Here is a 57,671-nt window from a genome sequence, read left to right as displayed (position 1 = left end):
CCCATAAGACCTCACGATATTGCAGTTGCCATTCGCTAATAGTTAGCATTTAATGGCGCCCATCATATGGTGATTTTCCTAGAGGGGAATTTCACCCATTAGTCCGCGTCCATGCTGGGCGTACCAAGTACAAGCAGGTTGCTGCGGGATTTTGGCCCTTCGCAAGACGGCCTACGCTACGCTCCAGCCATCCCTTTTGTGGTCGTTATAACCAAGGATAGATATGGAAAATAATAAGATATTTCTAACAATCAACAGAGTTAACTCAATACTCTTTCTACTCTTATTGATTGCTTCATTAATTGGGGCTTTTTTTATCTTTCAAGAGATAACGAAAAACACAAGGAGAAATGCGATAGAAATCGCAACTCCTGACAAAGAAACTAAAGAAATAATCGAGCTTTCAGATGTAGAAACAATTCGAGACAAAGGAATCCAGTATATACGTGTCTATTCAAAGCGTGACGGTGTTTTAAAGTCTGGGGGATATAGCCGAACCCTTCGAAACCTGCTTTTCTTAAGTCAAATCGGAGAGGAACCTACATGGTTACTTCCGGATAATAGCTCTCAAATTATTAATCATCGCATTCTTAGAACATATGATGATCAAACAAATGAATCGATATCCGACTACATATATGTGGAGATTAGCCCTAAATCTGAAGGGGTAAGCGCTTGTGTCAGCGCCACCGATGGAACAACCCTTGAGTGCCTTGATACTGGATTAAACAAAATCATCCAGTACGAGTATTTCTCAGATAAACAGACGTTGGGCTTGCTTGTTCAAGTGTCAGATGAACTTCGCTACAAAGTTTTTGACCTTGTCTCGAAGAAGCTAGAGTCTGACAAATTTGTGATAAAGCTATAAATCGGGTAGCCGGTAGTTTCTAGCTATCGGCCCCCACACCACCCATCGTGCGGGTTCGCAATGGGCGGTTCCCTATCCGTAATGAATCTCTACCCAACGATAGTGTCGAGCAGCGCTTCATTTGAGCTGAGTGTCATGGCAGAGCGCTACTTCTGAGTCACCGATCACTCTGACAGCTCCACAGCAGCAGGCTAAACAGATTTCCCCAGATAAGAACGTGAACTTTTACTACATAACGGTATTATTGACTCTACCCGCTTCGGTGTCCTTGGCCACCTCGCCTCCAGGCCAAGCCATATAAGATGCTTCTGTTCGCCAGCTCGTAGTTTTGTTAGCGACTTCCTCCCCACAAGACCCCACGGTATTGCAGTTGCCATTCGCTGGTAGTTAGCATTTAATGGCGCCCATTAAACGGTGATCTTCCTACAGGGGACTTTCACCCCATTAGTTCATGTCCATGCTGGGTGTGCCAAATTTAGGCAAGCAGACAAATTACTACGCCTTCGATTCCGTAATTTGCCGTTGCTAAAAGCGTTATGTGGGGCTAAACCGAGGTCTTATTGAGAGATGTGGCGTAATTGACATTAGCTTAAAGAATCATCCTGACACTCACTGTAGTGCTACGACAAATTTACCAGACACAATAAGTTGTTTTTATGCAGCCTTTTAATACTCAATTTACCTTATCTAGAGAATACCTTGCCGAATGCTATGATCAGTCTCTACCCTATGGGAAAAATGTCAAGCCCAATTATCTTCTTCCTACATTATTATTATCTTCTGGTGCCGGATTACTGTTATTTACTGAGCAACCTAAGATCGCAAGTTGCACGTTAATTGCATTAGGCGTGCTGGAACTGATTCACATTCGATATCGACGAGCTTGGTGGTTAGCACGGCAGATGCTTGGGAAAAGTGCCGGTAGTAAGGTGAAATTAACCATAGATAAGGATGGAATCCAGACACAGAATCCTTATACGATAACAGCTCTATTGTGGGCAGATATCGAGCGTATCATTGAAACCGATTTAGGGCTTATTTTGGTGGCTAAATCTGGGGGGCAGCAGTACTTGTCTAAATCGTTATTACCTACTGAATTAATTAATGAGATAGTTACCAAGATTAAGGGTAAACATTGATTTCAATAAAAATTAAAGTCGTGCCTACAATGCAGCTAATACAATGCATAACAAGCTGCCCAAACGCGACGACCCTACGGGGTCGCCGCTTGGCAAGGCGTTAAATGCACACAAGGAACACGTAATGCAATTCATCCGAAGAATACAGCGAAATAGAGCGATAAAATCGTACTTACGGAAATTGCCTAAGTTGCTAGCGAAAGATTATGGGAAATCTAAAAGGTATCGCCCAAAACAAGTAAGGGCTACGATTGAGAGGTCAGGGCTCTCAATTATTTATACCTGTTACGCGATTTCAATTTTTTGCTCAAAGAAGGAATTTGATGCATATCATCATGAAATTGGTGAAGTGTGTGATTACGGAGCAATGCGTGGAGAAGTAGGAAATCTTCATTTTTACGGAAATGCAAATTTTAGTAGTAACGATGTTGCATCTGTTGGCTCTGACTTTGGTGGCGGTTCACATGGTATGGATGGCGGCGGCACAGATTGAGGCATTTAAATCGGGTAGCCGGTAGTTTTTAGCTACCAACGGCCACACCGCCCATCAGCGAATCCACAATGGGCGACACCCTTTCCGTAATGCATCTCTACCCAACGATAGTATCGAGTAGCTCTTCATTTGAACTGAGTGTCATGGCAGTGCGCTACTTCTGAGTCAGCAGCCACGTTGACAGCTTCCCAGCAGTAAGCTAAACAGACCTCCCCAGACAAGAACCTGAAGTTTCACTACACAACCACGTCATTGACTCTACCCGCTAGACCAAATGGCTTTGGTATCCTTGGCCACCTCCCTTCCAAGCTAAGCCTTATAGGATATTTCTGTTCCTCAGCTCGTAGTTTTGCTAGCAGCTTCCTCCCCCACAAGGCCTCCCGGTGTTACAGTTGCCATTCACTAGTAGTTGGCATTTAATGGCGACCATTAAATGGTGATTTTCCTAAAGGGGACTTTCACCCCATTAGTTCACGCCCATGCTCGCGGCATTAAACATAGGGTATTGATTGAAGAATGAGTAAAGAACAACCAAATAATCCGCTACATGGTATTACTCTTGAGAAAGTTGTTACACGATTGCAGGAGCATTATGGCTGGGATGGTTTGGCAGATAGGATTAATATCAATTGCTTTAAGAGCGACCCATCAATTAAGTCTTCGCTCAAGTTTTTACGCAAAACCCAGTGGGCGCGAGATGAAGTCGAGAATCTGTATATCTCAACATTTGAAAATAAATCTCCGTGGGGTAATCGTAAATAAGCACTATTTGGCAACCACATAGATGTCGCTGTGATTAGGCAGGGACAGGCGCATAAATCGGATAGCCGGTAGTTTCTAGCTACCGGTCCCCACACCACCCATCGTGCGGGTCTGCAATGGGCGGCTCCCTACCCGTAATGGCTCTCTACCTAACGATAGTGCCGAACAGCTTTTCATTTGAGTAGAGTATCATGGCAGTGCGCTACTTCTGAGTCAGCGGCCAGGCTGGCAGCTTCACAGCAGCCAGTTAAACTGATCTCCCCAAATAAGAACGTGACCTTTCACTGCACAGCTGCACCATTGACTCTACCCTTAGACCACCCCGTTTCGGTGCCCCACCGGGCTAAGCCTTATAGGATATTTCTGTTCGCCAGCACATAGCTTTACTAGCCGCTTCCTCCCCACAAGGCCTCACGGCGTTGCAGTTGCCATTCGCTGGTAGTTAGCATTTAATGGCGCCCATTAAATGGTGACTTTCCTACACGGGACTTTCACCCCAATAGTTCACGCCCATACTAGGCGTACCAAGTTACTCAAGTACACTCCGTTCCGCTTCCACGGGACAGCATACACTGAGTTTCAGCTGCCTATTGGCAAGGGTTTAGAGTACACAAGCATAAGTATGATTACTCGGAATACAATAAAATTTAAAGTAACTGAATTACCCATTTCTGATGTTGTTACAAAATTTGGCGGTCAGCCCAATTGGCTTGAGGAAGCTCAATGGCCAATAAGCTCTGAAATGGATTCTCCCATGCGCTTTATTTGTCAGATCAAACTTACAAATGATCTATTTCCAGGCTGTGAGGGAAAAGTGGCCTATATCTTCATGACAGATGATGATGAGTACGTTGATGGAACATGGGAGCCAGATGGTGGCGAGAATGCAGTAATTATTCAACCGGGTGGTAAGTCTCAAATTAAGGTACGAAATATCACCACTGGACCAACTTTACAGGACTATGTTGAAGTAAAGGGGAAAACTGGTCTTTACCCAATAGACATCGAATTAGCTGTTGATCTTTCAGCCTCAAAAGACCCAGAGTTCATTCCAGAAGCAGAACGCTTTGACCTAGCTGACGAGGACTATGAAAAATACTGTAATAAGCTGGGAGGAAATAAAATTGGTGGGACACCTAGCTTTCTACAAGGTGACGAATTTCCCGGAAATACGGATGACTGGTCACTTCTTATGCAGCTAGATTCCTGTGAAGTTCCATTTAGTATCAATTTTGGAGACTCCGGTGTTTCATACGCATTCATAAATAAAGAGGGAACGATAGGTAAGTTCCTCTGGCAATGTTGTTGAGCTGCTCAAAATCGTGTAGCCGGCAGTTTCTAGTTACCGGCTACTACACCATTCATCGCGGGGGGTGCGTAATAGGCCGCTCCCTATCCATATGTTTAACGATAGTCTCGAACTGTTACGCCCTGACAGTTTCACTGTAGTAAATTAAACAGATTTCCCCAGATAAGAACGTGAACTTTCACTACTCAACTGCATCTTTGACTCTACCTATTAGATCACCCGGCTTCGGTGTCCTTGGCTGTTGCAGTTGTCATTCGCCAGTAGTTAGCATTTAATGGAACCCATTAAATGGTGATCTTCCTACAGGGGACTTTCACCCCATTAGTTCACGCTCATAGTTGGCGTACCAAATTAATCAACGGTCGCCTACGGCTGAAGAGCCAAGTTATTTGTCCGCTATTGAGGCGTTAAACCAAAAAGGAGCTACAAAGTGTATCGATGCATAGTATTTATCCTAATTCTATTTGCAAGTCAGGTTAGAGCAGATTACGGATATACATATAGTGGCGATTTAAATGGTGATGGTATAGCCGATAGAATCATGTCTGGACCATCAGCAATGTTCGGCAATAGTGGCGGCCCTTTTATAATCTATCTAAGTAAGGCGGATGGAACATACATAAATAAAGTTGTGGCATTTCACCCAAAGGCAATTGCTTTCGAAAAATATGAATCCGGCCGTAATAGTCTATGGGGTTATTGGAGACATGGCACGCGGCAAGGAACATTATTCAAATTATCTTTGGATGGTGAGTTCAAGGTAGAGAGCATCACTATAAACCCAATCGAGTCTAATCTTTCGTCGGGTATATATTCGACGGTTTTTGATAAAAAGTCTTTATTGAAAATAAAAAGAGTTGAGGGCTACATGCCACCAGATTATCCATGGGGGAAAGGGTAGAAACACACACCAGGACAGTCAAAGACTGGGGATTATGTCAACAGTAGCGAAAGCTCTATTTCTGACGATTCTTGCTCTTTGATTTATAAGTAAAGGAGTTCAAGCTCTGGGAATTTGCATACAGGTCTTGGAAAGCGCTATTTTTAGATCAAAGAGCGGTAATCTTGATATAGAGCATTTGGGTTAGGACTAGATTAGCAGGGTGAGGCTGAGAGGAAGCTTCGACAATCGCCTATTCCGTGTACCCAGTGTTTATCGAGTTGAGCATAAACTTCTTGCACAGCCTCTCATTAGCTGGCTTCTTTGTTTTGGGGCAGCGTGAAAATTAAAGACCCTGATCTATTCGCCTTCTACTGTAAATATTCCAGCGTAGGGTTCTCGATCAAAGCTGGCTTCTAATTTAATTGATAGCTTTGCATCGATAAGCAACACCTTATTTTTTACAGATACACTTTTTCCAACTCTCTTCTAGAATCTCTGTCAGCAGATCGAGTTATTTGTATCTTAACGCGGTCATTCCAACCTTTGATTGATCACCAAAGCTCTGAATTTCTTTGTGTATTTGTTTTATATTTCTTGGTTGCTAGCGGATAGAAAAATCTATGTTAATACTTAAATCGAGGGGGCATATAAAGCTACAACATGAATAGACAGGCAAAATAATTGGGTTGCTCGAAGGAATTTGAGCCTATTTCTGCTTAGGAAATATTGTTAAATCAATAACTTTTTTGGAGGGGGCTGGCGGGTAAAAGGTCTTTAGTGAATGACCTACCCATATAAAATTATTGCTTGCAATCTTGGCTTTGAAAATAATATTATTTAACATGGATAGATACTGGAGATACCGATAAAGAAGATATTGCCAGCATTTATTATTGTTGTGGCCATTAGTGTGCAGGCTAGTTTTTCGGAAGGATTTTAAAAGATTCTCGCGTCAAAATATAAGCATAGGTTGTTTAAGTTATAGCTTTCCATCTTCATGATGAGCGAAGAATTTTACCTATCCATCAATGACCGAACAAGGTCAGAGAAGTTATTGCCAAGCATGTCAAGTAAGGTGTGGCCGGGGCTCTCATATGCGAAATACGATGAGCTTTCTCATGAACTATTTATTTCCATTGAATTGGTATTTAGGGAAAGCTCGAACTTTAATCAGTTGTCCTATGCCAAATATTTTTTTATATCCTTTCATTTCGTTTTGTTAATCGAGCATAGTTTTATGGCATTAATGTCTGCAATAAGAGCATATTTAAAAACAGGAGAAAAAAATGGGTTATCACATTACCGTTAATATCGCAAATCATTGTAAGACCGATATTAAATATACCAAAAACATGAATCAATCCGAGGGTAATATTGAGCATGGCCCAGTAGATACTATTCCCGCGTTAACAACCACGAGAGCTTTCACAGGCTGGGCTAAAGGAAGTGACATGGCCGCTGGATATGTCCTTTATTATCTTCCGGGGCAAAGCGGCAGCAAGATGAAGATCAACTACGCAAGCGAAACCGCGATAACTTCGCAAACCGATGGCGAAAAAGCTTATACGGCTTGCGTCTACGTATTCGCGCAGACCCCTAATAAGCCTGGATATAGCGCTGAAACGACGGGTTATTTCTGGGTCATGGACGACGCGATATTAATTTCGAAAAAAAAAGGCGGTAAAGACGAGTACACGGCCACCCTTCACGTATATCCGATAGGGGATCCGTACAAGATGAAGGAAGAAATTGAACCGGTAAGTCCTACCTATTATCTCGACAATCAGACCAAAAAGTGGGTTCATTTATGCGACTACGCTAATCCACATCCATATGAGCTTTTGAATGGGACTACATCGATTGGACCAGGGCAAAAAGTGATGATACTTGATGGCTTTTCTGGAACCCAATGGGAGTCCCCATACGCTAATTTGCAGTACAGTATCGACGAAGACCACACCTTCTCAATCCAACCAGAATCCAATAGTGGATACGATGGCTGGCAACCTACGAGCGTGTCTTGGCCGCAGGGCAAGGGAAACTACAACACCTCGATCGCGGGGAATAATAGCCTGGGCCACACCACCATAACTTTAACGGAGTCCTAACGATTAAGGATTAACTACGCTTCACCGCAATCAATCCATCTTGTAAGACAAGCTCGATTTTATCGTGGATAGAGCTTCTTATTTAAGGGAGTAATTATTTGGGCAACTATTTTGTTTATCAAAAAACTAAAGTGGACACCCTGTTGTTTTTAGTTTTTCTAATTGGTAAGTTCCTCTGGCAATGTTGTTGAGTAGCTCAAAATCTAGTAGCCGGCAGTTTCTAGTTACCGGTTACTACACCAGTCATCGCAGGGGTGCGTAATCAGCCTATCCATGTACTTAACGATAGTCTCGAACCGGTTAGGGCTATACATGAGTCTGTTACCGTCCTGACAGCTTCACTGTAGTAAATTAAACAGAACTTCCCTGTTCAGAGTATGAACTTTCACTACACAACTGCATCTTTGACTCTACCCGTTAGATCACCCATCTTCGGTGTCCTTGGCTGTTGCAGTTGTCATTCGCCAGTAGTTAGCATTTAATGGAACCCATTAAATGGTGAGCTTCCTACAGGGGATTTTCACCCCATTAGCTCATGCCCATGCTGGATGCACCAGTAGTCAGCATCGCCCCTTCGGGGCTGGACCTCGCTACGCTCGGCCACTGTTGGCGGAGTTAGATTTTCTACTCATCGGAGATAGGGAATGTCAACGAGAGAAATCTCCAACTATTATGACTCAACAGAACATAGTGATACTCGAGAAGATTTAATTTTTGCTCTTAGTAAAGTAAAAGGAAGAAAGATTGCTGTTGATTGTGGCTGTGGAGCAGGATCAGATATAACTTATTTGCGCAGTAATAATTTCACGGTTCATGCCTTTGATATCGAGAACGAATCTATATCTAGATGTCATAGACGATTCAAAGATGATGAGCAGGTTATTCTATCAAGGGATAGCTTTAATACTTTCCATTATCCTGAGTCCTCGCTGGTAGTTGCTGATGCCAGTCTTTTCTTTTGTCCTGAAAAAGATTTTGAGTCAGTTTGGTTGAAAATAACTAACTCTTTGACAGAGGGTGGAATCTTTTGCGGTTCATTCCTGGGGCCGAAAGATACAATGGCTGGGCCTGAGTATGATAAGGAAGCATTTTGGAGTGATACTCTCGTTATGAATGAATCGAAGATTAAAAAACACCTCAGTAACTTTGAGCTATTAAAGTGGACTGAACATGACCTTTCAGGAGAAACTGCAGATGGTACACCGCACCATTGGCATATATTCTCCATCGTAGCGAGAAAAAAATCTAAACTGGGTAACCGGTAGTTTCTAGCTACCGGCCCACACACCATCCATGTCCGCAATGGGCGGTTCCCTATCCGTAATAAATCTCTACCCAACGATACTGTCGAGCAGCTCTTCCATCGAGTTGAATGTCATGGCAGAAGAAAGGAGGCGATAGCAGATGTAAGAGCCTATATTGCTTTTTACAACTCACTCAGAATACATACAACACTGGGGGACCTAGCCCCTATCAAATTTGAGAAATGTACTTAGAGGAGTGTTCGGTTGGAGTTGACCGCAACAGTGTGGGGTGAAAGAACTTAAATAGGCGTTTAAATTTACTAACGGTGGTTAGAGTCTGGCAATCTGACTTAAGTGCGCCACGCCCCTGAGCTTTTTTTAAAGAGGCTAGGCTACCGTAGATTATTTAATTGCAAATATATTTACCAGATTGCCACTTTATAGGAAATCTATAATCTAAAGTAGCTAATAGATTCGCTTTGGAACTTAAAGGGTCTTTAATAGAAAGATAGATAGTGAACCACTGGCTCCCTGGTCAACTACTACATGAAATCAGGGCTCTTAACTCATGAGTAAAGATACAAGATTTTTTCATAGTGTTTTTTCAAAATCCGCTGATCTTTCCAAGGAGCAGTTGAAGCTGGCGTTATGTAATGTAACGACAATGTATACAGCGGATAAGATTAAAATGTTCCCTGTCTCTGAAAGAAAGGGAAGAAGCGAAATTGTAGCTTCAACGAGAGAATTTGCTGTAAAGCAGCATGCAAAGTACGAGGATTACAGCAAGATAATTAAAGCTAATAGGCGCGGGGGGCTGGGTATGTTGATCGTGGCCGGCACCATGATTGCCTTCTCGGTCTTCGTCCTCCCTTTGACGGGGGAAACGGCCACCACATCAGACACGATGCCTGCGACGCTTCCGCCGCTGCAGAATACCCCACTCCCCGATCGGATTAAGCTGGGATTCCTTCTTTACAACGACCTGAACATCTCGGCCAGGCGTAACACCGGCTGCGTCACCTGTCACGCGCACTCGGCCGGTTTCGCCGATCCACGCAGCGCCGCCGATCCCGTAAAAATGCCGGTCTCCCCCGGGTCCGAGCCCGGGAAATTTGGCACGCGCAACGCCCAGACCGCTGCTTACGCGACGTTTAGCCCCCCATTCCACTGGGATGAGCAGAACCAGACCTATGTCGGCGGGCAGTTCTGGGATGGCCGGGCCAACTCGCTGAAAGACCAAGCAATCGGACCGCCACTCAACCCACTGGAGATGGCCATGCCGAACAAAGAGGCGGTCCTCGCGCGCCTCGCGGAGAATCCGGTCTATCTCGAGGCCTTCCGGCGGCTCTACGGCGTAGACCTCAAGTGGCCACAGGTCGAGATGGTCTACCCCAAGTTCGGCGCCGCAATCGGGTCCTTCGAGCCCACTGACGAGTTCGCCGAATTTAACTCCAAGTACGACTACTACGTTGCAGGCAAGATCGACCTGACCCCGCAGGAAAAGCTGGGACTCCAACTGTTTAATGGCAAAGCCAAATGCAGCAACTGCCATAGTAGCAAGCCGCCGGCGAACTACCCGCATGCCCTGTTCACCGACTTCACCTACGACAACCTGGGGCTTCCTGTGAACCCACGAATCGCCGTCCTGCACGGCGTCGACAGCCTGCCACTCGACCTGGGCCTGGGCGGTAGGCCGGAGATTGCCGCCAAGCATCCCGACGGATCGCAGAATGGTAAATTCAAGGTGCCCACTCTCCGCAACATTGAGATCACCCCACCCTACGGGCACAACGGCGTCTTCGCCACGCTCGAGCAAATCGTCCATTTCTACAACACCCGTGATACGCTCGGTGAAGTGCCCGACGCAACCGACCCGAACTTCGGAATCACCGGCTGGCCTAAACCCGAAGTCCCTAAGAACGTCAACCGGGCCGAGCTGGGCAACCTCGGGCTGACAGACGAAGAGGAAGCTGCGGTCGTGGTGTTCCTGAAGACGTTGACCGACGACGCGTTCGACGAAAAGGACCTCGAACACCCCGAAGGCCAGGCGCCGCTGCGCCGTTGACGATAATCAAATTGTCGAGCAGCTTTGGATGCCTGCAGTCTATTCAAATAACGGTGGATCCTATCCAGGTAGTAGACTTTCGGACATCTCGCTCAGCTCGATGGTAGCTAGTGCCACTAAGCATACCGACCTCTTTCTCGATGAAAAATGCCTCCCATACCCAGATAGCTTTGAATCCAACATCAGGGACTGGTTACGAGAGTCAATCAACCTTGAATCTGACTTCTAGACTTTATCCCTATCAACGTCTGATGAATTAGAAACTACCGGATAGTAGGGATATCGGTGAGAGGTTTCGACGCAAATTCGAGAGCACTGATCGACGCAACTTACTGCCTGCGGGTTTCAAAACAATCGGGGATTACTTGGCTTTTAGTATCGTTAACCTTGAGCTTAAGCTTGCGCTCAACAAAGCGTTTAATACTCGCCATAACCCGTCCACCCGCGCGTTTAGAGGAAACGACGATCACAAAATTCTCCGCATAGCAGATAAAATTGTGTCAACGTTTTTCCAGTTCTTTGTCTAGCAGGTTGAGTACAATATTGGAAAGCAGCGGCGATAAAGGGCCACCTTGTGGCACCCCCTCATGACAGGCTTTCCAATATCCATCTTCTACACATCCTGCGCTCAAGTAGCTTGCGATCAATTTGAGTAAACGCTTATCGCTGATTCTTTGGCCAAGTAAACTCATAAGGAAATCATGATTTACTCGATCAAAAAATTTAGATAAATCGACATCCTCCGCTATTCGTTTCCCTTCCTCGATATATTTTCTAAGCTTGCTCACTGCATGATACTGTGATCGCTTTGGACGGAAGCCATAGCTAATTTCCGAAAATTTTTATCGAAGATGCGGTGGATAACTTGGGCAACAGCTTGCTGAATAACACGATCAAAGATTGTAGGTATCCCAAGACCTCGCTGACCACCATCTGGCTAGCGAATGTAGACACGCCTAACGGGAAGCCGTTGATAATGACCTTGCCGAATAATTTCAACAATCTCATCGCCAATTAGCTTGAAGTGCTGAACAAACTCATCGATGGTAATCCCATCAATGGCTGCGGCACTTTTATTGCCGGATGGCAACATATCGGTAGGCTACCCTGTCTTTTAACCCTGGAGTTTGGTTGAGGCCTTCACCGTGTCCAAGGTATTAATCTTGGCATTTGGCTACTAGGCCGTCGGCTGAGTTCTGTTTAATCACCCTGGTCATTTCTGACCGAGGCTCTGGCTATGTTCCACCATTTTTTCTACTCCACGATAGTAGTGGACCTACTTATGAGTCAGCGCCAACGCTGACAGCTAAACAAATCTCCCTAGATAAGAACGTGAACTTTCACTGCACAGTTGCATCATTGACTCTAGCTGTTAGATCACCTAGCTAAACCTTATAGAATGTTTCTGTTCGAAGCTCGAAGTTTTGCTGGCGGCTGTCTCCCCAAAAGACCTCGTGGTATTGCAGTTGCCATTCGCTAGTAGTTAGCATTTAATGGAATCCATTAGCGGTGATCTTCCTACTGGGGACTTTCGCCCTATTAGTCCAGGCCCATGCTGAGTGCACCAAGCGCCTGTAAATTGACCCCCGGCCATTGTCATCTTTTTTGCCAAAACCTTAATAAATAAGGTGACAGTAGCCACCAGCAGTTGAGGCGGGCGTTAGGTGCGTAATATCGACGACCTCTTTGAGAGATGATAATGAAGAAACTCAAAAACGAAAAAGAGATGGTGAAAAAGGCTATAGCACTCGGTACTGCATATGGCACCAAGCGAGGCGTTGTCGAATTCGAAGCTACCGACTCAGCTCACGAGAAACTCGAATATATTTACCGTCTTTTAGTTCACGATAAATTAATTCAACCCCTTCCAGAAGACAAAATATCACAGAAGGCTATCATGCATAGGTTAGCAATATGGGCCTCAAAGCAGTGAAGAGAGGAGTTTTATCGTAAGACCAAGAAGTATTTGGTAGACATACTAAAAGGGCTTAAAAAGTCATAGTCATGGGTTAGCAGCCATTAGCGCCGATATTCCTACGTTTCACCACAAATAAAAACGAAACCATGTCCGGCTTTGTTTATAGCTTAGGTAAACACCGTTAACACAAGAAAACCGATAAATCGTCAGACTTAGAAGAGGAGTATGAAGTGGCTTAAGATAAGCCACTTCAATCACAAACGACTAATATCCGCTAAAGGGGCAGCGGCATAGGTTTTTCATTCACCTTAAACTCGCTGTCTTTCAGACTGATATTGGAGCTGTAGCCGTCATTGGTTGATACTAACAAACCTTGTTGCTCAAGAGACGCTAATATGGTCGGCACTTGTTGAGCAGCTACTTGCTCCAGCTGCTCTTCACTCATGCCTTGGGTTTGCGGGTTATTTTTCAATTGAGCTTTCATCACTTGTACGGCCATAAATTCAATCAGGGCTTTATCGCCGCTTAGCTTGCCGTCAACTAAGGCATGTGACAGCCAGAAAGCCGGATCTAGTGGTTGCTCCGGTAACACGCTAATGCCAACTAAGCTAGTATGAAGGTTACTGTTAAAGCTGCCTTGCGGAAAAGTACCACGTAAGCTGGTAACATTCACTTGAGGTTCGCCAGCCACTAAAGATAACAGATTAGCGTTCATAAACTCCATAGCCTTAGCTCCTGCCTCTTCAGCAGGCAGCGTATTGAGTGAGTTCGCAAAATCCTGATAAGACTTCAAAAATTCTTGGCTGATATTGGCGACCTCAATCTCAAGAGCCAGATCTTCACCATGGAATTCAGCTATGTCGACCTTTTTAGAGCCGTAGGCAACCTGCATATTTCCCAGTTGTTTTTCTTGGTTGAATTCAGTACTGCCCTTCACATATAGATCAGCAATGTCAATATTTTCGTTTTGTTCTCTATCATTTAAACTGATGGCACCAAGGTTAATTGTTATTTCAGAATCATAAAAAGCACTTTCAAAGATTGCCTTAAAAGAGGAAGCCATGGTCATATCCATAGTCAAACTTTCAGCCTTGATGTCCCTTAACTCAGAAGTGACAGTAAGGCTATCGGCACCCCCCTGGTAAGTTAGTTGCCCATCCTGATATTGCCCGTTACCCTGAAAACCGCTGAAAGTTAACTGAGCTTTATGATCTTCAATATCAGTAGTAAATGGCGTAATGCTGTCGTTATAGTAATAACCACCTAAAACATTCATATTACCATGAAGCTGGTAAAAAGGAGTTTTCTCAGTCCACACCAAATGTTCACGTAATTGATCACCGGCAACTTCTAGTGTCCAGCCAAGCCATCCGAAACCAGCATGTTCACCGAAGCGAAAGGGGCCGTGGGAAGCACTGAAATCTACTTCTACAGAAAAAGGTTCAAGTTCAGGAGTATCTGATACATCCGAGAAAGCATTGAGATCCATGCTGACCAAAAAGGTGGTCTGAGTTGAAAACCAGGATGAATCCATGCTTTTTATTTCAACCGTGTATGCCGAATTTTCATTTGCGGCAGTGACTATTTCATCAATGGATGACTCAAGTTGAATGCCGGCAATTTTCGGTGCAACAACACCAGTAAACACTGCTGCTGGAAGCAATACACTCAATAATTTCTTCATTAAAACAAATCCAAACTACAAATTGGCTGAGAAGTAAGTCTATTATTATCTCATATTTACAGGCAGCTGTAAGCCAAAATATAAATACTTATTCTTTCTTGGTGTAAACAACAAACGGACGCCCCTATAACAACAATATGTAAAGCGGACTCAATAAAAATCACCACATCTAGTCCTTAATATTGGAGGCGGGAAGCCTTGCTCGCCGAAAATGCGAACGCTGTAATTAGTTGTAATTGGTACAAACTTTTATATTCTATAAGGGATCGCGTAAATGTAACCATTGGTAAGTTGAGATTCAGTTTGCTGGGCCACCGGAAAGTATAAATTCATGTATTTGTGATTGTAATTATTGCCTGCATTCAGCTTTAAAGTGCATCACTTACTCTACCCGTTAGATCTACCGGTTTCTGTATCCTTGGCCAGCTCGTAGTTTTTCTATCGACCTCCTCCCCACAAGACCTTGCGGTATTACAGTTGCCATTCATTATTAGTTAGCATTTAATGGAATCCATTAAATGGTGATCTTCCTACAGGGGGCTTTCACCCCATTAGTCCACGCCCATGTTGGGTGTACCAAAGCCATCAACCATTGCCAGTAAAGCTGCCTGGACCTCTGCACTATGTGCTCCAGCCGGTTATGACGGCGTTAAGGCTACAATGAATATTCGAGAATCTATCCAGTCTCAATTTTCCGGAAAAGCTTTCGAAAGACCTTTGTTCTATACCCACAAAGGAGGCCTTCGTTTTGAGCTTTCCTTAGGTGGAGATTGGCTCGATCAATTTGATTTAGCATTACGTAAATCTCACGAAATATGTGAAGAAATATTCGATAAGGAGATTGTTGCCTGTTACCGTATCTTTAGTAACGAACCCCTAGTTTCTTCTATCTCCACTTTTCGTGAGCTTAGAAACATTGGATTATTTCCCAAGAAAGTGAAAGAGAAAGAGCACTGGCTTGAGCGTGTAGCGGTAGATGAAGGCTGGATTGAGGGGGAAACTGAAGATTACTGGCATACAATTGCGATAAAACTACCCAAATCAAGTCTGAAGAAGCTACTTTGGTGCAGCATGGCACAAGACTTAGGCGTCAAGCCATGTCCGCTAGTAAACATCTACCTCTTTGATCTAACTAAAGGAGTTGAAGCTTGGCCTTATGATGTTCGAGGCATGGACGTTATTGGCAACAAGGCCATACTGTCTCAGCTATACAAGAAATTCGACTCATACCTTCTCGACTACGATAGAGAGATGATGGACACGAATTTTGGCTAACGCCTTAAATCGGGGGGCACAGTCCCCTGATTTATCCTCCGCACCACTCCCCATACGAATCCCAATCCCAGCTCTATCTATCTTGCATCGCCTTCTCACCTATCTTATTGCGCCATTCATTTCTTAAATATCTCCATTTATTGACACAAAATTAAGTTTTTCAATCACTGACGTTAATTATCACAGAATCCCATCTAATAAAAAGTAAAGGTATAAGAATTAAACGTTCCTTAGTGATACTGGCGTAATCTTGGACTAAGCCTTATAAACAGTGAACAAGCAGACAAGGATTTTGGGAGCTACCAGGCACCTCGTTGAAGTAGAGGGTAACTCAAAAGTATTCCATCGTTTTCTGTACTAGAAATCGTTCCTATCAAAAAAATACCAAGTATTTTCGCGGCGGTACTAAGAATCAATTCGGGCATGACCCATAAGAAAAACGGGGAGAAAGAAGTTGAACTACCCAGAGCAGCTCAACCCGGAAGTGTGGCCTCTTGTCGTTTATTGCCTTGCTGTACTCGCACTAATTGTCTTGATGCTGAGCCTTTCCTATTTTCTCGGGCAGAAGAGAAGAGATCCCGCAACAGATGAACCTTTTGAATCCGGGATTATCTCCCAAGGCAGTGCTCGCCTACGAATTTCAGTTGCCTACTATTTGGTTGCCATTTTATTCATTGTATTCGACCTGGAAGCGGTTTATCTGTTTAGCTGGTCAATTGCCTTCTTTGAGACCGGACTTCTCGGCTTTATCGAAGCCACAATCTTTATTGTCATCCTACTGGTAGGGCTGATCTACCTATGGCGCCTGGGTGCATTGGAGTGGGGCGGACAACAAAAAAGTTTGATTGGCCGCAAAAATAATCAATAAAGAAACCAGGAAAACACCATGCGCTGGCAGCTGAGTAAGGCAGATGATGTCATCGCCTCTGACTCCCGTAAGTCAAGTGGCGAGGAATTCGAAGAAGACCTGCAAAAAAATGTTCTACTCGCCAAGTTGGAAGAGTTAGTCGCCTGGGGACGCTCTAATTCACTTTGGCCATTTAACTTCGGGCTCTCCTGCTGCTATGTGGAAATGGCCACTGCATTTACCAGCCGCCATGATATCTCCCGTTTCGGCGCAGAAGTCATTCGTGCAACGCCACGGCAAGCTGATCTTATTGTAATTTCTGGTACCGTATTCCTAAAAATGGCGCCTGTGGTACAGCGGCTCTACGAACAAATGATCGAGCCTCGCTGGGTGATATCCATGGGCTCTTGTGCCAACTCTGGCGGCATGTACGACATTTACAGCGTGGTGCAAGGTGTCGATAAATTTTTGCCTGTTGATGTCTATGTCCCCGGGTGCCCCCCACGCCCAGAAGCATTACTGCAGGGTCTCACTCTGCTACAAAAATCCGTTGCTGCCGAGCGCAGAAATTTCAGTTGGGTAGTGGACGAACAGGGAACCAGAAAAGTAGCCAAACCAAGCCAGCGGGATTTGCATCGAGAAGAACGGATGCGTACGGAACTATTGCGCTCTCCAGATACGGTTTAAAGCTTAAAGCGCTCTAATAAAACAATAACAATGGGACCCTCATGACAGGCGTTATAGCAAAAAGTATTCACAGTGAGACTGCCTATAGCAAGGAGGCTGAGCTATTCCTGCGTGATCTCGACCAGGAATATCATTTGCACAATTACTGGTTACAACCAAATTGTGGAGATATGCCCACTCTATGGGTAGATGCCCAGTCCCTGATTCCCATATTGCAATTTCTCAAGGTAGATATTTCTCGTCCATTCGCCATGCTTTACGACCTCAGCGCAATAGATGAGCGCTTGCGAGTAAACCGCGGAGAAGGACCAGAAAAGCAGCCAGCGAGTGATTTTACCCTGGTCTACCAACTCCTATCTTTCACTCGCAATTTATTTATCCGCATTAAGGTCGCTCTGGCCGAATCCAAGCTTTCAGTGCCATCAATTGATGACATTTGGCAAAACGCCAACTGGTATGAGCGGGAGGTTTGGGACCTCTTTGGGATTAATTTCGAAGGGCATCCACATTTGCGCCGGATTATGATGCCCACTACCTGGAAAGGACATCCCCTGCGTAAAGATCATCATGCGCGCGCCACAGAAGTAGACCCTTTCAGTCTTTCTGAAGAAAAAGAGCGTAAGGAGCAAGAGGCACTATTATTTCGTCCTGAAGATTGGGGCATGGCTCGTGCCAATGAAGACTCAGAATTTATGTTTCTAAATCTGGGGCCAAACCACCCCAGTGTGCATGGCGTTTTTCGCATCGCCCTGCAACTCGATGGTGAACAAATAGTGGATGCGGTACCGGATATCGGTTATCACCATCGCGGCGCAGAAAAGATGGCAGAACGCCAAGCCTGGCATACCTATGTGCCCTATACAGATCGCATTGATTACCTGGGTGGCGTTATGAATAACCTGCCCTACGTTTTGGCTCTGGAGCAACTCGCCGGAATTCAGGTGCCCGAACGTGCCCAGGTTATTCGTGTAATGATGTGCGAGTTTTTCCGCATTTCCAGCCATCTCGTCTTTTTCGGCACCTTTGCTCAGGACGTCGGACAGATGTCCCCAGTCTTTTACATGTTTATCGACCGGGAGAAACTATTTGGCATAGTCGAGGCCATCACTGGTGGGCGTATGCATCCGGCCTGGTTTCGGATCGGCGGTGTAGCCCAGGATCTACCAGAGGGTTGGGAAAAGATGGTCCGGGAATTTCTCGACTATATGCCACAACGCTTGCGCGATTACGACGGGATGGTAATCAAAAATAAACTGCTTCAAAAACGTACACGGGGCATCGGCGTCTACAATACCGCTGAAGCACTGGAGTGGGGGGTGACGGGTCCCGGTCTGCGCGCAACCGGGCTTGAATGGGATTTACGTAAAAAACGCCCTTACAGTGGCTATGACCAATTTGAATTCGATATTCCCAGCTATGATGGTGGTGATTGTTTTGATCGGTGTCGCGTGCGAGTAGATGAAATGTGGCAGAGCCTGCGCATTATTCGTCAGTGCCTGGAAAATATGCCAGCTGGGCCCTATAAATCCGATCACCCATTGACGACGCCTCCACGAAAGGGGCGCACTATGCAGGATATAGAAACCCTCATCCAACACTTTGTAAATAACAGTTGGGGACCTGTAATGCCCGCCGGTGAGGTGTGTTTCCCAATCGAAGCCACTAAAGGTCTCAACAGTTATCAAATTGTCAGCGATGGAGGGACGACATCATACCGCACCAGAATACGCACCCCCTCATTCCCACATTTACAAATGATTCCACTTATGTCACGGGGACTGTTAATTGCGGATCTTATTGCAATCATTGCCAGTATTGATTTTGTGATGGCAGATGTTGACCGATAACAACAATAAATTCAGCTTAGATTATGGGGAGATTTATGAAATACAAGATTCGATGCTCTTATGTCGCAGTAACCACCGGCGGCAGTAGCATCTTCTAGATGCCTCCGTGATTCGACCATAGGAGGCGAAAATGTCCAGCGTACTAGAACCGGAACTGATCGAAGTAATGGAGCAAAGTAACAAGGATCCAGAAGAACTCTCCGAAACCCTCACCGATGAGGAAAAGCGAGAAATTGATGAAGAGGCCTCTCACTATGAGGGAAAATCTTCTGTGGGTTTAGAAGCACTTAGAATCGTACAAAAGTATCGAGGCTGGATTTCAGACGGTAGTCTACGGGCCATTGCAAACTACTTGGACATGCCTGTAGCTCAACTGGAGAGCGTAGCCACCTATTTTCAACTGATTTTTCGTCAGCCCGTTGGGAAAGAAGTGATCTTGCTTTGTAAAAGTGCCAGCTGCTGGGTTATGGGCTGTGATCAATTACAAAAACACATAAGCCAGAGTCTACAAATTGAACCAGGACAGACAACAAATGATGGAATATTTACTCTATTGGAGGCTCCCTGCTTAGGCGATTGTGATAAAGCGCCTGTACTCATGCTGGGAGAGGAAATGTATAGAAACCTCGATGAATCAGCTATCGACGCACTAATCGATAAAAAGAAACAAATCCATGCTGACAAATCCTCTCACTAAAAATATCACAAAAGAAAATACCGCAGCAGATATCACCCGGTACCTGGATAATGATGGTTACCAAGGATGGCGTAAAGCGCACTCTATGGTACCGGATGACATTATCAATCTTGTCAAAGATGGCGGGTTACGTGGACGCGGTGGGGCTGGATTTAACACTGGATTGAAGTGGAGCTTTGTTCCCCGAGGCGAAGGCTCCCCTGAGCAAAAATTTGTTGTCTGCAACGCAGATGAAATGGAGCCGGGCACATTCAAAGACCGCCTCCTTATGGAGCGTGATCCACATTTATTATTAGAAGGGATGGCAATTGCTGCCTACGCCATAGGTGCATCCATTGGTTACATATTCATTCGCGGGGAATATCACCTGGCAGCAGAACGCCTTGAGCGAGCAATAGAGGAAGCAAAATCTCAAGGTCTCATCGGAAAAAATATTTTTGATAGTGATTTTTCGTTGGAAATTTTTGTGCATCGCAGTGCAGGTAATTATATCTGCGGTGAAGAGACAGCGCTTCTCAATGCTCTTGAGGGGCAACGTGCAATCCCCAGAGCTAAACCACCATTCCCTCAAGTAAGTGGCTTGTGGGGTAAACCTACAGTTGTAAATAATGTAGAAACCTTCTGCAATATACCTCATTTGGTAGCATATGGAGTCGACTGGTACCGTGGCTTGGGCGTCGGACAGGATGCTGGCAGTAAAATATTTGGCGTCAGCGGCAAAGTCAAAAATCCCGGTACTTGGGAATTGCCAATGGGTACCCCTATTCGTGAAATCATTGAACAGTATGCTGGTGGCATGCGAGATGGACTTCGGCTAAAAGGCTTCCTACCAGGCGGAGGATCTACCGATTTCCTGGGGCCCGATCACCTCGATCTCCCTATGGATTATGACGTGATCGGCAAGGCTGGTAGCCGTATGGGGACCGGTACAATTATTGTGTTAGATGATAAAACCTGTCCTATTGGGCTGGTACTAAATCTTACACAGTTTTTTGCGCGCGAATCCTGTGGATGGTGTACTCCTTGCCGAGATGGCTTGCCCTGGATTGTGAAAGTTCTGCAAAGAATCGAGAGTGGGGAAGGTCTGCCCGAAGACCTTGAATTGCTACATGAGCAATGTAAGCGCATTGCCCCAGGTAAAACTTTCTGTGCATTGGCTCCTGGGGCAGCAGAACCCATTCAGAGCTCCCTCAAACTATTTGAACAGGACTATATAGATCATATCAAGAAAGGCTGTTGCCCCTATAAATAACTAGCGAAAGAGATTGGCCGGACTCCCAATAATATCAAATAAATAATGGATTAACGATGCCAACCATAACGATCGATGGCGAGAAGTATCAGGTTGATGGCGATCAAAATCTTCTCAGTAGCTGTCTGACTGTAGGTCTAAATGTCCCCTATTTTTGCTGGCACCCTGAAATGGGCTCGGTAGGTGCCTGCCGGCAATGTGCCATGATCGAATATAAAGACGGTGAAGACCAATCGGGTCGATTAATTATGAGCTGTATGACACCAGTTCGAGATGGTGGTATCTACAGTGTCAATGCCGAGGCAGCAAAAGAATTTCGCGGTAGTATCATTGAAGACCTGATGACCAATCATCCCCACGACTGTCCAGTTTGTGAGGAAGGTGGTGAGTGTCACTTGCAGGATATGACTGAAATGTCAGGTCACACCATGCGCCGCTATAGGGGCACCAAGCGCACACATCGCAATCAATATCTTGGTCCATTTATCAATCATGAAATGAACCGGTGTATTACGTGCTACCGTTGTGTACGGTTTTACAACGATTATGCTGGAGGGAGTGATTTACAGGCACTCGGTCGTAATCATCAGGTTTATTTTGGTCGTCAAGAAGAAGGTCGCCTACAAAATGGCTTCAGCGGAAACTTGGTTGAAGTCTGCCCTACCGGTGTATTCACTGATAAAACATTCAGTGCACATTTTGTTAGAAAATGGGATCTACAAACAGCGCCTTCGGTTTGTGAACATTGTGCAGTAGGGTGTAACACTGCACCTGGTGCAAGAGAATCCAGCAATGGTAACGACCCTGTACTAAGGCGTATTACCAATCTCTTCCATCACGATATAAACGGTTACTTTCTCTGCGATCGAGGTCGTTTCGGGTACGAATATGTCAATGGCTCAACACGCATTGATCAGGTATTGAGTGTACATAATGAGGAGCTTATTAGCTCCACTGCAGATTCAAAAGATAAACTTCACTGTAAAGTAAACCCCCGCGATGGTGTTCTACACCTATCGGTACAAGTCACCGCAGCTCAACGCCAACTCCGCCGGATCATTGGCGTTGGCTCTCCCCGAGCATCAATAGAAAATAATTTTGCTCTACAGCAACTAGTTGGAGCCGACAATTTCTTTTCTGGGCTAAACCGTCTCGATCAGCAATTATTGCAACAGATCAACGCTATACAGAGTGACGACCGAATAAAAAATCCCAATACTCCAGAAATAGAATCCGCAGATGCAGTTCTGATAATCGGTGAAGATATCTATAACACGGCGCCCCGTATTGCCTTGGCTGTGCGTCAAGCAGCACGTAATCGTCAAAAAAAGCAGGCTCAAAATTTAAAAATTCCTTTGTGGCAAGATGCCTCAGTAAGACAACTAGAGGGTGATCCCAGCCCGATTATTTTTATAGGAACAGAGCTTACCGACCTCACAGATATAACCAAAACTACCCTGTTTGAGTCACCAGAAAAAGTTGTACAGTTTACTAATGCACTCACTGAGGAAATCAAAAATTCTAACAACCAGGGAACTGAAAATACCTCAGAACTACAGAAACAGATTAGACACGTGGCTCAAATACTGGAAAACGCAAATAATCCACTGATTATATCCGGAGTATCCAGCAGGCATCCCAACACTTTAAGCGCCGTTGCCAATCTGGCTTGCGTAATAAGCGATCGCAAAAAATCACCCACTAATCTGTATTTAAACTGTGGCGAAGTTAACAGCTTGGGATTAATTCAGCTTGTTAATGAAAGTGATAACAATCTGGATCAGCTCTTGGAGTCACTGACAACAACAAAGAATACTATTCCAACCAGTCTTGTTGTGCTGGAAAATGATCTATATCGGCGACTGGATACACCATCTGCAGAAAAGATTTTTTCTCTAGTGGATGAAGTTATTCTGATGGATTCTCTACTTACGCCTACCGCCAAGAGAGCCAACTGGATCTTCCCAGCATCTACAACAGCCGAATCACAGGGTACTTATATAAATAATAATGGTTTAGCCCAGCGATTTTATGCAGTCTATGAAGGCAAAGGATACATTCAGGAGAGCTGGCGCTGGCTTGTGGATGCTGTAGATTTTTGTACTGAGAAGTCCGCTAACCTCTCAGTGATCAACAGCTGGAAGCACAGTACAGATCTCAGTAATGCCATAGCGAAGGAGTTCACGACGCTGGGGGTTCTCGCTGATCTCGGCCCCAATGAAGACTATCGCATAGATGGTCTTAAGATCGCTCGACAAAGTGCCCGTTATAGTGGGCGTACCGCTATCCACGCCCAACAACATGTTTCAGAAACACCCCCCATTAAAGATCCTGATGCTCCTATGAGCTTCAGTATGGAAGGCATACACAATCCAAATAAAACTCCACTCCAGGCAAATATTTGGTCACCAGGGTGGAACTCCAACCAATCTATCTTTAAGTTTCAACAACAAGTTGGTGGTGAGCGTAAAGGGGGGCCGTCAGGCAAAAGAATTGAACGAGCTCCACGACCTATCTCTGAATACCTCCCCTCTAGTGGTGAATTAGAGCATCCATCCGAAACCTCCAATAAAGTACAGATGCTTCCCATTTATCGCCTCTTTGGTAGTGAGGAACTCAGTAACCAATCAATGTCTCTCTCTGAGATTATTGACGCTCCATTTATATTAATACATCCAGATACCCTAGCTCACTACACTCTGACTATGGGAGAACTGGTAGATATAGAAACTAGCAATGACACCCATAGAGCAGAAATAAGACCCTGCAACACCATACCCCATGGGTGTATTGGTGTGCCTTTTGGATTACCGGGAATGGAGACCCTGGCTCCTCAGATTCCTGGCTATGCCTCTCTACGTCCGGCAGTGGCACCTATGATTAGCGAGGATCAATAAGCCATGAGTACACCAATCTGGATTACTCTGCTCAATATTTTCGGTGTACTTATCGTTACCGTGTTACTCGCAGCTATTCTCACTTGGGGAGAGAGACGACTTCTTGGATTTTGGCAGGATCGGCCAGGTCCAAATCGGGTGGGTCCCTTCGGCACATTACAAGTTCTTGCCGATATGATTAAGCTGTTCTTTAAAGAAGACTTCATTCCTCGGTTTGCCGATATTCCTGTCTTTGTTCTAGCGCCTACAGTCGTTATGGCAACCATGCTCATTGCCTTTGCCGTAGTGCCCATGTCGCCAAGTATTGGGGTTGCCGATCTTAATATTGGTCTACTGTTTGTGCTTGCAATGAGCTCCATTGCCGTTTACAGCATCATCCTTGGTGGCTATGCCTCTAATAATAAGTATGCGCTACTAGGTGGTCTCCGAGCCGCCGCACAGACAGTCTCCTATGAAGTCTTTATGGGGTTGAGCCTGATGGGTGTAGTGATGATGTCCGGTAGTTTCAATTTGAGGGATATTGTCAATGCCCAGGCGGACACCTGGTTTATTGTGCCCCAGTTTCTAGGTTTTATTGTTTTCTTTATTGCCGGTATCGCCGAGAGTCGCAGGACACCCTTTGACCTCCCCGAGGCAGAACATGAATTAACAGCAGGATTTCATACTGAGTATTCAGGTATGAAGTTTGGAATGTTTTTTGTTGGTGAATACCTTGCTGTAATTCTGATATCCGCACTAATCACCACTTTATTTTTAGGAGGATGGCATGGCCCTCTACTCCCTCCTATTATCTGGTTCTGCCTAAAAACAGCTTTTCTGGTTGCCATTTTCATTCTATTGCGTGCAGCCCTTCCTCGTCCTCGATACGACCAGTTGATGAAATTTGGCTGGAAGGTCATGTTGCCCTTGTCTCTGTTTAATCTGCTCGCAACCGCTGGAGTACTGTTATGGATCGCCTAGGCATTCAATCACATCCCCACAGTATTGCAGGAGGACGGAAATGATCGCCAGTCAAATTCGCAGTATGTGGTTAATATTTAAACACCTATTCCGGCGTAATGTCACCGTTCAGTATCCAGAGGAGAAACCTTACCTGGCACCACGCTACCGTGGGAGAATTATTTTAAGCCGGGATCCCAATGGCGACGAGCGCTGCGTAGCCTGTAATCTCTGTGCAGTTGCCTGCCCGCCAGATTGTATTTCTTTACAGAAAACCGAAGATCCTGATGGTCGTTGGCGTCCAGAATATTTCCGTATTAATTTTTCACGCTGCATCATGTGTGGACTCTGTGAAGATGCATGCCCAACTTATGCGATCCAATTAACACCTGATTTTGAAATGTGTGAATACGATCGTCAAAACATGGTGTATGAAAAGGAAGATCTATTGATCGATGGACCAGGAAAATATCACGACTATAGTTTTTATCAGGTCGCAGGCAAAGCCATAAAAGGAAAAGATAAGGGCCAGGCAGATAATGAAGCAGAGCCAATTAATGTTAAGGGCCTGAATCTATAGCTTTAAAAATACACATCATTATTGGCCCCAACAATCATCAACAAGCCAACAGTCGCCGGCAAAGAAAACAATAATTAAAAACAACAAAAATAATTCACTAAACAAGAAAAAGTCGCCGAGAAAAAATCACTCAACCGACTAACACATTACCAGGGAGCCGAAAGGCATGAATCTTATCTTCTATTTGACAGCTGCCATAGCCGTAGCGTCCACAACCATGGTTATTTTTCATAAAAATGCTGTACATGCCCTTCTTTATCTAGTGACATCGCTACTCGCAGTGGCTGTAATCTTTTATCAATTTGGAGCCCCTCTCGCTGCTGCTCTAGAAGTGATTATTTATGCCGGGGCAATTATGGTATTGATTATTTTTGTCATTATGATGCTCAACCAGGGAGATTCCACTGTAGCTCAGGAACAGGCGTGGCTTCAGCCCAGAACCTGGATCGGCCCGGCTTTATTGTCTGCCTTATTATTAGCTCAACTTATTATATTGGTGAGTAATGGACAAATCTCTTCAAGTCAAACCTATCACTACATAGGCCCCAAACAAGTAGGTATCGCGCTATTTAGCCACTATGTTCTCGCTGTAGAGTTGGCTTCAATGTTATTACTGGCTGGATTAGTTGGTGCATTTCACTTAGCTCGTCGTAGAAATATTGATTCAGAGGGATCTAATAATGCCAATTGAAACCGCACCAGGTCTTGAGGCAGGTGTTCTACTTGCAGCCATCCTTTTTTGCTTGGGACTGGCAGGATTAATGATGCGAAGAAATGTCATTTTCATGCTGATGTGTGTGGAGATTTGCACAAATGCTGCAGCACTGATGTTCGTAGTCGCTGGTGCACATTGGGGGAATGCTGATGGCCAGGTAATGTTCTTATTTGTCGTCACTCTTGCGGCAGCTGAAGTAGCAATTGCGCTTGCTTTAGTTCTGCAATTTTATCATCGCAAACATACTGTTGATATTGATCAATTAAATGAATTGAGAGGCTAACATGCAGGGCCTATTGGCTTGGGTGCCACTTTTACCACTGATTAGCTTCCTCATATTGGTAGCTATCCCACTATTTCATCGGGATGAGCCTTCGCAAAAAGTGATTGCCTATATCGGCGTTGGCAGTGTTGGCTTGGCTGCTCTATTTACAATAATTGTCGCCATTGTTTTATTTTGGGGGAATCCCTCTGAATCAGTCAATATTCCTCTATGGTCGTGGATGTTGGTGGACAACCTGAAACTAGGCTTCAATTTCCACGTGGACTGGTTAACCATGGTGATGTTACTGATTATCACTGGTGTTGGGTTTCTTATCCACCTCTATTCAGTAGGCTATATGCGGGAGGACCTGGATTTTCGCCGTTACTTCGCTTACCTAAACCTGTTTGTCTGTGCCATGTTGATTCTGGTTTTGGCTGATAATCTGGTCTTACTTTATCTTGGCTGGGAGGGTGTTGGACTCTGCAGCTATCTTCTGATTGGTTTTTGGTATAAGGATCCAGCCAATGGAGCAGCTGCCCAAAAAGCTTTTATCGTCACCCGTATTGGTGATACGGCAATGGCTATCGGCTTGTTTCTGCTTTTCTATGAATTCTCAACACTAAACATTCCTGAGCTTGTCTCGACCATAAACGGTCCAGATGTAAACAATGACATAGTCACTTTAGCGTGCCTTCTCTTACTGGGTGGTGCCGTGGGTAAGTCGGCACAATTACCACTGCAAACCTGGCTACCTGATGCCATGGCTGGTCCAACACCAGTGAGTGCCCTGATACATGCTGCCACTATGGTTACCGCAGGGGTATATTTAATTGCCCGTATGCATCCTCTTTATATGTTATCGGAAGTGGCAATGACCGCTGTGGCAGCCGTTGGCGCTCTCACACTACTTCTGGCTGGCTTCAGTGCAATAGCTCAAAGTGACATAAAAAGAGTACTCGCCTACTCCACAATTAGTCAGATCGGTTATATGTTTCTTGCTTTAGGCGTTGGTGCTTGGTCTGGCGCTATTTTTCACTTAATGACTCATGCATTTTTTAAGGCCCTGCTATTCCTATCTGCAGGATCAGTAATTTTAAGCCTGCATCATGAACAAAACGTTTTTTCAATGGGTGGACTGTATCGAAAAATACCACTCACTTTTATTTGTTTTACCATTGGATGTGCATGCCTTGCTGCACTTCCCTTCACCTCAGGATTCTATAGTAAAGACCATATATTATTGAGCGCCTGGGAATATCACCAAGGCATTAACATCTTGTGGCTCGCCGGCATACTCGGAGCACTCGTAACTGGAATTTACAGTTTCCGTGTATTATTTCTCGTGTTTTTGGGAAGAGAGGGTCAAGCTTCCACTCATTGTAAAGATGCCAATATTCCTGTAATGAGCATACCTCTCTGTATTCTCGCAGTGTTGGCATTATTTGGTGGCTTATTGGCCCCGCCGCTGCAATCCGTATTTGGTGTTCGCCCAGACGAAGCCCACTCCCCCTGGATCGAAGGCACTGCTATTGCAATGCCATTAATAGGCCTTGCAATTGCCTGGAAGTTATTCCGTCATGAGCAAAGAACAGGAGAACAACGTTCAAGTCTATTGCAGTTCTGGTTCTCCGGCTGGGGATTCGATTGGATATACGATCATCTACTGGTGCGACCTTTCAAGTTTATTACTCAAATAAACCACAACGATATTATTGATAGCATTTACAAAGGCACCGCAACAATTAGCCGACAAATGCATGCTCTTCTAAGTACCTCGCAAAATGGACAAGTGCGTTGGTACCTAACTACCTTTGCCGTTGGTTCCATTCTATTCCTCGCACTTCTGGTGGCGTTATGACCCTTTTAACGATCATTATTATATTGTTCGCCGGCGGCGTGCTAGCCTGGCTAGCTGAGCGCTATTTTAAATCTGGTGGGCGCTGGATCAGTATGATCAGCTTATTACTTGCCGCCTTATTACTCACAAACTACTCAACATTTATTCATTCAACAGAAGTTGGCACATCGGAGCCTTGGTGGGAGAGTTTACTAATACCCTGGATTCCCAGATTTGGAATTGACTTCCATTTAGCCATTGATGGCTTAAGTTTTCTCATGCTGGTACTGACACTGGCAATGGGAATTTTTGGGGTAGTAATGACCTGGAATGATATTAATTTTCGCAGAGGTTTTTTCTATTTCAATTACTTATGGACTTTAGCCGGTGTTGTTGGTGTCTTTACCGCTATTGATCTTTTCCTTTTCTTCTTTTTCTGGGAAGTCATGCTGATACCCATGCTGTTCTTAATCGCAGTATGGGGTTATGAGCAACGTATTTACGCCGCAATCAAGTTCTTTATTTTTACTCAAGCAAGCAGCCTTCTAATGCTAATTGCGATAGTTGCTCTTGTTTACATTCACTACACCAACACCGGGCAGCTCACTTTTAATTACAATGCCCTGCTAGATGCCCGTGTATCACCCGGAATTGCCTACTGGATAATGCTAGGGTTCTTTGTTGCTTTCATAGTCAAATTACCAGCTTTACCTTTCCATACTTGGTTACCAGACGCGCATACTCAGGCACCTACAGCAGGGAGTATCCTGCTGGCCGCCATTCTCCTTAAAACGGGCGCTTATGGCTTGTTGCGCTTCAACCTACCGCTATTTCCTGAAAGCTCAATATTATTTGCACCGGTAGCAATGACTATTGGAGCACTCAGTATTATTTACGGAGCAATGCTCGCCTTTGCTCAAAGAGACATGAAGAGGTTGGTAGCTTATTCCAGTGTTAGCCATATGGGGTTTGTGTTACTTGGCTTGTATGCCCTTGATACTATTGCTATTCAAGGAGCTGTTATGCAAATGATCGCTCACGGCTTGAGCACTGCAGCTTTATTTGCCCTGGTGGGTGCTATTCAGCACCGCTTTCACACCAGAGATATGCACCAGTTGGGCGGTCTTTGGGCCAGATTGCCAAAGTTATCCGCCGTTGCGCTTTTCTTCGCAGTAGCATCTCTGGGCCTACCTGGTTTAGGCAATTTTGTTGCTGAGTTCACCGTACTCGTAGGTAGTTTCCGAAGTAATCACTGGCTTACAGCCCTGGCAGCAGTTGGGCTTATTGGTGCAGCGCTCTATGCCTTACTTATGATGCAAAAGGTATTCTTTGGGAAACTGAACAAGCGACTGGAAAAGCCGATTCAGGAGCACGAGGCTACAGATCTCAGCATACGGGAATCTAGCGCCCTTCTCACTCTCGCCGTCCTATTAGTCTTTATCGGTTTACGCCCACAACCAGTTTTTGATATTGCCGATCCAACTGTTCAACGGTCCGCAACAAGAATTGATACTGTTTTAAATGATCAGAAAATCTTAAATGAACAATTATCATCTCAGACTCTCTCACCCAAGCTTAAACCGACCTCAGTTGAGGATAACACCCCATGAGTGCACAGGAACTTTTTGGAATACTGCCACTACTGATACTTAGTGCAGGTATAGTTATTCTATTGTTACAGGTATCTTTTTGGCGTGGGCACCTGGGGGCATTGGTAACCACCCTAATCACTCTACTGCTTGCCATGGCTTCTTGCTTTTGGGTTGCCGATGAACTGACTGGTGCAACAAGCTCGCTTCAAGTAACTGAGCTTATCCTGATCGACTACACTGCATTATTTTTCACACTTATATTGCTGGTAACCGCCTTTGCCGTCAGTATTATGGGGTTCAACTACCTACGTCTACGCTGTGATCCAAAAGGAGTAGCTGGTAGTTATCCAGAGGAATATTATATTTTATTGCTTCTGGCAATGCTTGGTGCCTGCACTCTGATTTTCTCCAGCCATTTTGCAACATTTTTCCTGGGACTTGAGTTAATTAGCCTCTCTCTTTATCCCATGCTAGGTTTTTCCTTAACTGGCGATCTATCCCCAAAAAGAGAGCAGCTTCAGTCCCTTGAATCAGCCATTAAATATTTAATTCTATCAGCACTATCCACTGCATTAGGCCTGTTCGGTATTGCGCTTATTTATAGCGCTTCTGGCGCGCTAGACTTTACCGGCATAGCTTCTCGAATTACCGAGTTATCCCAGACCTCCACGCTATTTGCTACCGGAGTTACTTTATTTCTTATCTCTGTGGCTTTTAAATTATCACTTGTGCCCTTTCATATTTGGACACCAGATGTTTACCAAGGGGCCCCCACGCCAACAACAGCCTTGATTGCAACCGTAGCCAAAGGGGCGGTTATTGGCTTCCTATTACGTTTCTTTAATACTCTGGACCTATACAGCAGCAAAACCTTAATCGATATGCTTTCTATTGCAGCCATAGCCAGTATGATTGTAGGGAATCTTCTCGCATTAATGCAGTCGAATATCAAACGCCTTTTAGCCTACTCTTCAATTGCACATATCGGTTATTTGATTGTGGCTTTTATCATAGGAAAAAGCACCTTTGGCACAGAGGCCGTTATTTATTACTTGATAGCTTACATAATTACTACCCTAGGTGCTTTTGCGATAGTGGGCTTGGTCGCCGATTCGGTTGAAGAAAAAGTGCTTAGTGGAGAGTACCCTGAAAATCCCACTTCAGATAGCCAGAACCCCTATCAGCGTGCATTTTATCAGGGGTTGCTCTGGCGCTCCCCCTGGTTGGCCAGCTGTTTCGCTGCCATGCTCCTCTCTCTTGCCGGCATACCGCTAACTATTGGCTTCATTGGCAAGTTCTATGTGTTTACAGCAGGGGTTGAGGGTGAAATGTGGGGGCTTCTAGCGGGTGTGGTTATCGGTAGTGCTCTGGGACTTTTCTATTATCTAAGACTACTTCTTACCCTAGTACAACGTGATAGCTCCCTGGATACAACCTCTAACGGCACAGTACAAATTGCTGCATCTGGCCAGTTGTTACTACTGGCACTGACCGGGGCTCTGTTAGTATTCGGTATTTTTCCTCAGATCTTGATCAACTGGATAAATGCACTATAAAGATTAATTAGGGTATGGCCGCAAGAAGATACGACCTGTTTTCCGCCCAATAACAATTTCCTGAGTATCAAAGGGCAGACCTATGAAGACTTTCAAGCAGGCATTTGAAATCATTCAGGATGCAGAAAAGTTTCACCTGGATATGGCAGACCTTTACGAGAATTTACTTGAAAAATCTGAGGATTATCGAACTCAGCTGTTATTAAGGCATATGTTAGAGCATGAACAACGTATGGCGAGAAACCTCTCAAACTATGGAGAAATCGCCCAGCAAAAGGTCATGCAGACCTGGTTGCAGTACACCCATGAAGAATCCGCCCATGATTTTATTCGTCAACTACCACTTAGTGACCCGCCCACTATCAAAGAGGTCAATAATATTGGAAGGGAAGTAGACCGATATTTTTCCAGTCTTTATGAAGCGGTGTACGGCGCTATTGAGTCCATGGAAGTGAAAGAAGTCTTTGAGGACTTGAAGCAGATACAAGACAAAGAACGTATCACCTTATCTATGGCAACTAACTCTCTCTGGGACATGTAAAAAAGCCCGCATAAAGCGGGCTTTTTTACAGTAACGATAGCTTTTAAGTAAAGCTATTAACTGAGGACTTAAAACTCATACTGTGCACGTACATAGTAGAGCGCACCATTAAAGCCCATTGGTGCTGTCTCGGGGTATTCAGCGCCTGCAACACCTGACCAGGGGTTCTTATCTGGGTAGTTATTAAACAGATTTTCAGCCCCTGCGATCAGCGACAGCGAATCGCTAAAGTCATAGGCACCCTCTATATCCACAGTCCACTCATCACCGGCATCAATGGGTAAGCTGTAATCATCCAGGTGCGCTTCCCAGTAGCTGCCATAGTAGTTCAAACGAACTAGACCACGCCATCCTTCACCCGCATGAGAAATGGTTGCATTACCACGAATGTTGGGTAGACCATCTTCCAACTGCCCAAGGCGCATATCACTGATGGTTTCTTCCCGATACTTGGTGACTTCTGTATCAGTCCAGTTTGCTGCGAAACTTAAGTCAGTGGCATCTCCGAGCGGATAGGTTGCCACCACATCAATTCCACGGGTCTTGGTGTCGAAGTCGTTGGTATAAAAGCGAATCGATGTTAGTGAATCAGCTCCGCTAATACCATCGGCCACCAGTTGCGCTTTTTCCGCTTCACTTAGTTCCTGATCAGCAGACTGAGTGATACGATCACTTACGGAAATTTGGAAATAATCGAGGGTAATATCCCAGTCACCGGCAGCAATAATGGCGCCAATAGTAAAGTTTTTCGACTCTTCAGGTTGTAGTTGCTTTCCACCCTTTAATACCGCAACAGGGTTTGTCGGTGGGATAGTACCTTTATTCTCTAGCTGACCATCTGCAAAAGCCGTAGTCACATTACTTATATTTGACTGAGCTGGTGTAGGTGCACGAAAGCCGGTACTGTATGTAGAGCGCAAGGCGATTACATCATTAATTGCCCAATGTCCGGAAACCTTATAGTTGAAAGTACTACCGAAGTCTGAGAAATCTTCCCAGCGTAGGGCTGTGCCCAAACGAAGATTATCAGTCGCTTCCAGTTCAAAGTCGGTATAGAGCGCAATATTATCGCGGTCGAAAGTACCAATAACTTCAGGTCCGAACCCGGAAAAACCATTAGAACCAATAAGGAATTCTTGTTCTGTCAATGGACCTTGAGTCCATGAGGCTTCATCCCCCATATTGACTTCGAACTCTTCCTCACGCCACTCAAAGCCCCCGGCCATATACAATGCCTTACCGGAAATTTCAGTAGCCTTGGTCAGGTCAATATTAAAATTGGTCTCAGTTTGCCCATATCCACCAGGGCTAAAGCTGGTTGGGGTATTGGGACCCATAGTGGCATTAATGGTATTGTAGATATGGAAATCTACTTCGTTCTGGCCCCTACTGGCACTGACATCATAACCAATACCATTGGCCAACTCACCGCGCAACCCGAAGACCATGGAGTAATCTTCTAGGTCACCACCGAAACGAGGGGTAAACCCGCCAGGGAACATCTCGGTAAAGGAGAAACACTCATCGAGATCGTGGGCTTCAGAGACGCTGACATTCTGACAATTATCAATACCATTACTGGGGTCTAGGTCTCCAATTAATGGATTACCATTTTCATCAGCAAAAACGCCCTCTCTAGTTTCCGGATTACGGAAATAGAATCCTCCATCGGTGGAACGGCTAGCGTAGTTACCAAAGGCATATAGCTCAACAGTATCGTTCAGCTCAATGGCACTGTTAATAAAGAACTTAGTGTCATCATCAACTTCGGGCTGACCCCAAACTTGCGCTGGGTTAGCAACATGAGTATTGCCATCGGCGATCAGCTGCGCAGCATCGTCCCGCTGGGTACTGCGGCTTGTGGAGTCCTGCTCGCGATACTCCATACTGAAGTTTACAAAACCAGAATCGGTCAATGGCAGTCCAAAGTTGGCGGCAACCATACTCTGGTCGCCATCACCCTCGGCAGTGGTAGCATGCTTTACCTCAACGGTGCCACCCTCAGCAGCATCTTTAAGCTGGAAGTTAATCACCCCGGCAATGGCATCAGAGCCGTACTGAGCGGCCGCACCGTCACGGAGTACTTCTACTTGCTTCAGTGCAATCGCTGGAATAGCAGAGATATCAGGTCCTTGGGCACCATCCGATACACCACTACCAAGGAATGCAATCACGGATGCACGGTGACGGCGCTTACCGTTTACTAGAACCAGGGTGCTATCGGGCGGCAGTCCACGCAAGTTGGCCGGGCGTACAATCGATGCGGCATCAGAGATCGGCTTGGCATTAACATTGTAGGAAGGCACAACATTGCGCAGCAGGTTGTTGAGGTCACCATCACCTTGGTTAACAAATTCGTCACCAGTAACGATGTCGATAGGTGCGGAGGAATCCGTAGCCGAACGCCCCTCAACACGGGTACCGATAGTGATGACTTCCTCCAGAAGTGCATCCTCGGCAACTGCGGGGCTGGACACAGCGGCAACCGCCATTGCCAATAGCGATGGCGCGCCACAGGCCGCTAGCCAACGCTTCTTATTTTCTTTCATGTAATTACCCTGTCAATTATTGGTTTTATCTTCCAATGCTAATCGATCATTTTTCGGCAGTGTGGTACCGGGTACGAAGCTATCTATCCTGATTGGAACAGTACGTGCCGAATAGCGTACTGATATAGCCCGCCCCTCCAATGATGGACATCATCATTCTTCATCACTGCAAGAAGCGTGACACAGGTAAAAAATGCCAGCAAAAATGGAAAATTAAAATACCTAAATAACAGGTATTTACAATTTAAATCATGTCTATTGAGGTGATAATGACATTCATGTCACTGTAAGAATTAACAGCAAAACGAACTAAAGGAGATTAATAGGAAGTAATTTTCAGAGTACTAGGTAGGCAACTGTCATACAAACAAAGGATATGCGAAATAGTAACTGATTTTTACCCCAGAGTGAAATAACTCATCCTAAAAAGGTAAAATAAGTAGGGACCAACATCCACATAAAGCTATTGGGGCCCCAATATATTCCTATAGGCCCCAAAAACTGACTAGGAAGCGTTCAAGGAAAATTCCACAGCTTTATTCGCATGAATTTGAGTAGTATCCAACAGTAGGATAGTTACATCCTCTTGTGAAACCAGCATACCAATCTCGGTACAGCCAAGAATCACACCATCCGCCCCTTGAGCCGACAACGAGTGGATAATACGCAGATATTGCTGCTTTGATGCAACTTCAACTTTGCCCTTACAAAGCTCCTCATAAATTACCCGATGGACAATTTCCCTATCCGCGGCTGTGGGAACTATCAGATTTATTCCGTACTTTTCCTGAATGTATTTACGATAAAAATCCTGCTCCATGGTGAAAGCAGTACCCAGTAACCCAACCTTATTGACTTTATCTCTAAGCAAAACTTCAGCCACAGCATCGGCAATATGTAAGAGAGGAATACCCACGGAAGCCGTCACCTGATCCGCTACTTTGTGCATGGTATTGGTACAAATTAGAATGCAATCTGCCCCAGCAGCTTCCAATGCTTTGGCTGCTTGTGCTAAAAGGTAGCCTGCCTCATCCCAGTTACCGGATCGCTGTAGCTTCTCCACTTTATAAAAATCAACACTGTATAAAATAATCTCTGCTGAGTGCAATCCACCAAGACATCGATTGACCCCCTGGTTAATTAACCTGTAATAAAGCTGTGTACTCTCCCAGCTCATACCGCCAATTAGGCCAACTTTTCTAACTTCACGCTTCACTACTTGCTCACCTAACTTTTATAAAATTAAGCAACAAATTTAAAGTAACCCAGCAGTAGAAACAACCAATAGAAATGTAAAATATAGCTAGTAGCTACTCGGTGTACTTTGATGGATCCATGGACATACAAGAAGCAATCAAGTTTCTTTTACTGAAGTTATAACCTGAAAGAAGAGCCATCATATTCTCCCTCCCCAAAAGACGACGAGTAATTTCTTTAAGTGATACTCCCTGGCGCCCCAGCTCCTGAGCAGAACTCGACAGGTTAAGCAAGTAATCATACTTTTCTTGAAGCCTTTTCTTACCATTCTCTACCAAACCCCGATGGGGACATAAGATAAGATCAAATTCATATTGAAGTACTTTGCGCATGCTTTTCATCAAAACCGGAATACTCTCATCCTTACGCAACATTTTTAGATGACTGGCCACATAGAGGTCAGCAGTAAAAATCCAGCCCCGGTCTTCCATCAGGTAACAGGTCATATCCTTAGCATGGCCTGGTGCGGCGATAGGTATTGTTTTCTCACCGGCTATACGCAGATCTTTTGGCAATTCGGCTGCTTCAGCCAGCCCGGCAGCTCCCCAAATTAGCCTTTGAATTGGCGGTATACGAAAACCCCGTTTAAGAATTTCTATAGTGGCTTTGGGCGCACGAGGTTGAACTCCTGTCAACTTATAGATTGCGCCGGCATTGCCGCTATGATCCTCATGATGGTGAGTAAGAAGCAGCTGACGAAACGGTTTGTTTTTCACAAACCACTTGACATACTTCCATTGATTGCTAGGCCCTGTATCAATAATGGTATCTTTTAAGCGATAAACAATAAATGTGGTATTGATCCCAAAATCAAATCTGCCAACTCTCTGCGCATCAAGATCTTTGTAGTCAAATGAATCAATGACCGACACACAAGCCTCCCATGCCTGAGACCGAAAAATTGAGAAGACTAGAGATTTAAGATAGTTATACCTCAGTGAGAAGGTCTAGATATCTGATAAAGTAGGGATAAAATTGGTGACAGCATCGACCTATTGAGTCATTAATCTGCTAAAAAGGCTATTCCGTGAGTTCCATACGCAACTTCAAGCCAAGCTTGGTGGTAGCACCACTGGTAGTCCAGGCAATCTTTCCGTCACTCCCCACAATAATCATCGTTGGCGTTACTTTGATTCCCCAGCGGGAACTTATTCTGCCCACGGGGTCATTGATTGTAGGAAACTTCAGATTGTGCCGGAGCATATATTTCTCTACCTCATCCTCATCACCAGATTGCATGGCAATTCCCAAAACCTGATATTCCCGCGCCAGCTCAGATATTTTGGGAGATACTATACGGCAATAAGGGCACCAGGAGCCCCAAAAGTAAATAAGGACTGGTCCATGAGTTGTCATCTCTTTAAGATTTAACAAGTTTCCATTTATGGTTTTACCTTCTAGTGGTGGAGCTGTGTCTTTGGGAAGGTCTCGTTGCTGGTAATAGCCAACCGCAGCCATTACCAATATAGCTAGTATAGAAAAGGCTACTATTTTTACCGCCGCCCGGTACCATTGAATTTGCACCGTAAAATTTTCCTATATTTTAAATTTTTCTAGCCAATTTTTGATATCCATCTCACCCTGTACAACTAAGAGTGGCTCAACTCTATCACTCCTCATCCTCTTCGTTGTTATTACTATCTTCGAACAAATCGACAATCATAAATTCCTGCAATACCTGAGGTAGAAGCTTGGGTCTCTTTGCTCCAGCAGGATACCAAGCATAAACAGGGATTGAGTTGCGCCCTAATGCGGCCAAAGATTCAGTAATTTCTGGGTCTTCTCGAGTCCAATCGGCACGCAGTAACAAAACATTATTATCCTGAAAGAGTTTTAATGTTTCCTCTTTATCAAGCACTCGCTTTTTATTTACCTGACAGGTAACACACCAAGCAGCTGTGTAGTCGACAAACACTGAACGCTTTTCCCGTTGAGCCTGTTTAAGCAGTTCAGGATCATACTTTTGCCATGAAACTAAAGTTTGTATCATTTTCTGATCTGCTCGCTCCATAACCTTAAAAGCTAACGGTAAACTGATAAATAAGAGACCCCAGGAAATTCCCCTAACTAAACCTGTGGAGTTATGTATCATCCAGAGGATAATCGTTGCTATCAGTACCATAGAGGTACCCATTAGCCAACCCATCTCTCCTTCCATTCGACCCAGAATCCAAAGGAGCCAAATTACTGTAGCGTAGAGTGGAAAAGCCAGAAATTGGCGAAGTTTTTCCATCCATGGTCCCGGAGATGGAAGCCTTCTTAGGAGTGATGGGCTAACACAGAGAATTAAGAATGGAGCTGCTAAACCAATCCCCATAGAGATAAAGATAAGCATGGCCTCCAGTGGAGGTAATATTGTTGCAGAGCCCAACGCTACGCCCATAAATGGTCCAGTACAGGGTGCAGCAACAAACACTGCAAGGGCACCTGTACCAAAGGTTCCCCCTTTACTCAGGCCTGCAACCTTCACCAAGTGTTGGCCAAATTCAAAGACTCCATGAAAAGACATGGCCATCACCCAAAATAATACAATCAGGCTCAACACCACTTCAGGGGACTGAAGTTGAAAGCCCCATCCTATAGATGCCCCACCTGCTCGAAGTAGTAAAAGTAACAAGCCTAGGATCGTAAAGGTGCTAACCACGCCAGCAGCATAAATGAGCCCTTCCAACGGGCGAGAACCACCGCTATAGCCCTCCCCTATTAAGCCAAGCAGCTTGATTGAAAGAACAGGGAAAACACAGGGCATCAGATTCAATATGACCCCGCCAATAAATGCCGTGAGGATGATCAGCCAAATGGGACGCCACTTCTCAGTAGGTAGAGGGCTACCGAAGGAGACATCATCAAACTTCCAGGCCTGTTTTCCATCACTGATGACAAAACTAGTTACCGCGGGAGTAGTCGCCTCAGGCTGGCGCTGGAAGAGATAGATGAGTGACCAACCATCTCGTCGGACCCTTGGCTTGGCGGGAGAGATGACTTTTCCATCCAGTGGAAAAACCTGTGGTACCTGACCTTTCTCACGTGCTTCAATCAATAGGCGTATGCGGTCTTTTCCTTGAGGAACCAGCGATTTTATCATCCAAGGGCTGCTTTCATTCGAGGTAGGCACTCTCTCTGCAAAGTAATCCCTTATTATCAGGTCATCTCCTGTCCACTTGGGCTGCTTCCCAACAGGGCGGGTTAAGGTTATGGTGCCACGTCCTGGAATGCACTCGATCTTACACACAAGCCATTCAAGATCCGCTTTCAAAGCGACTTGCTCAGCTCCTGACTTGGGTTTCAGGTCAAAAAGATAGGCAACACTGCTCTCATAACCCAGGTTTGTAAGGTGTTCCACCTTCAAACGAGTTGGAAAAGGCCATTCAATATTTCCTATGCTTGCCCCTGAAGCCTGTATATTAAAACGGGGCGCGGCTCCGGAATCTCCCGGATTTCGCCAATACACGTGCCACTCAGGGTCCACTTCGAAGTAGATACCAATTTTTTCGGTGCGTACTTCTTCAAAGCTAGAAGGGGCTAACCAACGTATACGCACATGATCGCCGGAAGTCTCTTCCTCTGCATAAAGGAAAGAACCATAAAAAAAAGCCAATCCACTAATGATGATTATCAAGACAAACTTGATTTTAAACACACTCTTTTCCTTGGGCCTTATGCCTGGGAAATTTAAAAATGCAATACTGGTTATCTATGAACACTATACTGAGAGATAACCACTTAAGATCAATAAATTGGACGCAGATTACCCCGTCAATATCCCCTTACTAACTTTGGTAATTAGACGCAGGTTCTCGTTTGAGATCTTCGTCAGCCCTTTAAGTTTTTCAATAATCTATAACCATCGCTCCTTAGACTCCAGGCTGGTCAGAGACCTAAAACTTACTCACAGCTCATCTTGGCACAAAAAATAGCCGCCGATTAGCCTGGTATTTAGATACTCATCAGCACACAGTAGGAAAATAATTGATTGGAAATAGAGATCGAGACTCTGGCAGACCGCTTACAGATCAACCACTTGTCAGTCGTTGAATATTATGACGGCGTTCCTTATGCCCTTTCCAGCGCCCATTGCTTTCCATATTGGTCTCTCGCTTATTCAGTATCAATCTTATGGAAAAGGGAGTGACGCCTAAGAAAAAGGCAACCATCTGAAATTTATCGGAAAAATCCGCCAGAATATGTTTTCTGATTTAATGTATCTGCGCTTTTACGGCGAATAGTGCCTCAAAGAGATAGGTAACTCCATCTGACAGGATGTAAAGAAAAATAATCAGAAGCAATAATTCTAGTGAGCACTTATCTTTCAACGCAATGTTTAAGATTTCTTTTATTTCTGGGCTCATAAAGAGTGGAGAAAGTATTTATAAAATAACAATGGCACTCTGGAATTGAGACTCCGGGCTTGAAAACCTGTAAAATTCAACCTCAACTTTCTATGAAAGTTTTAATGATATCATTGAATATATAATACCCTTGCGCGAGTTCGCCCCCCAACACATACTTTCATCTTTAATCTGAAATGGGTCATTACATATACTTATAAAATACAAGCTGAACTTAACCCTTTTTATCCACACTATCAATATTTATATAATTTATCTTTTCAATATTCAGCCAATAAAGGATGCTCAACATTAACAGGAACCAAATTCTCCAAAAAGTCCTCAGTAGCCAAATCCCAGCAGAAAGTTCTCGCTCGTGCGATACAATCCTCTGATTTGAATGTAAGAGCTTTTTGAATAGCCACCCCAAGATCTTCATCCATAGCACCAACCGGTGCATCGCCAATGATATCTCTTGGTCCGGTGACCGGATAGGCCGCAATTGGCAGGCCACAAGCTAACGCCTCAAGATTCACCAAACCGAAAGTATCTGTCAAAGATGGAAATACAAAAACATCCGCTCCAGCATAACACTCGGTTAATGCCTCTCCCTCTTTTACCCCCAAATAAATTACCTCTGGAAACTCTTTCTTTAATGCATTTAATTGAGGACCATCTCCTACCACCACTTTGGTTCCAGGAGTATCAATAGACAAAAACCTATCTAGTGACTTCTCCACAGCAATACGACCAACATTTAACATAATTGGCCTGGGCAGCCCTGAAAAAATTTCAGTTTCAACCGGGTGAAATTTATCCAACTCCACTCCTCGACGCCAGCGAACAATCCTACTAATACCTAAATTTCTTGCTTCTGCCTCCATACTTGTAGTTGTCACCATCGTTTGAGCTGCAGACTGGTGAAAATCCACAAGTAGTCTATGCAACCAACTTACAGGTATTTTGTATCTTAGGGAAACATATTCAGACAACCTTGAAAGCCATGAAGTTGTATATCTTAAACCTCGCTTTTTACAATATCTCCGCATGGAAATACCAATTGGCCCCTCTGTCATGATATGAATAGTATCTGGGGAAAAGTCATCAACAATACGAGCAAGACGGGAACCAGGGAATACTGCAATTCTAATTTCATGATATCCAGGCCAGGGGAAATACCTAAAGTCATCAACAGATAAAAGCTTGACTTCATGCCCTCGAACAGACAATTCTTTTATGGTTTTCTCTAGAACCCGCGATACGCCATTAAGCTGCTTCGGATAGGTGTCCGTAGCAATCAATATTTTCATACCATAAAACCTTTATCTAAAGAGAAGAATCGTTTCAAAGCAGCGCCAACAAAAATACGAAACCACTAAATAAAGCTGAGACGATTCCGACACTTACCATTTTGACAAGCAGGGTATTTTGCTCTGATCACAGCGACTGGAATATTTCTTTGCCACCTGCTCCACTTCTGATAAAAGCTTATCACTCAGCGTGATCGGCTGTAGCCCCATCTCCAGCAACTGGTCATTAACAGCCAGTAAATCATTTTCTGGAGACTCTTTTCTTGGGTTATCCACATAGGCAATAGCCACGTCTGTTTTATCAGCAATCAACTTCGCCAGATCCCTGACTCGATGTATTTCAGTCATCTGGTTCAATATTTTGACCCGATCATCTTTTTCCGGAGGATTTTCTATCGCTAACTGTATACAACGGCAACTATCCTGAATATGGATAAAAGCACGTTTCTGCCCACCGGTACCATGAACTGTAAGGGGATAATTAATCGCAGCCTGCATTAAAAATCGATTCAATACAGTGCCATAATCTCCATCATAATCAAATCGATTGATAAGATACTCATCCTTACGGGTTTGATTTGTTTGTGTGCCCCAAACAATACCCTGATGTAAATCAGTAATACGCAGCCCATCATTTTTACTATAAAAAGCAAACAATAACTGATCCTGAGCCTTAGTCATATGATAGATAGAACCAGGATTCGGAGGATATAAAATTTCCGAACTGATAAATCTACCTTCCTCTTCCACTTGCACCTCCAGATATCCTTCTGGAATTCTCATGCCGGCAGTGCCGTAACCATAAACACCCATAGTTCCCAGGTGTACAAGATGAATATCCAGCTTACTCTCTACAATCGCGGCAAGAATATCGTTGGTCGCACTCAAATTATTATTAACCGTCAATCGTCTATGGCTTGATGACTTCATCGAATAAGGCGCTGATCGCTGTTCGGCAAAGTGTACAATTGTGTGCGGTTTCTCGGTAACCAATAGCTCTAGCAGCCTGTGATATTCTTTACCGATAGTGATTACAACATGCCGAATATTCTTGCCCGACACTTCTCGCCAAACCCTCAGTCTCTCTCCTAATGGCTGAATAGGCGTGAGCGACTCGACTTCCAGCTCTATATCGGTTTTTCTCCTTGAAAAATCATCGACAATTATAACTTCATAGCCTGCATCAGAAAGATGAAGGGCGGTTGGCCAGCCGCAGAATCCATCCCCACCAAGAACCAGTACTTTTCTCACCCTAACCTCATTTATTAGTGACAGAAAAATGACTTCTATTTGAATACACTGAATCAACTATTGATAACGAACTAGATTATCTTCACTAGCGGCATATCCAATCCAAGAGCAAAATCCTTTCGCTTATTGGTTATCTTTATCAGTAATTTCCACTCAAACTTAACTCACGGATAAAGCAAAGCATCTCTGCTAGAACTATCTCACTGTTTGCAGTGTGAAATATATGGCGTCAAAGACAAAATAAGCGCCAATCAAAGGGAAATAGCGCCAATCTTCACTTTCTTTGGCTTTTGTGGGAACAGAGTAGATCATTCAGGAATTCAGCGTTACTTTGAACAACCTTCAAATTACTAAGCAAGTCCCAACCAATCAGACAAGATTTACAATCATTTTTGATTATCTTCACCGGCGTAGATCACCACCATTTCATGTGCAATAGAAATTTGCACATTCCTTCCACATTCCAATCATGATCAGGAAAACCTGAGCCCATCCACGCAAGGCAGAGCCAACAGAGCGACTAAACCTATTCCTCACGTTGAAGAAAACCTGCACTCATAAAAACACGGGGCTTTATTATTTGCTGTACGAAAAACTTATGACTGCCAGATTAAAGTACCGACCACCATTACCAAGCGGCCAACTGTCATCGAAAAACAACTTTTTAATTTATCTAAATTAATGGGAACTTCACACGCCGAGATGACAACTAAGACACGTAAGACAAATACAAAAGGCCTGTGCAGCAGCGCAGAGGGTTATGGGCAAAAATAAATATCTGGGGTCGTACTTAGGGCATTAGCTCTAGCAGAAAGTTAGCTCTCTAAAAAAGCCAACTATCAGCAAATCTCCCTATTTTTTGAGCCTACTTCCGCAAACGGTTTTCCGTAAGCGGCTTGCAAGGATGCATTTAAGCTTTATTGAAATGCACTTTGTGGGAATAAAAATATCCTCACCAAGAATCTATTTAGCAATTTTTCCTGAGACTGACTGATCAGCCCCTGGATAAATTGCCGCACTTTCTACCCGTGCATTTTCATAAATATACTGCTCCATCCGCATTCTATTTCGTACCGGGAGATATAGCTGATGATTTCCAGAAGACACTTATTGCCTATTTCCCTGGCAATATCGGCCCTAACATTTATTGCACCTCCAGTCCTCGCGGACTTTGGTTCTAAACATGACAAGCATCGGGTACCTAAGAACGCAAGAAAAGGTCCGCGGCCACCCAAGCAACAACCCTTCGATTTCAGTTCAATCTTTAACACCGTCCAGATTCTGGAAGCTGGCGCTGTGGAAATACACCTCGGTGGCCATATTGATCAGGCCACACTGGAAGCAATGGAGCCAATTGAGGCCTATGTTCATGCTTTCGAAGAAGGTGATGAGCTATTTGAAATGAACTACAACGCGCTCGATGGGGTAGGTGTCAATGTCGGCAACGGTAAGCGCTTCACCAGTTTTCCGCGCCCTGATCTCAAAGGCCCAAGGGCCTGGGCCAATATTTTGCCCCATCGAGCTACAGGCCCCAACGGTGATTCCTGTATCAGTTGTCACAATGTTCCCGTTGCCGATGGCGGCGGTGGTGTGAACGATAACGTGATCCGTATGGACCCAGAGCGTAAACAAAAAGGCTTTATTGAGCGTAACTCGCCGCACCTGTTCGGCATGGGCGCGGTACAGTTGGTGGCCGAGGAAATGACCACCGAATTACACAACCTCAGGGATCAGGCTGTCGACGACAGTTGTGTCTCCGGTGACAGTGCCACTGTGGAAATGGTAGCCAAAGGGGTGAATTTTGGTGAAATATCCGTTTCCTGTGAAAACGTCAACTACGACAATCTCGCTGGCATTGATACAGATCTTGTTGTGCGCCCCTTTGAGTGGAAGGGACTCACCGGCTTCGTACGTGCTTTTGTGCGAGGTGCTGCGCACCAGGAACTCGGTATGCAGGCCACCGAACTGGTCGGTGATGCCGATAGCGACTTCGACTCTGTCAGCAACGAACTGAGCGTAGGGGATATCACCGCACTGGCAATCTACAATGCTGCACAACCACGGCCAGTCACCAAGCTCGAATTGAACAGCGTGATTGATACCCTGAATGAAGAGGAAAGGGAAACCTACGGGCTACCTCTCAGTGAGGCAGATATTGCCAGCATTCAAAATGGCGAGGAAATTTTCTCCTCTATCAGCTGCGCCTCCTGCCACTCTCCCGAGATGGAAGTCAGCTCACCAGTATTTTATGAACCGTCGAAACACGCCAGCTATCGCGATGAGACCTACCCAGCGGGCAACATTGCCGGGTTACCCACTACCTCCCTGCAATTTAACCTGCTAACAGATATTCTCGACAACCCTCAGGAGCTACCTTCCGGCCAGACATTGGGACAGTTCGAGGAGTCCGAGAATGGCGGAGCAATTGTACGCCTCTATGGTGACCTGAAGCGCCACGATATGGGCCGAGCCATGGCTGAGGAGTTCGATGAGGGCAACGTGGGTGCCTCGGTATTCCTTACCGAAAACTTGTGGGGAGTTGGCTCCACACCACCCTATCTACACGATGGCCGCGCCACCACCATGACGGAAGCTATTCTGTTTCACGGAGGGGATGCACAATCCAGTAAAGAGCAGTTTGTAGCCCTTAGCGATGGTGACAAAGCCGACCTGCTGAATTTCCTGGATAACCTGGTACTTTACCTGGCTCCAGAGTAAGCTTCTAAAAACCCACAATCTAACCGGGGCAGCCTATCGGCTCGCCCCAACTTCATGCAACCCAGTCGCCCCTTTCACATCTCAGTAAAAATTATGGCGTTGATGCCACTCTGCCAGTGACTCATCTGGGTACTCATCGAAATGCTTGTCCGCGGCTCGAATATCCGGCTCTACCCAGGTTTTGGCAAAGGCCAGCATCATATGGGTAAGTTCCGGTGGTACGGGAAGTTCACTATCTATCGCAGAGGCAAATGGGTGGACCAGATCGGGCCAGCGGGGGTCCCACAACCAAAGCGCACTGCCACAGCGGGAACAAAAATGGCGCTGCGCCGGGCTGGCACTATTGCTGCCAGACTTATCTCGCAATATTGCCTGATACACTGAGATAAACTCCCTCCCTTTTACCGTCAGCGACTGGTAATCCCCTCCCAGGTTAACGGCATAGCCCCCTCCCCCAGCCGTCTTGCGGCAAATCGAACAGTAACAGCGGTTAAATGGGTATGGTTGTGCACATTTAAGATTGAATTGCACCGACTGGCAGTGACAGGAACCTTTTAGTTTCAATATAAACTCTCCCCACTTGTCTTGCTTACACCTCCAATGTCTGTATCTAGGCTAGACTGGTTAGCGGTCCCACAATCAAGGGTTATGCCGCCATGGCAATCGATAAGCCCGTCAGACACGATAAGTGGCAGGCCCAGGAATATGTAAAGGCCTCCTCCATGCAGTGGCGGCACGCCATGGAAGCTATCCAGCGCTGCAACTATCAAGGCGCCAGTACTATCCTCGATGTGGGCTGTGGCGATGGCAGAATCACCCGCTATCTAGCCGAACACCTCAAGAGTGGCAAGATCGTCGGTGTGGACCTCACTGAGGATATGATTCGCCACGCCCGCAAAGCCCACTCCGGCGTACCCAATCTCTCCTTCGAGCAAATGAGCGCCGATGAAATTCAGTTTGATAAGCAGTTCGACATTATTTTTTCTTTCAGCTGCTTGCACTGGGTGGCAGACCAGAAGAAGGTCTGGAATGGCTTTTACAAACACCTACGAGAGGATGGCAAGATTGTGGCCGGCTTTCAGGTTGACCATGAGAATTTCTGGGATACGATGTACGAATTCCAAAACAACAATCAGTGGCAGCCATATTTTGAGAACTTTCTCGATCCTTACAACCATTATTCCTTGAATGCGATGCGCAATTATATCGAGGAAGCTGGGTTTTACCTGCCCAGGATCGATGAAATCCATCATGTGGAAAATTTCGGCACCCAAGACACGCTCACAGCGTTTTTCTTATCTTGGGTGCCTCAATTTCGACATCTGCAGAACTCGCAAAGACAAGAATTTGCCCAGCAAGTGATGGACGCCTACTACAAAAAAACACATCCAGTAATGCATAAACATGCTGGAGTGCGCATCAAGCGATTTATTATTGAAGCCGTCAAATGAATCGGCATCCATGTATTAATTTTAAAACTAGTGAACTCAAATCACCCTTAGCTGCTAACTTTTTAGGGCTTAACCATTCTCTGCAAACTTTTGAAAAAGTATCAACAAAATAAAATCACGAACGGGCCATTATATCTAGATCCACCTTCAAGCATGAGGCAATTAAGTTTCTCTTACAAAAGTTGTGGCCAGTTAAAATACTTACCAAGCCCTCTTTTCCCAGCAAACGCTCGCTGATTTGCTCTAATGGCAGCCCTTGCTGATCAAGCTGCTGTGCCTCTGCAGATAAATTCAACAGAAACTCATACTTCTGCTTTAACTGCTGCCAGCCATTTTCTACAACTCCTCGATGGGGACAGAGAATGACTTCGAAGGAGTGCTCCAATACACTTTTGATGCTGTTTAACAGGATCGGAATATCCTCATCGATGCGAAGAAACTTTAAGTAGTTGGCAATATATAAATCCGCACTGAACAACCAGCCACGCTCAGGCAACAGGTAACAGGTCATATCTTTGGCATGACCAGGGCTAAATAGGGGCCGAACTTCTTCAGTACCAATGCGGATATCTTCTGGCAGTGGCGCTACTTCGGCTTTTCCAGCAGTTCCCCAGAATAGTTTTTGCATGGGGGGAATACGAAAGCCCCTTTTTAATATCCCTATAGTTAAGTCCGGAGCAAAAGCCTGCACGCCGGTGAGCTTTTGGATAGCACCGGCGTTGCCGCTGTGATCCTCGTGGTGGTGAGTTAGCAATAGTTGTTTTAGCGGTGTATTTTCAATAAACGGCTTAACATATTTCCACTGGTTACTAGGGCCAGTATCTATTACTGTGCCATTAAGCCTATAAACGACAAATGTGGTGTTGACCCCCATATTCAGGCGGCCAACTCGGATTGCCTCCAGGCCCTGATATTTAAACGTTTCTCTTACCGACATGGGGAACTCTCTTACAGATTTTGGAGTATTTTCAGGCAAGTGGCACAAGCGGAGAAATTGCAATTTCCTCGAATGTAGGTGACATATCACTACTAATCTCTAGAAGGGGACAAGCAAGAAGGCCCAAGTGAGGCATAAATCCCCTAACCCAGTAGCAAACTGTTCTCACAATGCTTCCAGCGACACCACCTCAATCCCTCTTTCCGTGTAGCGCCAACACAAATTGAACCCACACAGCGCCATGCCATAAATTCGCTGTGGATCGTTTTTTTGGTAAGCCGGCCGGGGATCTTGTGCCAGAACCTGCTCAATTAACTTCGGCAGATCGGTGCCCCAGTCATCTTTATAGGCCTTGGCTTGGTGAAGAATCGCTTCTGGGATATTTACAGTGATCAATGCGGGGGCGGCATCGGCAAAAGCGCTTTCAGCATGTTGTAGGGCATCGGCATAGGGCACATAGGGTTTGATATCCAACACGGGTGTGCCGTCTACCAGGTCGGCTCCACCGACAATCAATTCCACTTTGGGGGAGGTGCGCACTTCCAGTAAACGCACCACGGAAAGACCAATATTATTGGGCCTAAAGGGGGAACGAGTGGCGAGTACACCGAGCTTTTTATTACCACCCAGACGCGGAGGACGGACCTTGGCGGACCATTGCCCGGCAGCCTGGTGAAACTGGAAAACAACCCAGATATGACTGTTTTCCTCCAACCCCGCTACCGCATCTGCCACATTCAGTGGCGCTAGTAGTTCGATACTGGCCCGGCTGGCATCGGCGAGCAGTGGCTGACGGGGAACACCAAATTTTTCACCAAAACAGGAGTGCACACGGGCAATGGGCTCAACAACCATGGAAAATCCAGACAACCAATAATGAGCCCGATATTTTAAACCAGTTGCGGGAATTATTTATCGACACCAGCAATACACAAATATTTTATTTCCATGTAGTCCTCAATACCGTATTTAGAACCTTCCCGTCCCTGACCAGATTCCTTTACACCTCCAAAGGGCGCCATTTCATTGGAGATAATCCCTTCATTCACACCCACCATGCCGTACTCCAGCGCTTCAGACACTCGGCAAACCCGTCCAATATCACGGGAATAGAAATAAGAGGCGAGGCCAAACTCGGTATCATTAGCCATGCGAATCACCTCTTCTTCCGTGGAGAATTTAAACAGTGGTGCCACTGGACCAAAGATTTCCTCTTTAAACAGATTCATTTGCTCAGTGGCATTTCCCAGTATTATGGGTGCATAGAACTGATCTCCCATAGCATCGGGTCCGCCAGCAACCAGAGTTTTCGCACCTTTTTGTAGGGCATCTTCTACCAACCCCTCCACCTTTTCGACCGCTTTGACGGTAATCATAGGGCCAATATCGGTTCCCTCTGCAAAGCCATTCCCCATTGTTAGCGCGTTAACTGCCTGGGCAAATTTCTCCGCGAAAGCCTCGTAAACCCCTTCCTGTACGAAAATACGATTGGCGCAGACACAAGTTTGCCCGGCGTTGCGGTACTTACAGACAATGGCACCTTTCACTGCCTCATCCAGATCCGCATCATCAAAAACAATAAATGGCGCATTGCCGCCCAGCTCCATGGAGGTTTTCTTCATGGTTTCAGCACACTGCGCCTGCAGTTTCTTGCCCACAGCAGTGGAACCGGTAAAGGTAAACTTGCGCACTAGAGGGTTCTTCGTCATCTCGGTGCCGATGGCAGGCGCATTTTGACCAACCACAATATTGAAGATACCCGGGGGAATACCCGCTTCCTCCGCCAGTACCGCCAACGCCAGGGCGGATAATGGCGTCTCATGGGCCGGCTTGGCGATAAATGGACAACCGGCCGCCAGGGCCGGCGCCATCTTGCGGGCGATCATGGCATTGGGGAAATTCCATGGCGTGACTGAACAAGTGACCCCAACAGGTTGCTTGATCACCACGATGCGGCGGTCGTTGGCGGGGGGCGCTATGACATCGCCATAAATGCGCTTAGCCTCCTCGGCAAACCACTCAATATAGTTGGCACCGTAGACTATCTCTGTGCGTGACTCAGAGAGGGGCTTCCCCTGTTCGGCGGTAAGAATTCTGGCTAAGTCCTCGGTGTTATCGATCACCAAGTTGTACCAATGCCGCAGTAACTTGGCCCGCTCCTTGACTGGAGTAGCGGCCCAGTCTGGCCAGGCAGCACTGGCCGCCTCAATAGCGCGACGGGTCTCATCGGCACCAAGGTCAGCTATGCTGGCCACTACCTTGCCGGTGGCCGGATCTTTAACGTCGAATGTAGCGCCAGAATCGGCATCGACCCACTGGCCGTTGATATAGGACTGGGTGCGCAATAGCGCGGTTTTTTTCAGCTCCAGCATCGCCATCTCCTTAGGTGTCGTCCCTGATCCCGGTCGGACCCGCGATCTACCGCTAAGGATATTAACCCGTAAAATGCCCCCCGCAGTGCAAGACAAGGGGGGGATTGGCGACACTCTGGCTTGTAGGCGTGTGGAACTTTATTTTTTCTTTTTCACAAACTTCATGAGACGGCGTTTCTTGGCCTTCTGGCGATCACTCAGTTTGTTTTTCTTACCGGCGTAGGGGTTGTCACCGGTGCGGAATTCGATTTTCACCGGTGTCCCGTGTAGCTCCAAGGCCTTGCGGAACGTCTTTTCCAGATAACGTACATAGTGCGCCGGCACCTGTTCGGTCTGATTGCCGTGAATAACGATCACCGGCGGGTTCTGGCCGCCCGCATGGGCGTAGCGCAGTTTGATACGGTGGCCGTGCACAAGCGGTGGTTGGTGCTCACTTACTGCCCATTGCAGAATACGCGTGAGGTGGTTGGTGGAGAGCTTATCTGTCGCACTCTGATAGGCGGCCTCGATAGACTCGTACAAATGGCCAACGCCAGTGCCGTGCAGGGCGGAAATAAAGTGCACGTCGGCAAACTCGACAAAACGCAGGCGGCGCTCCAGCTCCGTTTTCACGTAGTCGCGATGATCTGCCTCCAGGCCATCCCACTTGTTCAGAGCCACCACCAAGGCTCGCCCGGCCTGAATCACGCTGCCCATCAGGTGCATATCCTGGTCCACCAGGCCCTCGCGAGCATCAATCACCAGCACCACCACATTGGCGTCTTCCACCGCCTGCAGGGTTTTGACGATAGAGAACTTCTCCACCGATTCCTTAATGTTCTTGCGTCGGCGAATACCGGCAGTGTCGATCAAGGTATAGGGCTTCTCATCGCGCTCGTAATTGATATAGACACTGTCGCGCGTGGTGCCAGGCTGGTCGTATACCACTACGCGGTCCTCGCCGAGCAGGCGGTTGACCAGGGTAGATTTACCCACGTTGGGGCGCCCAACAATGGCAATCTTGATTCCAGTGGCCTCTTCCGGCTCCTCTTCAGCCGCCACCTCAGGAAGATCCTCAACCACGCGCTGCATCAGGCTGCGCACACCACGACCGTGGGTGGCAGTGGTGGGAAAGAGTTCACCGATACCCAGCTCATAGAAGGGCGCCAGGGCGATATCCGGGTTGACACCATCGACCTTGTTGGCAACCAGGAAGGTCGGCTTGGAGCGAGTGCGCAGCCGGTCTGCGATCATTTCATCCGCCGGGGTCAGGCCATCGCGACTATCCACCAGGAACAGCACGATATCCGCTTCTTCGATAGCCTGCATAGACTGCTGCGCCATGGCCGCATCAATGCCCTCTTCTCCGCCGGTGATACCGCCGGTATCTACGAGAAGTACTTTGCGTCCATCGATTTCGGCCTCGCCATATTTGCGGTCGCGAGTAAGACCGGCGTAATTAGCCACCAAGGCGTCACGGCTCTTGGTAAGACGATTAAACAGTGTGGATTTGCCCACGTTGGGGCGCCCGACCAGGGCGATAACTGGCAGCATAGAATTCTGGCTTTAGCCTAATAAATAAATACAAACGCCCGCACAAGGCGGGCGATTTCAATTCACCTGCGAAGCAGGCTCCTTTTGCGGGCTGGTGCCCAAAAGCGGACTGCCTGTCCGCCACAGCAATATTGCGCGCTTAGCTCCGAGCGAGGGTCAGGGCTACCAACTTGCCGTCATCAGACAGGACAAACAACAGGTCGCCATCTACCAGCATGGGGATACGAATCGAATCGTTATCCACCTCTTCGCGGCCGATAAACTGACCGGAACTGGGGTCAAGCACATGCAGGTAACCTTCCAAGTCGCCGACAATCACAACATCCTGGAAATAAGCCGGGCCACTCAGTTCGCGGCGCAGTAATTCATTATTACTCCAGGCGATCTGGCCAGCGCCCACATTGTAAGCGTATACACTGCCCGAGGCGCCGCTCAGGTACACATGCCCTCCACCAACAGCCACTGAGTGGTTGGTAGAGGCATCACGCGCCCAAAGGCCACGACCGTTTTCCTTGGATAAAGCGACAACACGACCCTGGTAGCTGGCGGCAAACACCAGATCACCGCGCACTACCGGCGACCCATCGATATCCACAACCCGCTCCAATTCAGCAGAACCCTGCGGAATGGCAACGCGTTGTTCCCAGCGGGTGATACCGTCGCGGGCGTCCAGGGCAACCAATTTGCCATTATCGAGACCGGCAATTACCAGACCTCCGCTTATCACGGGGGCCGCGGTGCCGCGGAGAGTCAGTACCGGCAAGGTGGTGGTTTGGCTCCACAACTCTTCACCGCTACTGGCATCCAGGCCCACCAACTTACCGTCAACGGTTTGCAGGACCACAACACTGGATCCTATTGCCGGAGCGGAGACCACTTCACCAGAGACTTGATAGGTCCACAGTTGAGCGCCATTTCGCAAGTCCAGGGCCACCGCACGGCCGCGATAGTCGACAACTACAGCGATACCCAATCCAACACCGACACCACCGCTCAATTCAATATCCAGATCGGTTTCCCACTGGGGCCTACCGCTGCTGCGATCAAAAGCGGTCACTTCACCGTCGCTGCTGGCGGCAATAAGTTTACCGTCAGCCAGACCCGGCTGCAGCATCGCATAACGCTTCTCGTCGATGCTGCCCACATCCGCCGACCAGACTTCGCGCAGCTGAACACTAGGCGCGAAATCGACCAGGTCTACCGGCTCGACATCCTCCTTACTCTCGTTGGAGGCGCAGGCACCCAGAGCTACCGCTAGGGCAACCGCTGCGGTGCGCCCCACAGCGCGATTGAGAAATCCCATTATTCGCCTCCCTCAGGTGCTGGTTCACTTGGTTTCTGCTCTTCGCCAGAGGCCACTGCTAGGCTCTCAACTTTGAGTTGTAGCAGCTGGGTACTGCCCGCTTGCTCTGGTAACAGCTCGGTCAAAGCCTGTTCGTAGGCGCTGCGCGCGCCGGCGTCATCGCCTTTCTGTCGGAGAATATCACCGCGCGTCTCAGAATAGAGGGCGGCAAAGGCCGGGGGCACACTGCCCTCAATCAGCTTCAAAGCTTCATCTGGTTTGCCGCGCGCGGCAATCACCGTGGCCAGGCGGCGCTTGGCCAGCAGCTTCATGGCATCTTCTTTGGAGTTGTCGAGCACCCACTGCAAGTGAGTCTGCGCGACTTCTAGGTCATTCTTTTCCACAGCAATTGCGGCCAGGCGCAGAGAGGCCTGACTAGCGTAGATACGGCTGCCGTACTCGTTTTTCAGCTGCTCGGCGAGTGACTTCGCAGTAGTCAGCTGCTTGTTGTCTGGCTGGTTGTCATTAGCGGATACCGCCTGGATAAAACCTTGGTAAAGGTCCGAGGCCGCCTCAGACTTGGAGCGCTGGTCACCCTGCCACCATTGATAACCAAAGTAGCCGGCTAGAGCCAGGACTATGCCGGTAAGAATGCCCCTGCCGTTTTCCGCCCACCAGCGCTTCAGCGTTTCTATTTGTTCTTGTTCGGTAAGATGCTCAGACATTGGGTAAATCGCCTTTCCTGTGGTTTCTAACTATCCTGGCGGGGGCCACCGCCACCCTGAGTATTTGAATCAGCCCTGCAGCAATGCCGCAAGTTCCGTGAGCGCGAGAGTCTGTTGCTGTTGCTCGGAGCGCAGATATTTCACTGTAATCTGACCATTTGCAGCCTCATCCTCGCCGATAATCAGTGCGTAATCGGCACCGCTTTTATCCGCTTTCTTCATTTGGCTCTTAAAGCTTCCACCTCCGCAGTGCGCCTGTAGACGCAACCATGGTAGCTCGTCGCGCAATTGTTCGGCGGCAGCCAAGGCGGCTGATTGTACATCACCCACCGCCACCAGGTAGGCATCTACTTGCTGCGCCAGACTCTCCGGTAGTACTTCAAGGGTTTCCAACATCAATACCAGGCGCTCGGCACCCAGGCCAAAGCCAACTGCTGGAGTGGGCTTCCCACCCATCTGTTCTACCAAACCATCGTAGCGGCCGCCGGCACAGACAGTGCCCTGGGCACCGAGACTGTCGGTCACCCATTCAAAAACGGTTTTACCGTAGTAATCGAGACCGCGCACCAGTTTGGGGTTGATCTCGTATTTCACCCCTGCTGCATCCAGTAGCTCGCGCAACTGGGCAAAGTGGGCGGCAGATTCCTCATCGAGGAAATCCAATAGACAGGGCGCCTCGGCGAGCAGTTCCTGGGTTTGCGTATTTTTACTGTCGAGAATACGCAAGGGATTGCGCTCCAGGCGGCGTTGGCTGTCCTCGTCCAGCTGCTCGCGGCGCTCGCTTAGGTAGGCCACCAGGGCCTCACGATAGGCTGCGCGGCTGTCGGAGTTGCCCAGGGAGTTCAACTGCAGGGTGACGTGTTCACCGATACCCAGCTGACGCCACAGCCGCGCGGTCATAATCAGGATTTCTGCGTCGATATCCGGCCCTTCGATGCCGAACACTTCCACTCCAAACTGGTGGAACTGGCGCAGACGGCCTTTCTGTGGGCGCTCATAGCGGAACATAGGGCCGAAATACCACAGGCGCTGGGGCTGAATCAGCAGGTTGTTTTGGATCGCTGCGCGCACGGTGCCTGCGGTGCCCTCTGGGCGCAGGGTAACGCTGTCTCCGCTCTTGTCCTCGAAGGTGTACATTTCCTTTTCGACAATATCGGTAGCCTCGCCCACGGCGCGGCTGAACAGCTGGGTTGCCTCCAGAGTCGGCGTACGGATTTCACTGTAGCCGTAGCGGGCAAAGAGTTCACTGAGGGTGGCTTCCACATATTGCCAAACCGGGGACTGTTCCGGCAGCAGGTCGTTCATGCCGCGAATTGCGCGAAGTTGTTTCAACGCTGTTCCTTAAATTTCTAATTACTTAAATCAACGAATAGGGCGGTGCAATAGACGTGCCCGCTACGCTTTGGCGATGATATCTGCCTCGCGCTCGGCCTTTGCAGCGGCCTTTTCGCGAATTAGGCGTTCCAAATCATCCACTAGATTCTCATTTTTGAATTTGCGGTCTGGCTGGCCGTCCACATAAATCGCGTGGCTCGGTGTACCGCCGGTGAGGCCAATATCCGCTTCCTTCGCTTCGCCCGGGCCATTGACGATACAGCCGATCACCGCCACATCCAACGGCGTGGTGACATCTTCAAGGCGCGTCTCCAGCTCGTTCATGGTTTTTACCACATCGAAGTTCTGGCGTGAGCAGCTGGGGCAAGCGATAAAATTGATCCCCTTGCTGCGCAGGCGCAAGCTCTTCAGAAGATCCCAACCTACTTTCACCTCTTCCACCGGGTCTGCCGCCAGGGATACCCGCAAGGTATCGCCAATACCGTCGAGCAGCAGGGCGCCGAGGCCAATTGCGGATTTCACCGTACCGGCTCGCAGGCCGCCGGCTTCTGTAATACCTAGGTGCAAGGGCTGCTCAATTTGCTGGGCCAGTTTGCGATAGGCAGCGGTAGCCATAAAGATGTCCGAGGCTTTCACGCTCACTTTGAAGTCCTGAAAATTCAGGCTATCAAGAATCTCAACATGGCGCAGTGCGGACTCCACCAGTGCATCTGGCGTGGGCTCACCGTATTTTTTTTGCAGGTCTTTTTCCAGAGAGCCCGCGTTTACACCGATACGAATCGGGATGTTCAGATCGCGGGCCTTATCTACCACCGCACGAATACGCTTCTCACGGCCGATATTACCAGGGTTGATGCGCAGGCAATCCACCCCCAGGTCGGCCACTCGCAGAGCAATGCGATAGTCGAAGTGAATATCCGCCACCAGCGGAACATTCACTTGCTTTTTAATTTCCCCGAAAGCCTCAGCGGCCTCCATGCTGGGCACTGAGACCCGTACGATATCCGCACCGGCATTTTCCAGACGCTGGATCTGGCCCACAGTGGCGGCCACATCACAGGTTTCGGTATTGGTCATGCTCTGCACCGAGATCGGTGCATCGCCACCGACCGGTACATTACCCACCATGATCTGGCGCGACTTGCGGCGGACAATGGGAGATTCAAATTGCATAGGGCTGACCTGGCAGTATTGCTGCTAAAAATTCGAGGGGGAGATTATAGAGAGATTGGGCGCAAACCTACAGAGTTCGCGCCCAAACGGCGGAGATCCTTTAATTGCCCACAATAAGGCGGCGGGTGCGGCGATTGCCAATGGGGTCGCTTTCAATCGTTTGCTCGCGGTAAACCACCTTGGTTGCACGGGCATTACCGAGCATCACTTCGAAGGGAGGGCGCCCATCCAGGTTCTTGGAACTGCCGGCTTGCTGAACACCGGCGAGCAGTACAACACCCTCGGCATCCTTTACTTCAACCCAGGAATCCTCGTCGAAACTGAGACGCAGCGCTCCTTGCAACTGTTCATCCAGCTGCGCAACGGTTGCGGGTAGCTGGGCGGTAGCGTCTTCAGCTTGCAGGCTGACCTGGGGTTCAGTAAGCGCATTATGCTTGGGAGTTTGAGCCTCCTCCGCGACATCTTCCCCAGCGGGCTCTAGTTGTTGCGCCGGTGCCTCAGCAACCTGCAACTGGGTTGAACCAGGCTCCGCCAATGCTATTTCATTGATATTTACGGATGGCTCAGCAACGGATAGCTCAGCAGTTTCGGCAGGGGCTGCATTTTGCTCTACTGAGTTCTGCAGACCGGGAATATTTACCGGGCCAACATAGAGCCACCAAAATACAGCGCCCGCCACCACAAATGGCAGGAGAGCCAACAGACCATAGCCGTGTTTACGCGCCGGGCGCAAGGCGTCGGCTTTCATCTCGATACGGCGCGATTCTTTACGCACCTGCTGTTTTGGGCGTGCGGCATCGTAGGCGGTAAGCACAGGAGCGGAGTCAATGCTCAGCTCCCGGCAAATATTGCGAATATAACCCCGCGCATAAACCGCTTCCGGCTGGCGCTCGTAAAGGTCTTCTTCTAACCACTCCACCGTATTGTCGATAATACACAAGCGCCGGGACAGCTCCTCGCGAGACAGCCCGGCCGCCTCGCGCGCAGAGTGCAGTAGCGCACCGGGAGAAGCCTGTGTACTGGATTTGATTTGGCCGCTGTCGCGGTGCACGGAGTTACTATCCGTCATTACCACTCAACTCCTGATATTTCAGTGTTTCCGCAGAGTACGGGTACAGATTTTTTAGCGCAAGAGCATAACTCAGCTCCTTGTCGCGGTTGCCAAACACCTTTTCGATACGTATCCCCAACCATAGGGATTGTGGTGTCTGGCGTTTATTCTCACTGTAACGATCAAGGTACTGTTTGGCCGCAGAATAGTCGCCGGCCTCATATTTAAGCTCCGCCAACTCCAGTAGCGCTACCGGCAGATTGCTGTTGAGAGCGAGCGCACGTGTGTAGGCCCGTTCTGCCTCATCTGCTAAGCCCAGGCGATTGGCAGTGCGGCCATAGTTAACCAGGGCAAAGAAACGGCGGTTATAAGTCAGGTCACTAGAAGCGTGACGAAATT

General features: G+C 46.8%; 49 protein-coding genes (1 of these 49 running past the window's edge). 27 read left to right on the top strand and 22 right to left on the bottom strand.

All coding sequences use genetic code 11. The features are described from left to right. The first annotated feature begins 223 nt into the window (after positions 1-223). From ACJJIJ_RS01920 to ACJJIJ_RS01875, 9 genes are all read left to right on the top strand, one after another. Positions 224-868, top strand: coding sequence for a hypothetical protein (locus ACJJIJ_RS01920; protein WP_444938500.1), 645 nt, complete (start codon positions 224-226; stop codon positions 866-868). Between the two features lie 656 nt (positions 869-1,524). Next, positions 1,525-2,007, top strand: coding sequence for a YcxB family protein (locus ACJJIJ_RS01915; protein WP_444938499.1), 483 nt, complete (start codon positions 1,525-1,527; stop codon positions 2,005-2,007). A gap of 43 nt (positions 2,008-2,050) precedes the next feature. Further along, a complete protein-coding gene (locus ACJJIJ_RS01910; RefSeq protein WP_444938498.1) occupies positions 2,051-2,500 on the top strand; it encodes a DUF6559 family protein in 450 nt (149 codons plus the stop codon). A 516-nt stretch (positions 2,501-3,016) separates the two neighbouring features. Continuing rightward, the gene (locus ACJJIJ_RS01905; RefSeq protein WP_444938497.1) at positions 3,017-3,262 is read left to right on the top strand and encodes a VF530 family protein; all 246 of its coding nucleotides are present in this window, start codon (positions 3,017-3,019) and stop codon (positions 3,260-3,262) included. A 622-nt stretch (positions 3,263-3,884) separates the two neighbouring features. After that, complete coding sequence (locus ACJJIJ_RS01900) at positions 3,885-4,571, top strand: DUF1963 domain-containing protein (protein WP_444938496.1); 687 nt, start codon at positions 3,885-3,887, stop codon at positions 4,569-4,571. A 430-nt stretch (positions 4,572-5,001) separates the two neighbouring features. After that, entirely contained in the window at positions 5,002-5,472 is a 471-nt protein-coding gene (locus ACJJIJ_RS01895; protein ID WP_444938495.1) for a hypothetical protein, read from the top strand. 1,268 nt (positions 5,473-6,740) lie between these two features. Further along, on the top strand, positions 6,741-7,562 hold the full coding sequence (locus ACJJIJ_RS01890; RefSeq protein WP_444938494.1) for a hypothetical protein: 822 nt from the start codon (positions 6,741-6,743) through the stop codon (positions 7,560-7,562). A 644-nt stretch (positions 7,563-8,206) separates the two neighbouring features. Beyond that, positions 8,207-8,827 carry a class I SAM-dependent methyltransferase gene (locus ACJJIJ_RS01885; protein ID WP_444938493.1) on the top strand — a complete coding sequence of 207 codons (621 nt, stop codon included), beginning with the start codon at positions 8,207-8,209 and terminating at the stop codon, positions 8,825-8,827. A gap of 799 nt (positions 8,828-9,626) precedes the next feature. After that, complete coding sequence (locus tag ACJJIJ_RS01875) at positions 9,627-10,871, top strand: cytochrome-c peroxidase (RefSeq protein WP_444938492.1); 1,245 nt, start codon at positions 9,627-9,629, stop codon at positions 10,869-10,871. Positions 10,872-11,200: 329 nt separating this feature from the next. On the opposite strand, the gene ACJJIJ_RS01870 is transcribed toward ACJJIJ_RS01875, so the two are convergent. From ACJJIJ_RS01870 to ACJJIJ_RS01860, 3 genes are all read right to left on the bottom strand, one after another. Beyond that, the gene (locus ACJJIJ_RS01870; protein ID WP_252084852.1) at positions 11,201-11,341 is read right to left on the bottom strand and encodes a hypothetical protein; all 141 of its coding nucleotides are present in this window, start codon (positions 11,339-11,341) and stop codon (positions 11,201-11,203) included. A gap of 30 nt (positions 11,342-11,371) precedes the next feature. Beyond that, the gene (locus ACJJIJ_RS01865) at positions 11,372-11,701 is read right to left on the bottom strand and encodes a reverse transcriptase domain-containing protein (RefSeq protein ID WP_444939553.1); all 330 of its coding nucleotides are present in this window, start codon (positions 11,699-11,701) and stop codon (positions 11,372-11,374) included. Positions 11,702-11,808: 107 nt separating this feature from the next. Next, positions 11,809-11,964 carry a hypothetical protein gene (locus ACJJIJ_RS01860; protein ID WP_444938491.1) on the bottom strand — a complete coding sequence of 52 codons (156 nt, stop codon included), beginning with the start codon at positions 11,962-11,964 and terminating at the stop codon, positions 11,809-11,811. Positions 11,965-12,570: 606 nt separating this feature from the next. Here ACJJIJ_RS01860 and ACJJIJ_RS01855 point away from each other — a divergent pair. After that, positions 12,571-12,804, top strand: coding sequence for a DUF5062 family protein (locus tag ACJJIJ_RS01855; protein ID WP_252084850.1), 234 nt, complete (start codon positions 12,571-12,573; stop codon positions 12,802-12,804). Positions 12,805-13,063: 259 nt separating this feature from the next. Here the strand turns inward: ACJJIJ_RS01855 and ACJJIJ_RS01850 are convergent, their stop codons facing one another. Then, positions 13,064-14,473 (bottom strand): YdgA family protein, encoded by a 1,410-nt coding sequence (locus ACJJIJ_RS01850; RefSeq protein ID WP_444938490.1) that lies wholly within the window; start codon positions 14,471-14,473, stop codon positions 13,064-13,066. A gap of 564 nt (positions 14,474-15,037) precedes the next feature. Between ACJJIJ_RS01850 and ACJJIJ_RS01845 the strand changes: the two genes are divergently transcribed. From ACJJIJ_RS01845 to ACJJIJ_RS01775, 15 genes are all read left to right on the top strand, one after another. Beyond that, a complete protein-coding gene (locus tag ACJJIJ_RS01845) occupies positions 15,038-15,748 on the top strand; it encodes a DUF3885 domain-containing protein (RefSeq protein WP_444885844.1) in 711 nt (236 codons plus the stop codon). A gap of 454 nt (positions 15,749-16,202) precedes the next feature. Continuing rightward, complete coding sequence (ndhC, locus tag ACJJIJ_RS01840) at positions 16,203-16,616, top strand: NADH-quinone oxidoreductase subunit A (protein ID WP_252084847.1); 414 nt, start codon at positions 16,203-16,205, stop codon at positions 16,614-16,616. Positions 16,617-16,634: 18 nt separating this feature from the next. After that, positions 16,635-17,282, top strand: a complete 648-nt coding sequence (locus ACJJIJ_RS01835) for a NuoB/complex I 20 kDa subunit family protein (protein WP_444885845.1) — start codon at positions 16,635-16,637, stop codon at positions 17,280-17,282. Positions 17,283-17,323: 41 nt separating this feature from the next. After that, a complete protein-coding gene (nuoC, locus tag ACJJIJ_RS01830) occupies positions 17,324-19,129 on the top strand; it encodes an NADH-quinone oxidoreductase subunit C/D (protein ID WP_252084845.1) in 1,806 nt (601 codons plus the stop codon). A 130-nt stretch (positions 19,130-19,259) separates the two neighbouring features. After that, positions 19,260-19,826, top strand: coding sequence for an NADH-quinone oxidoreductase subunit NuoE (nuoE, locus tag ACJJIJ_RS01825; protein WP_444898897.1), 567 nt, complete (start codon positions 19,260-19,262; stop codon positions 19,824-19,826). After that, a complete protein-coding gene (nuoF, locus tag ACJJIJ_RS01820) occupies positions 19,804-21,078 on the top strand; it encodes an NADH-quinone oxidoreductase subunit NuoF (RefSeq protein WP_444898898.1) in 1,275 nt (424 codons plus the stop codon). The genes nuoE and nuoF overlap by 23 nt, the downstream gene beginning before the upstream one ends. A gap of 56 nt (positions 21,079-21,134) precedes the next feature. Beyond that, positions 21,135-23,975 carry an NADH-quinone oxidoreductase subunit NuoG gene (nuoG, locus tag ACJJIJ_RS01815; RefSeq protein WP_444938489.1) on the top strand — a complete coding sequence of 947 codons (2,841 nt, stop codon included), beginning with the start codon at positions 21,135-21,137 and terminating at the stop codon, positions 23,973-23,975. 3 nt (positions 23,976-23,978) lie between these two features. Next, the gene (nuoH, locus tag ACJJIJ_RS01810) at positions 23,979-24,935 is read left to right on the top strand and encodes an NADH-quinone oxidoreductase subunit NuoH (protein WP_252084841.1); all 957 of its coding nucleotides are present in this window, start codon (positions 23,979-23,981) and stop codon (positions 24,933-24,935) included. A 40-nt stretch (positions 24,936-24,975) separates the two neighbouring features. After that, positions 24,976-25,494, top strand: a complete 519-nt coding sequence (gene nuoI, locus ACJJIJ_RS01805; protein WP_444885850.1) for an NADH-quinone oxidoreductase subunit NuoI — start codon at positions 24,976-24,978, stop codon at positions 25,492-25,494. 166 nt (positions 25,495-25,660) lie between these two features. After that, a complete protein-coding gene (nuoJ, locus tag ACJJIJ_RS01800) occupies positions 25,661-26,185 on the top strand; it encodes an NADH-quinone oxidoreductase subunit J (protein ID WP_252084839.1) in 525 nt (174 codons plus the stop codon). Next, complete coding sequence (nuoK, locus tag ACJJIJ_RS01795; protein WP_435583630.1) at positions 26,175-26,492, top strand: NADH-quinone oxidoreductase subunit NuoK; 318 nt, start codon at positions 26,175-26,177, stop codon at positions 26,490-26,492. The genes nuoJ and nuoK overlap by 11 nt, the downstream gene beginning before the upstream one ends. 1 nt (position 26,493) lies before the next feature. Continuing rightward, complete coding sequence (gene nuoL, locus ACJJIJ_RS01790; protein WP_444938488.1) at positions 26,494-28,332, top strand: NADH-quinone oxidoreductase subunit L; 1,839 nt, start codon at positions 26,494-26,496, stop codon at positions 28,330-28,332. Further along, the gene (gene nuoM, locus ACJJIJ_RS01785) at positions 28,329-29,921 is read left to right on the top strand and encodes an NADH-quinone oxidoreductase subunit M (RefSeq protein WP_444938487.1); all 1,593 of its coding nucleotides are present in this window, start codon (positions 28,329-28,331) and stop codon (positions 29,919-29,921) included. The genes nuoL and nuoM overlap by 4 nt, the downstream gene beginning before the upstream one ends. Then, positions 29,918-31,459 (top strand): NADH-quinone oxidoreductase subunit N, encoded by a 1,542-nt coding sequence (locus ACJJIJ_RS01780; protein ID WP_252084836.1) that lies wholly within the window; start codon positions 29,918-29,920, stop codon positions 31,457-31,459. The genes nuoM and ACJJIJ_RS01780 overlap by 4 nt, the downstream gene beginning before the upstream one ends. An 82-nt stretch (positions 31,460-31,541) precedes the next feature. Beyond that, positions 31,542-32,000, top strand: a complete 459-nt coding sequence (locus ACJJIJ_RS01775; protein WP_252084835.1) for a hypothetical protein — start codon at positions 31,542-31,544, stop codon at positions 31,998-32,000. A gap of 68 nt (positions 32,001-32,068) precedes the next feature. Here the strand turns inward: ACJJIJ_RS01775 and ACJJIJ_RS01770 are convergent, their stop codons facing one another. From ACJJIJ_RS01770 to ACJJIJ_RS01740, 7 genes are all read right to left on the bottom strand, one after another. After that, complete coding sequence (locus ACJJIJ_RS01770; RefSeq protein WP_444938486.1) at positions 32,069-34,549, bottom strand: TonB-dependent receptor plug domain-containing protein; 2,481 nt, start codon at positions 34,547-34,549, stop codon at positions 32,069-32,071. 505 nt (positions 34,550-35,054) lie between these two features. Further along, on the bottom strand, positions 35,055-35,765 hold the full coding sequence (locus ACJJIJ_RS01765) for an aspartate/glutamate racemase family protein (RefSeq protein WP_444938485.1): 711 nt from the start codon (positions 35,763-35,765) through the stop codon (positions 35,055-35,057). A gap of 94 nt (positions 35,766-35,859) precedes the next feature. After that, positions 35,860-36,678: an MBL fold metallo-hydrolase gene (locus ACJJIJ_RS01760; protein ID WP_252084832.1), complete on the bottom strand. Its 819-nt coding sequence runs from the start codon at positions 36,676-36,678 to the stop codon at positions 35,860-35,862. 148 nt (positions 36,679-36,826) lie between these two features. Beyond that, entirely contained in the window at positions 36,827-37,330 is a 504-nt protein-coding gene (locus tag ACJJIJ_RS01755; protein WP_252084831.1) for a protein disulfide oxidoreductase, read from the bottom strand. An 85-nt stretch (positions 37,331-37,415) separates the two neighbouring features. Continuing rightward, a complete protein-coding gene (locus ACJJIJ_RS01750) occupies positions 37,416-39,446 on the bottom strand; it encodes a protein-disulfide reductase DsbD family protein (protein ID WP_444938484.1) in 2,031 nt (676 codons plus the stop codon). A 969-nt stretch (positions 39,447-40,415) separates the two neighbouring features. Further along, positions 40,416-41,444: a glycosyltransferase family 4 protein gene (locus ACJJIJ_RS01745; RefSeq protein WP_444938483.1), complete on the bottom strand. Its 1,029-nt coding sequence runs from the start codon at positions 41,442-41,444 to the stop codon at positions 40,416-40,418. Positions 41,445-41,537: 93 nt separating this feature from the next. Continuing rightward, positions 41,538-42,695 carry an NAD-dependent epimerase/dehydratase family protein gene (locus tag ACJJIJ_RS01740; RefSeq protein ID WP_444924349.1) on the bottom strand — a complete coding sequence of 386 codons (1,158 nt, stop codon included), beginning with the start codon at positions 42,693-42,695 and terminating at the stop codon, positions 41,538-41,540. 1,089 nt (positions 42,696-43,784) lie between these two features. Here ACJJIJ_RS01740 and ACJJIJ_RS01735 point away from each other — a divergent pair. Continuing rightward, a complete protein-coding gene (locus ACJJIJ_RS01735) occupies positions 43,785-45,413 on the top strand; it encodes a di-heme oxidoredictase family protein (protein WP_444938482.1) in 1,629 nt (542 codons plus the stop codon). An 81-nt stretch (positions 45,414-45,494) separates the two neighbouring features. Here the strand turns inward: ACJJIJ_RS01735 and ACJJIJ_RS01730 are convergent, their stop codons facing one another. Beyond that, positions 45,495-45,977 (bottom strand): GFA family protein, encoded by a 483-nt coding sequence (locus ACJJIJ_RS01730; protein WP_444938481.1) that lies wholly within the window; start codon positions 45,975-45,977, stop codon positions 45,495-45,497. 92 nt (positions 45,978-46,069) lie between these two features. Here ACJJIJ_RS01730 and ACJJIJ_RS01725 point away from each other — a divergent pair, with 92 nt between their 5' ends. Beyond that, a complete protein-coding gene (locus ACJJIJ_RS01725; protein WP_444938480.1) occupies positions 46,070-46,864 on the top strand; it encodes a class I SAM-dependent methyltransferase in 795 nt (264 codons plus the stop codon). Between the two features lie 115 nt (positions 46,865-46,979). Here ACJJIJ_RS01725 and ACJJIJ_RS01720 read toward each other — a convergent pair whose 3' ends face one another. From ACJJIJ_RS01720 to pilW, 10 genes are all read right to left on the bottom strand, one after another. Further along, positions 46,980-47,801 (bottom strand): MBL fold metallo-hydrolase, encoded by an 822-nt coding sequence (locus ACJJIJ_RS01720; RefSeq protein WP_444924345.1) that lies wholly within the window; start codon positions 47,799-47,801, stop codon positions 46,980-46,982. A gap of 165 nt (positions 47,802-47,966) precedes the next feature. Next, positions 47,967-48,656, bottom strand: coding sequence for a tRNA (N6-threonylcarbamoyladenosine(37)-N6)-methyltransferase TrmO (tsaA, locus tag ACJJIJ_RS01715; protein ID WP_444924344.1), 690 nt, complete (start codon positions 48,654-48,656; stop codon positions 47,967-47,969). A gap of 53 nt (positions 48,657-48,709) precedes the next feature. Beyond that, positions 48,710-50,173 carry an NAD-dependent succinate-semialdehyde dehydrogenase gene (locus ACJJIJ_RS01710; RefSeq protein WP_444938479.1) on the bottom strand — a complete coding sequence of 488 codons (1,464 nt, stop codon included), beginning with the start codon at positions 50,171-50,173 and terminating at the stop codon, positions 48,710-48,712. A 138-nt stretch (positions 50,174-50,311) separates the two neighbouring features. After that, the gene (gene der, locus ACJJIJ_RS01705; protein ID WP_252084821.1) at positions 50,312-51,706 is read right to left on the bottom strand and encodes a ribosome biogenesis GTPase Der; all 1,395 of its coding nucleotides are present in this window, start codon (positions 51,704-51,706) and stop codon (positions 50,312-50,314) included. Positions 51,707-51,845: 139 nt separating this feature from the next. Then, positions 51,846-53,009, bottom strand: coding sequence for an outer membrane protein assembly factor BamB (gene bamB, locus ACJJIJ_RS01700; RefSeq protein ID WP_252084820.1), 1,164 nt, complete (start codon positions 53,007-53,009; stop codon positions 51,846-51,848). Continuing rightward, positions 53,009-53,713 (bottom strand): YfgM family protein, encoded by a 705-nt coding sequence (locus tag ACJJIJ_RS01695; protein ID WP_252084819.1) that lies wholly within the window; start codon positions 53,711-53,713, stop codon positions 53,009-53,011. Before ACJJIJ_RS01695 ends, bamB begins: the two co-directional genes overlap by 1 nt. Before the next feature lie 69 nt (positions 53,714-53,782). Next, complete coding sequence (hisS, locus tag ACJJIJ_RS01690) at positions 53,783-55,045, bottom strand: histidine--tRNA ligase (RefSeq protein WP_252084818.1); 1,263 nt, start codon at positions 55,043-55,045, stop codon at positions 53,783-53,785. 63 nt (positions 55,046-55,108) lie between these two features. Then, positions 55,109-56,221 carry a flavodoxin-dependent (E)-4-hydroxy-3-methylbut-2-enyl-diphosphate synthase gene (gene ispG, locus ACJJIJ_RS01685; RefSeq protein ID WP_252084817.1) on the bottom strand — a complete coding sequence of 371 codons (1,113 nt, stop codon included), beginning with the start codon at positions 56,219-56,221 and terminating at the stop codon, positions 55,109-55,111. Between the two features lie 100 nt (positions 56,222-56,321). Further along, entirely contained in the window at positions 56,322-57,290 is a 969-nt protein-coding gene (locus tag ACJJIJ_RS01680; protein WP_444938478.1) for a RodZ domain-containing protein, read from the bottom strand. Next, positions 57,280-57,671 carry the 3' portion of a type IV pilus biogenesis/stability protein PilW gene (gene pilW, locus ACJJIJ_RS01675; RefSeq protein WP_252084815.1) on the bottom strand. The gene runs 388 nt beyond the window's last position, so the window shows 392 of its 780 coding nt (coding positions 389-780); the start codon falls outside the window, past its right edge; the stop codon is at positions 57,280-57,282. The genes ACJJIJ_RS01680 and pilW overlap by 11 nt, the downstream gene beginning before the upstream one ends.

The sequence above is a fragment of the Microbulbifer mixtoriginis (SeqCode) genome, from assembly GCF_052467945.1.
Note: the sequence above shows the minus strand (reverse complement) of the source record. Positions and strands in the feature narration are given on the sequence as shown.

Excerpts from the sequence above, each read along its gene's own strand:
- ACJJIJ_RS01745 (WP_444938483.1), bottom strand. The coding sequence starts at position 41,444 with ATGAAAATATTGATTGCTACGGACACCTATCCGAAGCAGCTTAATGGC.
- ACJJIJ_RS01910 (WP_444938498.1), top strand. The coding sequence starts at position 2,051 with ATGCATAACAAGCTGCCCAAACGCGACGACCCTACGGGGTCGCCGCTT.
- nuoE (WP_444898897.1), top strand. The coding sequence starts at position 19,260 with ATGTCCAGCGTACTAGAACCGGAACTGATCGAAGTAATGGAGCAAAGT.
- ACJJIJ_RS01875 (WP_444938492.1), top strand. The coding sequence starts at position 9,627 with ATGTTGATCGTGGCCGGCACCATGATTGCCTTCTCGGTCTTCGTCCTC.
- ACJJIJ_RS01850 (WP_444938490.1), bottom strand. The coding sequence starts at position 14,473 with ATGAAGAAATTATTGAGTGTATTGCTTCCAGCAGCAGTGTTTACTGGT.
- ACJJIJ_RS01720 (WP_444924345.1), bottom strand. The coding sequence starts at position 47,801 with ATGTCGGTAAGAGAAACGTTTAAATATCAGGGCCTGGAGGCAATCCGA.
- ispG (WP_252084817.1), bottom strand. The coding sequence starts at position 56,221 with ATGCAATTTGAATCTCCCATTGTCCGCCGCAAGTCGCGCCAGATCATG.
- ACJJIJ_RS01900 (WP_444938496.1), top strand. The coding sequence starts at position 3,885 with ATGATTACTCGGAATACAATAAAATTTAAAGTAACTGAATTACCCATT.
- ACJJIJ_RS01915 (WP_444938499.1), top strand. The coding sequence starts at position 1,525 with ATGCAGCCTTTTAATACTCAATTTACCTTATCTAGAGAATACCTTGCC.
- ACJJIJ_RS01775 (WP_252084835.1), top strand. The coding sequence starts at position 31,542 with ATGAAGACTTTCAAGCAGGCATTTGAAATCATTCAGGATGCAGAAAAG.
- ACJJIJ_RS01835 (WP_444885845.1), top strand. The coding sequence starts at position 16,635 with ATGCGCTGGCAGCTGAGTAAGGCAGATGATGTCATCGCCTCTGACTCC.
- ACJJIJ_RS01725 (WP_444938480.1), top strand. The coding sequence starts at position 46,070 with ATGGCAATCGATAAGCCCGTCAGACACGATAAGTGGCAGGCCCAGGAA.
- ACJJIJ_RS01735 (WP_444938482.1), top strand. The coding sequence starts at position 43,785 with ATGATTTCCAGAAGACACTTATTGCCTATTTCCCTGGCAATATCGGCC.
- nuoJ (WP_252084839.1), top strand. The coding sequence starts at position 25,661 with ATGAATCTTATCTTCTATTTGACAGCTGCCATAGCCGTAGCGTCCACA.
- nuoG (WP_444938489.1), top strand. The coding sequence starts at position 21,135 with ATGCCAACCATAACGATCGATGGCGAGAAGTATCAGGTTGATGGCGAT.
- ACJJIJ_RS01845 (WP_444885844.1), top strand. The coding sequence starts at position 15,038 with ATGTTGGGTGTACCAAAGCCATCAACCATTGCCAGTAAAGCTGCCTGG.
- ACJJIJ_RS01780 (WP_252084836.1), top strand. The coding sequence starts at position 29,918 with ATGAGTGCACAGGAACTTTTTGGAATACTGCCACTACTGATACTTAGT.
- nuoI (WP_444885850.1), top strand. The coding sequence starts at position 24,976 with ATGATCGCCAGTCAAATTCGCAGTATGTGGTTAATATTTAAACACCTA.
- ACJJIJ_RS01890 (WP_444938494.1), top strand. The coding sequence starts at position 6,741 with ATGGGTTATCACATTACCGTTAATATCGCAAATCATTGTAAGACCGAT.
- tsaA (WP_444924344.1), bottom strand. The coding sequence starts at position 48,656 with ATGGTTGTTGAGCCCATTGCCCGTGTGCACTCCTGTTTTGGTGAAAAA.
- der (WP_252084821.1), bottom strand. The coding sequence starts at position 51,706 with ATGCTGCCAGTTATCGCCCTGGTCGGGCGCCCCAACGTGGGCAAATCC.
- ACJJIJ_RS01885 (WP_444938493.1), top strand. The coding sequence starts at position 8,207 with ATGTCAACGAGAGAAATCTCCAACTATTATGACTCAACAGAACATAGT.
- bamB (WP_252084820.1), bottom strand. The coding sequence starts at position 53,009 with ATGGGATTTCTCAATCGCGCTGTGGGGCGCACCGCAGCGGTTGCCCTA.
- ACJJIJ_RS01860 (WP_444938491.1), bottom strand. The coding sequence starts at position 11,964 with ATGTTGCCATCCGGCAATAAAAGTGCCGCAGCCATTGATGGGATTACC.
- ACJJIJ_RS01710 (WP_444938479.1), bottom strand. The coding sequence starts at position 50,173 with ATGCTGGAGCTGAAAAAAACCGCGCTATTGCGCACCCAGTCCTATATC.
- nuoF (WP_444898898.1), top strand. The coding sequence starts at position 19,804 with ATGCTGACAAATCCTCTCACTAAAAATATCACAAAAGAAAATACCGCA.
- nuoL (WP_444938488.1), top strand. The coding sequence starts at position 26,494 with ATGCAGGGCCTATTGGCTTGGGTGCCACTTTTACCACTGATTAGCTTC.
- ACJJIJ_RS01920 (WP_444938500.1), top strand. The coding sequence starts at position 224 with ATGGAAAATAATAAGATATTTCTAACAATCAACAGAGTTAACTCAATA.
- nuoC (WP_252084845.1), top strand. The coding sequence starts at position 17,324 with ATGACAGGCGTTATAGCAAAAAGTATTCACAGTGAGACTGCCTATAGC.
- nuoH (WP_252084841.1), top strand. The coding sequence starts at position 23,979 with ATGAGTACACCAATCTGGATTACTCTGCTCAATATTTTCGGTGTACTT.
- nuoK (WP_435583630.1), top strand. The coding sequence starts at position 26,175 with ATGCCAATTGAAACCGCACCAGGTCTTGAGGCAGGTGTTCTACTTGCA.
- ACJJIJ_RS01770 (WP_444938486.1), bottom strand. The coding sequence starts at position 34,549 with ATGAAAGAAAATAAGAAGCGTTGGCTAGCGGCCTGTGGCGCGCCATCG.
- ACJJIJ_RS01855 (WP_252084850.1), top strand. The coding sequence starts at position 12,571 with ATGAAGAAACTCAAAAACGAAAAAGAGATGGTGAAAAAGGCTATAGCA.
- ACJJIJ_RS01695 (WP_252084819.1), bottom strand. The coding sequence starts at position 53,713 with ATGTCTGAGCATCTTACCGAACAAGAACAAATAGAAACGCTGAAGCGC.
- ACJJIJ_RS01905 (WP_444938497.1), top strand. The coding sequence starts at position 3,017 with ATGAGTAAAGAACAACCAAATAATCCGCTACATGGTATTACTCTTGAG.
- nuoM (WP_444938487.1), top strand. The coding sequence starts at position 28,329 with ATGACCCTTTTAACGATCATTATTATATTGTTCGCCGGCGGCGTGCTA.
- ACJJIJ_RS01680 (WP_444938478.1), bottom strand. The coding sequence starts at position 57,290 with ATGACGGATAGTAACTCCGTGCACCGCGACAGCGGCCAAATCAAATCC.